39 protein-coding genes and 2 tRNA genes (1 of these 41 running past the window's edge) are annotated in these 57,671 nt (G+C 38.8%); 25 read left to right on the top strand and 16 right to left on the bottom strand.

Annotated features, from left to right (window positions below):
- The 3 genes from HRT55_RS18315 to HRT55_RS18305 form a co-directional block, all read left to right on the top strand.
- Positions 1-622, top strand: partial view of a methionine synthase gene (locus HRT55_RS18315; RefSeq protein WP_291623540.1) — the 3' portion only. It extends 428 nt beyond the left edge of the window; 622 of the gene's 1,050 nt are visible here — the last part of the coding sequence; its start codon lies off the left edge, out of view; it ends in the stop codon at positions 620-622.
- 159 nt (positions 623-781) lie between these two features.
- Positions 782-1,612 carry a sulfite exporter TauE/SafE family protein gene (locus HRT55_RS18310; RefSeq protein ID WP_291623538.1) on the top strand — a complete coding sequence of 277 codons (831 nt, stop codon included), beginning with the start codon at positions 782-784 and terminating at the stop codon, positions 1,610-1,612.
- A gap of 111 nt (positions 1,613-1,723) precedes the next feature.
- A complete protein-coding gene (locus HRT55_RS18305) occupies positions 1,724-2,608 on the top strand; it encodes a LysR family transcriptional regulator (RefSeq protein WP_291623536.1) in 885 nt (294 codons plus the stop codon).
- 534 nt (positions 2,609-3,142) lie between these two features.
- On the opposite strand, the gene HRT55_RS18300 is transcribed toward HRT55_RS18305, so the two are convergent.
- The 6 genes from HRT55_RS18300 to HRT55_RS18275 form a co-directional block, all read right to left on the bottom strand.
- Positions 3,143-5,233 carry an alkaline phosphatase family protein gene (locus HRT55_RS18300; RefSeq protein ID WP_291623534.1) on the bottom strand — a complete coding sequence of 697 codons (2,091 nt, stop codon included), beginning with the start codon at positions 5,231-5,233 and terminating at the stop codon, positions 3,143-3,145.
- A 381-nt stretch (positions 5,234-5,614) separates the two neighbouring features.
- Positions 5,615-6,040 (bottom strand): hypothetical protein, encoded by a 426-nt coding sequence (locus tag HRT55_RS18295; protein ID WP_291623532.1) that lies wholly within the window; start codon positions 6,038-6,040, stop codon positions 5,615-5,617.
- Positions 6,041-6,340: 300 nt separating this feature from the next.
- Positions 6,341-7,111 (bottom strand): hypothetical protein, encoded by a 771-nt coding sequence (locus HRT55_RS18290; protein WP_291623530.1) that lies wholly within the window; start codon positions 7,109-7,111, stop codon positions 6,341-6,343.
- A gap of 624 nt (positions 7,112-7,735) precedes the next feature.
- Entirely contained in the window at positions 7,736-8,512 is a 777-nt protein-coding gene (locus tag HRT55_RS18285) for an aspartate/glutamate racemase family protein (protein WP_291623528.1), read from the bottom strand.
- Positions 8,513-8,548: 36 nt separating this feature from the next.
- Positions 8,549-9,805: a DUF917 domain-containing protein gene (locus tag HRT55_RS18280; protein WP_291623526.1), complete on the bottom strand. Its 1,257-nt coding sequence runs from the start codon at positions 9,803-9,805 to the stop codon at positions 8,549-8,551.
- Positions 9,774-12,848 carry a helix-turn-helix domain-containing protein gene (locus HRT55_RS18275; protein ID WP_291623524.1) on the bottom strand — a complete coding sequence of 1,025 codons (3,075 nt, stop codon included), beginning with the start codon at positions 12,846-12,848 and terminating at the stop codon, positions 9,774-9,776. Before HRT55_RS18275 ends, HRT55_RS18280 begins: the two co-directional genes overlap by 32 nt.
- 1,293 nt (positions 12,849-14,141) lie before the next feature.
- Here HRT55_RS18275 and HRT55_RS18270 point away from each other — a divergent pair.
- Together HRT55_RS18270 and HRT55_RS18265 are read left to right on the top strand one after the other, a co-directional pair.
- Positions 14,142-14,690 (top strand): TlpA disulfide reductase family protein, encoded by a 549-nt coding sequence (locus HRT55_RS18270; protein ID WP_291623522.1) that lies wholly within the window; start codon positions 14,142-14,144, stop codon positions 14,688-14,690.
- Between the two features lies 1 nt (position 14,691).
- On the top strand, positions 14,692-16,131 hold the full coding sequence (locus HRT55_RS18265) for a hypothetical protein (protein WP_291623520.1): 1,440 nt from the start codon (positions 14,692-14,694) through the stop codon (positions 16,129-16,131).
- A 478-nt stretch (positions 16,132-16,609) separates the two neighbouring features.
- On the opposite strand, the gene HRT55_RS18260 is transcribed toward HRT55_RS18265, so the two are convergent.
- Positions 16,610-17,020 carry a PACE efflux transporter gene (locus HRT55_RS18260; RefSeq protein WP_291623518.1) on the bottom strand — a complete coding sequence of 137 codons (411 nt, stop codon included), beginning with the start codon at positions 17,018-17,020 and terminating at the stop codon, positions 16,610-16,612.
- An 83-nt stretch (positions 17,021-17,103) separates the two neighbouring features.
- On the opposite strand from HRT55_RS18260, the gene HRT55_RS18255 reads away from it, so the two are divergent.
- Positions 17,104-17,985, top strand: coding sequence for a LysR family transcriptional regulator (locus HRT55_RS18255; RefSeq protein WP_291623516.1), 882 nt, complete (start codon positions 17,104-17,106; stop codon positions 17,983-17,985).
- Positions 17,986-18,327: 342 nt separating this feature from the next.
- On the opposite strand, the gene HRT55_RS18250 is transcribed toward HRT55_RS18255, so the two are convergent.
- The 3 genes from HRT55_RS18250 to HRT55_RS18240 form a co-directional block, all read right to left on the bottom strand.
- Positions 18,328-19,287: a DUF1353 domain-containing protein gene (locus tag HRT55_RS18250; protein ID WP_291623514.1), complete on the bottom strand. Its 960-nt coding sequence runs from the start codon at positions 19,285-19,287 to the stop codon at positions 18,328-18,330.
- Between the two features lie 477 nt (positions 19,288-19,764).
- On the bottom strand, positions 19,765-20,157 hold the full coding sequence (locus HRT55_RS18245) for an adenylyltransferase/cytidyltransferase family protein (RefSeq protein WP_291615037.1): 393 nt from the start codon (positions 20,155-20,157) through the stop codon (positions 19,765-19,767).
- A 295-nt stretch (positions 20,158-20,452) separates the two neighbouring features.
- Positions 20,453-21,106 carry a CDP-alcohol phosphatidyltransferase family protein gene (locus HRT55_RS18240; RefSeq protein WP_291623513.1) on the bottom strand — a complete coding sequence of 218 codons (654 nt, stop codon included), beginning with the start codon at positions 21,104-21,106 and terminating at the stop codon, positions 20,453-20,455.
- 624 nt (positions 21,107-21,730) lie between these two features.
- On the opposite strand from HRT55_RS18240, the gene HRT55_RS18235 reads away from it, so the two are divergent.
- The 3 genes from HRT55_RS18235 (at position 21,731) to HRT55_RS18225 (ending at position 28,095) form a co-directional block, all read left to right on the top strand.
- The gene (locus tag HRT55_RS18235) at positions 21,731-22,582 is read left to right on the top strand and encodes a metallophosphoesterase (RefSeq protein WP_291623512.1); all 852 of its coding nucleotides are present in this window, start codon (positions 21,731-21,733) and stop codon (positions 22,580-22,582) included.
- Between the two features lie 568 nt (positions 22,583-23,150).
- Complete coding sequence (locus HRT55_RS18230) at positions 23,151-27,170, top strand: ExeM/NucH family extracellular endonuclease (protein WP_291623511.1); 4,020 nt, start codon at positions 23,151-23,153, stop codon at positions 27,168-27,170.
- Positions 27,171-27,471: 301 nt separating this feature from the next.
- On the top strand, positions 27,472-28,095 hold the full coding sequence (locus tag HRT55_RS18225; protein ID WP_291623510.1) for a hypothetical protein: 624 nt from the start codon (positions 27,472-27,474) through the stop codon (positions 28,093-28,095).
- 123 nt (positions 28,096-28,218) lie between these two features.
- On the opposite strand, the gene HRT55_RS18220 is transcribed toward HRT55_RS18225, so the two are convergent.
- Positions 28,219-28,806 (bottom strand): hypothetical protein, encoded by a 588-nt coding sequence (locus HRT55_RS18220; RefSeq protein WP_291623509.1) that lies wholly within the window; start codon positions 28,804-28,806, stop codon positions 28,219-28,221.
- Between the two features lie 540 nt (positions 28,807-29,346).
- On the opposite strand from HRT55_RS18220, the gene HRT55_RS18215 reads away from it, so the two are divergent.
- The 5 genes from HRT55_RS18215 (at position 29,347) to HRT55_RS18195 (ending at position 38,432) form a co-directional block, all read left to right on the top strand.
- Entirely contained in the window at positions 29,347-29,946 is a 600-nt protein-coding gene (locus HRT55_RS18215) for a CCXG family PEP-CTERM protein (RefSeq protein WP_291623508.1), read from the top strand.
- Between the two features lie 392 nt (positions 29,947-30,338).
- Complete coding sequence (gene mgtE, locus HRT55_RS18210; protein WP_291623507.1) at positions 30,339-31,682, top strand: magnesium transporter; 1,344 nt, start codon at positions 30,339-30,341, stop codon at positions 31,680-31,682.
- A gap of 584 nt (positions 31,683-32,266) precedes the next feature.
- Complete coding sequence (locus HRT55_RS18205; protein ID WP_291623506.1) at positions 32,267-33,778, top strand: MFS transporter; 1,512 nt, start codon at positions 32,267-32,269, stop codon at positions 33,776-33,778.
- Positions 33,779-33,937: 159 nt separating this feature from the next.
- A complete protein-coding gene (locus HRT55_RS18200; protein WP_291623505.1) occupies positions 33,938-35,674 on the top strand; it encodes a bifunctional protein-serine/threonine kinase/phosphatase in 1,737 nt (578 codons plus the stop codon).
- Between the two features lie 628 nt (positions 35,675-36,302).
- Positions 36,303-38,432, top strand: coding sequence for a hypothetical protein (locus HRT55_RS18195; protein WP_291623504.1), 2,130 nt, complete (start codon positions 36,303-36,305; stop codon positions 38,430-38,432).
- Positions 38,433-38,866: 434 nt separating this feature from the next.
- Here HRT55_RS18195 and HRT55_RS18190 read toward each other — a convergent pair whose 3' ends face one another.
- Positions 38,867-41,254, bottom strand: a complete 2,388-nt coding sequence (locus tag HRT55_RS18190; protein ID WP_291623503.1) for a S8 family serine peptidase — start codon at positions 41,252-41,254, stop codon at positions 38,867-38,869.
- A gap of 219 nt (positions 41,255-41,473) precedes the next feature.
- Between HRT55_RS18190 and HRT55_RS18185 the strand changes: the two genes are divergently transcribed.
- Both HRT55_RS18185 and HRT55_RS18180 read left to right on the top strand, forming a co-directional pair.
- Positions 41,474-42,172 (top strand): 2OG-Fe(II) oxygenase, encoded by a 699-nt coding sequence (locus HRT55_RS18185; RefSeq protein WP_291623502.1) that lies wholly within the window; start codon positions 41,474-41,476, stop codon positions 42,170-42,172.
- A gap of 212 nt (positions 42,173-42,384) precedes the next feature.
- Complete coding sequence (locus tag HRT55_RS18180) at positions 42,385-44,724, top strand: FdhF/YdeP family oxidoreductase (RefSeq protein ID WP_291623501.1); 2,340 nt, start codon at positions 42,385-42,387, stop codon at positions 44,722-44,724.
- On the opposite strand, the gene HRT55_RS18175 is transcribed toward HRT55_RS18180, so the two are convergent.
- Entirely contained in the window at positions 44,721-45,746 is a 1,026-nt protein-coding gene (locus tag HRT55_RS18175) for a formate dehydrogenase accessory sulfurtransferase FdhD (protein ID WP_291623500.1), read from the bottom strand. The two genes, HRT55_RS18180 and HRT55_RS18175, sit on opposite strands and share 4 nt — an antisense overlap.
- 741 nt (positions 45,747-46,487) lie before the next feature.
- On the opposite strand from HRT55_RS18175, the gene HRT55_RS18170 reads away from it, so the two are divergent.
- The 4 genes from HRT55_RS18170 (at position 46,488) to alr (ending at position 50,415) form a co-directional block, all read left to right on the top strand.
- Complete coding sequence (locus HRT55_RS18170) at positions 46,488-47,600, top strand: NAD(P)/FAD-dependent oxidoreductase (protein WP_291623499.1); 1,113 nt, start codon at positions 46,488-46,490, stop codon at positions 47,598-47,600.
- A gap of 173 nt (positions 47,601-47,773) precedes the next feature.
- Positions 47,774-48,403 (top strand): hypothetical protein, encoded by a 630-nt coding sequence (locus tag HRT55_RS18165; protein WP_291623498.1) that lies wholly within the window; start codon positions 47,774-47,776, stop codon positions 48,401-48,403.
- Positions 48,404-48,576: 173 nt separating this feature from the next.
- Positions 48,577-49,038 (top strand): GGDEF domain-containing protein, encoded by a 462-nt coding sequence (locus tag HRT55_RS18160; RefSeq protein WP_291623497.1) that lies wholly within the window; start codon positions 48,577-48,579, stop codon positions 49,036-49,038.
- Between the two features lie 294 nt (positions 49,039-49,332).
- Entirely contained in the window at positions 49,333-50,415 is a 1,083-nt protein-coding gene (alr, locus tag HRT55_RS18155; RefSeq protein WP_291623496.1) for an alanine racemase, read from the top strand.
- 11 nt (positions 50,416-50,426) lie between these two features.
- On the opposite strand, the gene queE is transcribed toward alr, so the two are convergent.
- A complete protein-coding gene (queE, locus tag HRT55_RS18150) occupies positions 50,427-51,095 on the bottom strand; it encodes a 7-carboxy-7-deazaguanine synthase QueE (protein ID WP_291623633.1) in 669 nt (222 codons plus the stop codon).
- Between the two features lie 140 nt (positions 51,096-51,235).
- Between queE and queC the strand changes: the two genes are divergently transcribed.
- The 3 genes from queC to HRT55_RS18135 all read left to right on the top strand — a co-directional run bounded on the left by queC (position 51,236) and on the right by HRT55_RS18135 (position 53,303).
- Complete coding sequence (gene queC, locus HRT55_RS18145) at positions 51,236-51,892, top strand: 7-cyano-7-deazaguanine synthase QueC (protein ID WP_291623495.1); 657 nt, start codon at positions 51,236-51,238, stop codon at positions 51,890-51,892.
- A gap of 44 nt (positions 51,893-51,936) precedes the next feature.
- Positions 51,937-52,911, top strand: a complete 975-nt coding sequence (locus HRT55_RS18140) for an ion transporter (RefSeq protein ID WP_291623494.1) — start codon at positions 51,937-51,939, stop codon at positions 52,909-52,911.
- A 179-nt stretch (positions 52,912-53,090) separates the two neighbouring features.
- On the top strand, positions 53,091-53,303 hold the full coding sequence (locus tag HRT55_RS18135; protein ID WP_291614760.1) for a hypothetical protein: 213 nt from the start codon (positions 53,091-53,093) through the stop codon (positions 53,301-53,303).
- 67 nt (positions 53,304-53,370) lie between these two features.
- Here the strand turns inward: HRT55_RS18135 and uvrB are convergent, their stop codons facing one another.
- Both uvrB and HRT55_RS18125 read right to left on the bottom strand, forming a co-directional pair.
- A complete protein-coding gene (gene uvrB / locus HRT55_RS18130; protein WP_291623493.1) occupies positions 53,371-55,392 on the bottom strand; it encodes an excinuclease ABC subunit UvrB in 2,022 nt (673 codons plus the stop codon).
- Positions 55,389-56,777, bottom strand: coding sequence for an MATE family efflux transporter (locus HRT55_RS18125; RefSeq protein WP_291623492.1), 1,389 nt, complete (start codon positions 56,775-56,777; stop codon positions 55,389-55,391). Before HRT55_RS18125 ends, uvrB begins: the two co-directional genes overlap by 4 nt.
- A gap of 639 nt (positions 56,778-57,416) precedes the next feature.
- Here HRT55_RS18125 and HRT55_RS18120 point away from each other — a divergent pair.
- Positions 57,417-57,492 (top strand) — tRNA-Asn (locus HRT55_RS18120).
- 104 nt (positions 57,493-57,596) lie between these two features.
- Positions 57,597-57,669 (top strand) — tRNA-Asn (locus HRT55_RS18115).
- Positions 57,670-57,671 lie beyond the last annotated feature (2 nt).

Here is a 57,671-nt window from a genome sequence, read left to right as displayed (position 1 = left end):
AGATACGCTTTATGATGATCATTATAAAAGTCGCGAAAAACTCGCCTGGGAATTTGCTAAAATCCTTAATCAAGAAGCCAAAGAGTTAGAAGCGGCTGGTGTTGATATTATCCAATTTGATGAGCCAGCATTTAATGTGTTTTTTGATGAGGTTAATGATTGGGGCATTGCTTGTTTAGAAAGAGCAATTGAAGGGCTTAAGTGTGAAACGGCTGTACATATTTGTTATGGTTATGGCATCAAAGCCAATACAGATTGGAAAAAAACCTTGGGGTCAGAGTGGCGACAATATGAAGAAGCTTTTCCCAAACTGCAAAAATCTAATATCGATATTATCTCACTAGAATGTCACAACTCTCATGTTCCTATGGAGTTACTTGAACTTATTCGCGGTAAAAAAGTGATGGTAGGGGCCATTGACGTAGCATCTGATACCATTGAAACACCTGAGGAAGTAGCAGATACCCTACGAAAAGCACTTAAATTTGTAGATGCCGACAAGCTCTACCCTTCTACCAACTGTGGCATGGCACCTTTATCTCATGAAGTGGCAAGAGGCAAGCTCAATGCTTTAACTGCAGGTGCAGAAATAGTCCGAAGAGAACTCTCGGCCAGTAACTAACCAATATAATAATGCTTAGTAGGGTTAGCCAAGCGCGTAACCCTTAATTGAGGCTAAAAATCATAGGGGGCATACCATTTACTGTTCAACAACAATTAACAGCAATACCCTTAATTGATAGTAAGGTTTTACCGTTATTAAAAATAGAAGTAGTAGTTAATGAATATCATTGAATTTATAACAAATAATATCCCTACCATTTTGGCATTGGTTGCCACAGGTGTATTCGCAGGCATTTTAGCTGGCTTGTTAGGCGTAGGTGGCGGTATCGTAATCGTACCTGTGCTATTTATCTTGTTCCAGAGCTTTGGCGTATCACCAGAGTCTGCGATGTTAGTTGCGACAGCAACCTCACTGGCCACCATAGTACCAACGTCTATTAGTTCAATTCGTTCTCACAATCAAAAAGGTAATGTGGATTTTGACCTGCTCAAGCGTTGGGCTGTATTTATTCTTATGGGGGTATTGGTTGGTAGCTGGTTAGTGACTCGCGTTGAAGGTACTATGCTTACTATGTTGTTTGGGGTGATAGCGGTTTTATCGGCACTTAACATGCTGCTTCGAACGGGGAAATCTGCTCTGTTCCAAAAACTGCCTAATACAACAGGACAAACGGTTATGGGGGCATGCATTGGCTTTTTCAGTTCTATGGTGGGGATCGGCGGCGGCACTATCTCGGTGCCACTACTCACCTTATATAACTACCCCGCTCACAAGGCCATTGGCACAGCTGCGGCAATAGGGTTAATCATTTCGTTGCCGGGTGCGCTAATAATGTTGACATTGGGCAGTACACCAACCGATGCTCCCGCTGGTACATTTGGCTTGGTCAATCTATTTGCCTTCACTTGTATTGTGCCGCTAACGGTATTATTCGCACCTGTAGGGGCATCACTGGCAGCAAAATTAGATGCGGTAAAACTGAAAAAGATCTTTGCCTTCGTCCTACTATTTACTGGCTCACGTATGCTGGTGCAACTTTTCTTATAGGTTTTATTCCTGTTCTAATTGTAAATAAACTTGTTAGATTGATACAATGATATAATTTCATCAAAAAAACGAATGTAGTTCATCATTAAAGCTAAATATAGGAATTAACAGGTGTTAGAGAGGATTCATTTAGAAATACTAACGGCAATAAAAGAGCATGGAACCCTGACTAAAGCTGCTGATTCGTTGCACTTATCCCAATCTGCGTTAAGTCACAGTATCAAAAAATTAGAAGGCCAACTTGCGACTCCGATATGGAAAAAAGACGGTCGAAACTTGCGTCTTACAGCTGCTGGAGAACGCATTCAAACACTGGCTAATAGAGTATTGCCGCAGTTTTTACACACGGAATTATTACTGAATCAGATTGCAAAAGGTGAAATGGGATCGCTACGCATAGGAATGGAGTGCCATCCTTGTTATCAATGGCTACTGAGAGTAATTCAGCCTTATCTAGAGCAGTGGCCAGACATTGATATGGACGTGAAGCAGGAGTTCCAGTTTGGAGCTTTAGGTGCATTACTTAGCTACGAAATAGATGTACTTATTACACCAGACCCGCTCTTTAAACCTAAAATAGACTACATACCCGTTTTTGACTATGAACATAGACTCGTAGTTTCCGCGTCTCACAAACTTGCAAAGCAAAATTTTGTATTACCCGAGCAACTAAGCGAAGAAGTACTATTTACTTACCCTGTTGAGCCCCTGAGGCTCGATATTTTTAGTCAATTTCTTAATCCAGCAAAGTGTTCAGTAAAGAAACACAAATACATTGAAACAACTGAGATCATGTTACAGATGGTCGCCGCGGGTCGAGGTGTTTGTGCCTTGCCGGGCTGGCTAGTAGATGAGTACTCAAAATCAATGCCTATCAAGAGTATTCGTTTTGGAGAGAAAGGTATTAGTAAACAGATCTTTGTCGGTATCCGCAAAACCGACCAGCATCTTGACTACTTCAACGATTTCATTGCTCAAGCTAAAAAAACAAAATGATGAATTGCCCTTACTTTAGGGGTGTTCGAATAAAATTAAACGCCTGCGATACAGAAGAGGATAAACTTGAAGCTTAGCGCACAGAGTTGCTGTAAAACCCACTTCGATTTGTACCCTCTTGACAGTTAGAGCTAACCGTCACTGTTACCACAAAGCGGTCAAAATTATTAGAGGAAGAAAATCAATTTTTATGTCAACTATCTTCAAGGATAGCTGACATTAGAATTAAAGCTCTATCTCGCTTTCGCCCCAAAGTGAGATAGGTGTTTTTTATATCAATCTTTTACTAGGTATTTTCCAGCCCTTATTACATTCTATTTTAAGTTAAAAAATTCATCTAATAATTAGAAATAGAATAGATACCCAGCACTTTTTTCTTTATTGACAAGTCACTTCAAAATATTTTTACTATTAAAGGCAACCCCTAATAATGATACGTTTTGGTTAGTTAGCTGTAGGGGCTTGAACAGTTAACATTCGCTATTCAGCCCCGCTCTGGAGTTTGATAAACTAACGGACATCTCTAGCTGAGTTTTACTCTACCGATTCAATGGTCCAACAATCACCCTTTTCTTTTGTTGTGATCCATTTTCCTTGTAATAGACGGTCGTCTTGACTTAAACGTTGATTTTCAAAAAATTGATTGACCAGATAAACCTTGTCTCCGAATTTTACCGGGCTGCTGTCATTATCAACTTTTTTTATTTGCCATTGTTGTTTTGGCGCTTGTTCACCACGTAAGTAAATATTGTAGTAATAACAATCATGAGAGTCTTTCCACGCACCTAAATAGTTGTATGAGCCTAATCCATCTTCGTCCGAACCAATACGCACCATATCGTTGTGGCTAACGACCTCACGATCATCAGCCTTACTATTTTGGAAAAACAACTCTGCGCTTTGCCCCTTACCAAGGGTCGGAAAGTGTTGATACAACCCTAAATCAAACCCTATACTTTGCAAATCTTTGGGAATAATCTCCAATGCGCTGGTTAGTCCAGTAAGTCTAAACGCACTTAAATAATCGCCATTTTGGTTTTTCAGGCGAAAACGATCGGCGTATTTAACCGGGCTACCCATCGGGCGCTGACGATTCATAAAACCTACACTAGTCGCATCATCACGAGGTGTGTTGCGCGTCACTATATGATCAAAGGTCGGTGCATTAACGGCACGCTGGCCAAACTCTGCGGTTTTATCGCCCAAGTCATACTTATTAAGTAAGGTTCTGATCACTGATGTATGATCAAATGGCACCCCGGTATCAGAACGAAATACGGTACCTTTTTCAATTAATGGAGAAACTAAAATCGCGGGAACACGACCACCAAAACGATCAAAATTAAACTCTTCTTGTAATTTAAAGTCCGGTGTATTGGCGCCCCAGGGTGGAATAGCTGAAGGAGGTTTAATATGATCAAAAGCACCAACCGGCTCATCAAAGGTAATAATTAGTAATGTTTTATCCCAAGACTCTTTATTGGAAATTAAGCTTTCGTATATTGCTTTAACATAATTTTCACCTTCATTAAGATTACATGGCGGATGATAATCATTACCCATAGTAGTAACCAGACGCTCTAAACCTCGATCTACGGTGGTTTTTGAGATTGTCCAGTAGGGCTCAATATAACTATACTTTGGCAATGTCCCAGCACGGGCCATTACATGAAACTCATCTGTTTTAGCAAAGTGGCTGTCTACATTATCGATCTGCTCGTGCAGCTGTGGATATAAACGATAGCTATAACAAGAACTAAGCTTGCCAGAAGATATTTCACTAATATAATCAGTGAAAGGTGATAACCCTTTAATGAGCGTGGTTAGCCCGTTACTAACAGTAGAAGGTAAAAAGGGTAATAAGACTTCTAAATTACTGGCTTTATCGATCAAATTCGATATTTTTTCAGGGATCATGCTGGTTTCCCAAAAAATTTTCCATTCGGGGTGACCATTTTCATTTAACACGTTAAAAATAGTTTTGTTAGTAAAACGATCATCACCAACCCCCATTCCGAGCACATCACCTAACGCTTTGGCTATTTTACTTTTTTCTAAAAATCCATTATCAACCAGCCCATGTGAGCTGCCTGTCAGTGCAAAGGCGCGGTTTGGGTTAGTTTGTGAAGGTACCGAAGAAAACCACTCATCACACACCGCATAATGCTCAGCCAGTTGATTCAAAATGGGTAGCTGACTTGGTGTGTAAGTTTGCATCACCATATTAGCGTTAGCTTTAATTTCTTTATCGCTATAGTTCGCCTTTTTTAGCATTGCGGCATAGTCTTCCATGTAACCTTTTATGGTTGGTTTATCGCCGACATTGACCTCGACCTTACCAAATAACTGCTGGTTAACGTGGTTAAACTCTTCTCCCGGATGAATATCTGGTACGCTCGGACCCATGGTGCCACGAATTGGCGCGGAAGATATATCTAAGTTCACCACACCATTGGTAAAATTATCAAGGTTGATAGACTGCAACCCGTGAAATTCATCACCCTTGGCTACAGAAGGAATATTATGGGCTGGCTGCTTGTCTTGATATAACCAACCCAACATCGTATCAAACGAACGGTTTTCCAACATCAAATGAACAACATGCTCTATTTTTTTGATCGACATTAAAATATTCCTTTTTAATTTATAGTGATTTGGTGAAGCGATACTAAAACTGACGCTACCTGGCAGTTTTTTCTGGAATGAATGCAGGATTATCAGTAACTACTAATTGAGCAGTATTTCCAGCGCCCATAAATCTAATCACAAATGGTAGTTCTTCACCTTTATCAACGGCTGAACGATGCACTTCACCTAAAACAGAAAAGTCGGATGGTATTGGTGGGTAGTCCAGATTTATTTAAAAATATATTGTTATGCCGAGACTCTTCTTATTTAAACAGGCCACCTACGATATTATTAATCAGGACGTTTATCCTAAAATTTAAATAAATTAAAGTGGGTGTCCTTGTTAATTCCTCTTATAACTTATTATTGTTCTGGCAATCACTGAGGAGCAGCAGCGCAGCCATTAGGCAGTTCGCCATTATTTACCACGGGAAAGATAGTGACCATATTCCCCGTACTACTAAAGACTACTCTTCCACACTGTTGATTAGCTGTTCCAATTATTTCCATGAGATTTCCCGTTAGCACGTAATTACCACTGCCTTGTTGTAATACATTAACCCCTTGAGAGTTAAAAATTTCCCTGCACACGCTATCTAGTGCATCAGTATTGCACAGTGAAGGAATAAATTGGTCGGCAGCCACGCCCAGTGTGCAATGACGATCTTTTACATGTTGAAGCACACCTTGAATAGTCGCGCAATCATGCACTACGGGCGGCACTGCTACATTCACCGGTTGTTGTGTCCCAACTGTCGCACAACCCATCATTAGTAATAAGGGTAATAAAGTTAAATATTTCATTTGTGTTCCATCTATATAAAAATATATTGTTATGTCGAGACTCTTCTTATTTAAGCAGGCCACCTACGATATTATTAATCAGGATGCCCACCCTAAAATTTAAATAAATCAAAGTGGGTGTCCTAGTTAACTTTTTATAGGTGTTTTTTAAAACTAGCCACTAATAAGGCTTACTCAGCCGTAACTTTACTATCAGAAAGTACTGCAATGTTACAGCTGAGTAGTGAGACGCCCTTTAATTTCAATACTTGAAATATAGCCACTCTCACATGGCACAGGGCGTTACGGTAAAATTCTCGTTTAGTTACCCAACAGTGTTGCGATATTTTCGTTTGATTTAGTCTGTTTTACCGATGCATCGCCATCGGCTGACTTCATACCTAGAGAGCCGGTTATCATCTCCAACGGGAAGGTGGTAGGGCCTTGGCCGAAGGGGAAGGTACACCCAGGAGCTGCGGTTGTAGCGTTGACCGACCCTGAAACAAGATCTGTTTGTGCGGCAAATAATAATACAGTCTCAAGTGGCTCCATGTTAATTGTACCGCCTGGTTTAAGCTCAAAAGTACAAAACGGTTTGTATTCCCCGCCGACTAGTGCGGATAAACCTACGGTAAGAGGGGGCGTACCATTTGGTCGATTATTCATCAGCGCAATCGATAACGGATCTTTGTTTGCTAGAGTACTAAAATTACCGTACTTATCAACGGCTAGACCTTTACCTAATCCGATTTCAGCTGATGATTTTGAAACATTGAGACTCGTAGTACCCGATACTTCCCGCAACGCACCTATAAAGACTTTGTAGGAAGGGGTATAGTTAACACTTAGTATCCCAAAAACATTGTCGTAAGTTTCTGTAAACCATACGGGTATAGCGCCACTACCCTTGGCTCCCTTATATGCGCATAAAGTGAAATTACCGTCAATTAACTCCTTGAGATTGTTTTTCTGGTCTTCATTCCTCTCAAAATTAAAATTAAAATTAAAGACTGTGTCACCTTTAGCTTTACCTAGTTGCCCAAGCTGCTCTAGAGATTGTCCAATATCTTGATATTTTTCTGCGATACCCATAATTAATTCCTTTTTAAATAATGTTAGACTAAAATTGTTTTAGCCCACTTTACGCTTATTAAAATATTAATTTTTAAACAGACGCGTATTTTACTAAGAGTTAGGGGCCATTAGGGTCAGGTCTTGTTTCTTGCGGTAATGCAAAATGAAAGATCTAAGCCTATAACGCCTAAGTGCAAAAATACTCGGTATTACTTCAAGAAAACAGAAACAAAAAGTCTCAACTTAAAAGCCAATCTCCTTGCTATTCCTCTTCCTCAAAAGCAATGACATTAATATAGAGCTCTTTATTCCTTCACGCAGTATCACCTTGGTATCACTTAGTGTTTTTTATTAACTGATCGCAAAAAACTAGAATATAAAAACAAGTTTTAATCCGTTTCTCTGCTAATAAGTACATCAAAATAAAGTTACTAAAAACTAAACCAGCTAGTGTATGGCTGGTATTACAGCTACATAAGGAAAGGTAATTACTGAAATAAAGTAGGAGAATAAAGCGGGAGTAAGAAAACATAAAAAAAGCTGATAGCCTTTTATAAAATGGCTGTCAGCTTAATTAACCTAAATAAGATAGTTAAGAGAACTAATCAAGTGATCAATTCAGAGGTTGCTAAATAACTCGTCTTAATAAGGACTAGTAGGTGTCATCCCGGTAAATTCAACGGGTTTATAATAAGTCAAACGACTCGCGCTTAAATTATTTTTGATCAGGTTTTGTAATGCCCCTATGGCCGAGCCTACAGGAGCAACAACGGGAACATATTGCCCATTAAAATGTACCTCTAACTGTTTAGCCAACCATTGATTCACTTCAAGCATACCAGTACAACCTAATAAAATAGCTTCTGCGCCATCTTGCTCTATGGCGATTATACTTTGTTCCAGTAGTTTCTGTTTTAATAGTTCAGTATCCTCCAATTGATTTACTGATAGGCCGACTTCACGTACCGATGCAACACTACTTGTTACCCCCATCTGTCTTGCTAGAGTCCATAACATAGGCACAACACTAGGTAAAACGGTAACAATGGAAAAACGACTTGATACCATCATGGCATTGGCTATCGCCGGATAAAATCCACCAACGACAGGTATATCAACAATTTCTTTGAGTACCTCAACCCCTGGCTCGCCAAAGCAATTAACAAAAATGCCATTAAAGCCTTCTTTTTGTGCCTGTTGAGCAATTTCAATAATTCCAAAGGTATCCCAAAACTCTGCAGTTCGGCTTTGAATAAATGGTGTTGCCTGTCCGGGTAGGCTTTTATATGTCACCTCAAAATCTGAACTAATTGCCGCATTTATCTCGGTCTCAAAACCTGGCATAAATGCCTCGGCACTGTCTGCTGCAATAGGGATAATAACCATTATTTTTTGTTTTTCTTGCTGTATTTGTGTCATGAGTAAAACTCCATTTAATTTATCGTGATTTAGTGATTATTTAGCTGATAATTTCTCTGATAACTCATTGATTGATACATAAGGTCCAAAGTAACCAAATTGCGCGCGAAGCTGCTGAAATATTTTGTTGGTGTCTTGCTTTAATCTGTCATTTGCGGGTAATGAAAATAAATAAACCTCCTGTCCAGGAGTTAAATCTTCAACAGACAAACCATGTAAACCACTCAGGCTTTGTTCTGCTATTTCTCTTTCTTGTCCTTCAAAATCAGTCAGAATTTTTTCTTTTAAATCGTCACCTATATTGCCTAAGCAACAAATAAGATCAGGCGCCATGGCTATTGGGTGTGCCACTTGAGTATTCCAGGCAATTAAATTTTCATTTTGGTTAATGATCAGTATTTCATTCAGCTCACTCCCTTCGCCTTGAGTGAATTGTAATAAACCATAATCAAAGCCATCGCCCTTGTTAATTTCTTTTATTCCAACAAAAGTACATTTTTTCCGATTTGAAAATAAGAAGTAAGGCTTGCTTAGGGTTTCTGCTAAATCAGCAACAAGCTCCTGGTTTAATTCATCTTTATCAATTGCATGATGTTGTCTAAGGCATTGCCCTATATATTGAGAAATCGATATTGTTCCTTTGATAAGTGCGGTTTGAGCTGTTTCAGCTGTCATAGCCCATCCGGCAATACTCGCTATACCGTCAAAACTACCTTCTGTCTGCAAAATAGGACGAGTGGTCGCTTCAACAATACGTGCTTGTTTAACAAAGTTTGTTTCATCTTCCAGGTTAATCACAATAGCCCCCTGAACTGGATCTTCTCCTTTGGCAGCATTCAATAGTGCAAAAGGACAAGCAGCGACATTTTCACTAAAGGTCAGACAAGATAAAGTAGGTACAGAGCGGCCAGCACCATCACCATCAACAACAAAAATAGGCGGTTCTTGCTTTAATGCACTTAACATAGCGACAAAAATGTTAGATCCGGTTTCCACAGGGATAGTAAAAGACATTTTTTGAGACGTGGATTTTTCCAGCGCCTTTAAAGCCAAAGTTTCAGAGCCCCGCAAACCAATTTCTTCGAAGCTTTTTGGCGAGCCCATAGCAGCGACAACGCCCCCCCAACTTTCAGCCTCCAACTCAGCTGGTAACCGTAAATCAACAGCAGATTTTTGCTGATTAATTTGTCTGATGAAACTGTATGCCGTTTTAATAGAACCTCCACCGCCACTCGCTAACAGAGTAGAGCCATTGGCAATGTCATACAAATTCTGAGAGTTTAGTTTGTTCATTTTTTATATCTTCCTTAATGTGATTGATTTTTCTAATGAATAAATAAGCTTGCTGTTTGGTTGCTATGTCGGTTGCTTTGTTTAAGGTATCTAAAATAGGTAGTTTAAGTTGATGTTCGGCCAATGCTTTGAAGTAATATAGGTGACTTAAATAGCTCTCCTCCCGGTGTTTAATTGAAAACTGAATGCCCGTTATTGTCACTGACAGTGCTTCTGTAGGCTGTTCATTATCAATTAAAATTTCAGCGGTTAGACAACAATATAAGGAATGCGGCATTTTATCGCCAGACTTGGCTAGCCACTGGTGATAGCCTTCGTTTAACCACAATAATCCCTGTTGCCTGTCACCTTGCTTGGCTATAGACCAACCCAAAAATAATTTAGCCACCCCAATAAAAAACGGGATCGAATGCTGCTCGGCCAACTTAAGTAATTGCGCAGCATACTGCTCAACTTCTTTCACTTCCTGTTGGTGATAATGAAAAAAAGCATAACCTTGCATTGCTATCGCCTCAGTAAAAGGACTATGAATTTTCTGACAAATAGTTTGCATATCACGAAGTCCCTGACGGGCAAGCTCCTCTTCACCTTTTAACGAAGAAGAAAGAACCAAAAATAAATGCGCAACAATCCGAGGATCTTGGCCAAATTCACTGAGATCACGTTGATGAAATGAAGGTAAATATAATGCTAATGCTTGTTTTGCAGACTCTATACTCTCGTTAAAGCGCCCTTGCCAGAATAATGTATTACTTAATGCACTGAGTGAATGAACTTCAGCACACTGATCTTTTTTTCTTCGGCTTAATTTATTGAGTTCTTTGGCTAACTGTAAAGCTTCGTCTAGCTCTAACGCCATCAGTTTTATCAACCATTGATTAAATATGACAGCTCGGATTGACGAGTGATCATGACTCTTCTTACACAAGGCTGAAATAGATAATAAGGTCGTTTTTATTGGCAAGGATGCCCAACCATGACATGCTTTTAATAACGTGAGTTGTACTAAACGTAGTTCAATTTCTTTTAGTGGCTCAAGTACCTTAGATAAAATATTCAAACCATCATGTACACTGGCCAGACCTTTTCTGTAATTGCCTTCGCCTTTTGCCACCAGCGCTGCTTGGTGATAATGATCAACGGCCTCAATCAGCTTGTCCTGTCTATAATAATGATAAGCGACAAGTGAATTTTTCAAATATTGATCGTCTAAATCACTTTGTATCAAGGCGTCAGTAATCGCTTTGTGTAGTTCTTTACGATTACTTTGAGGAATTAATTCAACGACCTTTTCATAAATACTATTGTGACTAAATTTAAACTCAAGCGGATTGACCCTTTGTATTAAATTAGCAAAAGATAATTCATTGAGTAAAACCTCAGCGCCCTCTATCAATTGCTCCATAACCTCGATCAGTACAAGACGACCATAAGTGGCACTGTACCAAAGCATCAACTTTTGCTGTTCTGTTAATGCGCTAATTCGGTATTCAAGCAATTGCAGCAACGAGGAAGGTACTGTTGAATCGCCCGATGTTTTACATAATAACTGCTGAAGAAATAGTGGATTACCAGCGGAAATCTCTACACATTGTTGTCGGTACTCAGTATCCGCTGCAAACCAGGTTTCAGCTAATAAACAAGTATTTACCTCAGATAACGGCGATAATTTAAACACTTTATTCAGCAACGGAAAATCAGTGTTATATGCCGACCAGGCAACCTGTGAAGAAAAAACAATAATGATCGACTTTCCAGATAGTTGCTCAAAAGTCTGCGCAAGAAGTTGCAAACTAAAACGATCACTTACATGTAAATCATCAATACATAACACCGATAGTTTAGCTTTCTGGAATGCTTTACAAATTAGCTTAACTAATCCTTTTTTCTGGTGATGCGACGCATTTAAATATTGTTTATCCAATGTTGATAACGGATATTCATCGAATATTTCTTCAAGCCAAAATAATTCATCATCTAACCATTCACCCTTGTTCCGTAGGTGCGAAAAGTATAACTGTATCTCATTATCAGACAGCGGCTCCTCTAGATTTAACAAACCAAAAATAATTTTGGATATCAAGCTTGATTTGTGTGATGGCTGTTCAGGTATGCACTGAATAAATCCCACTGAATTTTCTTCGTCATAATGCTTACGGGCGAGTTCACAAAACTGTTTACAGAGTTCTGATTTTCCTATGCCGCTATCGCCATAAACATTGAGTATGGATAAACCATCTATTGCAACCTGATCGTCCATCAAGTTGTTAAACAGGTAAAGCTCTTCATCCCGACCAAAAAGGGTTGTTGCATCTAAGCTATTTTTTGTCAGTTGAAAATATTGTTTCTCTATATTCGGAAATAACTCAATAGGCGTAAAAACAAAGTTATTGATTTCTTGTAAGTAACATTCATTATCGACAATAAATATATTTTCTTTGGTGTTCTGCAGTACACAAGCAAGCTCTTCAATATCCTGATCAGTAACTTGAAGAACAGTCCCTTTTGTTAAACCAATGCTTTTCTTGACACACAGGGTGATATTGCACTGCTCAAACTTGCTAGATACGTGTTTGTAGATATAGAGTAAATGATAAAGTACCTGATTATTACTAGCCTGTAAGCCTGACCCTAGTAAATAATGACCAATGACGTCGATTACATTAAAATCTTGCTTGGTTAAATAGCTGGCTATTTCGGTAAGAATTATTTGTTGTTCGTGGGCAGTACAATAATCATATTGCGTCGTGACAAGAAAAGAAAATAGATATATCTCTTTTCTTTTTTCACCAAATAATTCCGCATGTCCGTTGTTTGATATAGAACTTTCTAATAGCGCTTCAACCGTCACGTCAAAGTATAAAGCAAGCTCTCGGGCAACACGGTAACTCACATTTTTTCCTAATTCAGCCCGCTTCAACGTTGCGATCGATACCTGTATCTTTTGGCAATAAAAAACATCACATAAGGCTTCCTGACTTAGTCCACGTTTTGACCTTAGTTCTTTTAGTTTTGAACCCGAAATAAATACTTTACCGTTCACTTTAATATTCCCTTTAAAGTATTAAAATCAACCTTACATTCACGTTTTTGAATTGAAGGGTTAGATCTCATCAGCCATTTAATTAACGTCAGTGTCCATAAATTTAAACTGCACACCGAAATAAATACTTAAAGCCGTGTTCTATTTACGTTCGTTACGCACGGAATAAATAGTAAAATTCGGATTCTAAAGGGATCTATATTTAAGCTATTAACTCAAATATCCCTTAATTTTCCTTACTTAAAGTCGACTTGGTCAGCTTTTGTTCTTTGCTATATAACAGAGCGCTAAAAGACAAAGGTCTTTATTAAAACTATCTCAATAACTCTCAGATAACTCTTTAACATCCATATAAAGTGTTAATGGGCTGCAATTATTAATTACAGAAGTAATCTACAAAGTGAAAATTAAAATATCGTATTCAGTATTGATAAAAATAAAACCTTTTTATCTTGTATAATGCGCTTTATGTAAAGAGTTATAGTTTGATCGCTCCAACGGAGAAGGAAAGCACTCTCCTTCGTTCATATCTGAAGTAATAACCCTTTGCTAATTAAACTAGCAGAATGGTTCTCAATAATATATTACATGCCATTACACGGGGGGGGGGTGAACTCACCATTTGAACTAAAACACAAATTTGGCAGAAAGCTATCTCACTATGTGCCCCCTAAGCGCCATAGAAATTTTAAATTTAAGTCCGCTATATGATCGGAAAGTTGACGTTTGATATTTTGACTAGTCTAATTCCGCTTAGCGCACCAAGAAGTCATTAGCGATGAACTATTTTTCACCATTCATTTGTTAAAGGCTAAGGTTCACTTTTACCACTTTCAAGACGTTAACAATTTAAAAAGTTGGGCATACTTTTAAGCCGCTTTTGATCTGAAGCTGACATTAACGATTAAGTACCCTGTGGAAGAGAACCCCTGGTAGGATTCAACTACAAAAACCGTAAAAAACGCCTATTCACTCATTCTTGTTTAAATAGGTCTTGAGTCCGATTTCCTGCCGTTCAGCACTGTCAGTTTGAGGGCTATTTCAGCAACAACGTCGCTATTCGAATTCATAGTTATATTTGACTAGTACTGCCAAAGTTGTCGGTCAAAGTTAGGAATTATTTTCAACATTGTAACAGTTCAAATTGGAGTAACTTCATTTCTGACTGGCTGAAGCATTAGTAATATCTCACATAAAGTATCCAGTATTAGTCGACCGTTACAATTTAGTTGCTATCGCAGTCTAATTCGGCGAATATGTTGGTCCTACAGCGCATCAGCAAGTAATTTTTCTATGGATAGATTTTTTAAAATAGCCTTGTTCATTCTGGCAGTAACTCAAAGCAACTTCATTTCGGCTAATAGTATGGTCTTATACGACTCACTTGTGCCGTTCGATAAAAATCAAAAAACCAGCACGTTTAGCCAGTTAATTTCACCTCAGCCAACTCAAGTCAAACGGACCGAAAAAACATATACGCTGCTTCAATTTTGGGCGAGTTGGTGTCATAGCTGCGCGGGTTTTATGTACGACTTAGACAAGATCAGTGCAGCGACCCAATCTCCTTATTACGCCATCAGCATAGACGACAAATTCATTGATGCAGAGAATTATTTGACAAAACATCCGCTCTATAAGAAACACAGAAATCGATTCTGGTTTGATCAACAAAGTAAGTTAAAACAGTCTCTAGCTATCACTACAGTGCCAACGGTGGTTATTATTGATCACCAAGGGAAACCCATTTGGCGCACAAGCGGCCATCTTAATAGCGACGACTTGTTTAAACTCAAGCAATTGTTAGCTAATAATAATCTCGGCCAGCTCACCATCGGGGATTGATATGAAGCCCATTTATTTGCTAACGCTACTACTCATCAGTACTGCTAATCTTAGTGCGGCTGAAAAAAACACACCAAATTATTACCAAGATATCAGACCAATCATTGAACAAAACTGTTTGGGGTGTCATTCGTCAAAAGGAATTTCATTTTCTTTCGAGGATCCCGAGCAAGCTTATCTGTATCACGCCGCAATCAATTCTGCAGTGCAACAAAGGCGTATGCCCCCTTGGTTAGCCGAAATCGGTCATCAAATTTATAAGGATGATATCTCTTTGTCGCATCGACAACTCACACAATTTGAACAGTGGGCTGAGGCGGGTTATCCCAAGGGGAATAAACCAGCGAAAACAACAGGGTTCAAACTTGAACAAGACAAGATAACTAACTCTTTTAATGCCGACCTTTCACTGAAAAGTGCACAGCAAGCCTATTTGCCTAAACAAAATCAAAAAGATGACTATCGATGTTTTATCGTCGATTGGCCTGAAACCAAAGATAAATTTGTTACCGGATTTAAAGCCATCCCTGGCAATACAAAAGTAGTTCATCACATCGTTCTTTTTGCTGCAAGACCAGAAGTCACCGACATGTTTAAAGAGTTAGCAGCCGAAGAAGAAGGCATTGGTTATCAATGCTTCGGCGGCGCGGTTCCTGATCGGCTGGGCGATGACGAAACACGACGGTCGTTTGAAAAAAGATATCCTGGAGGAGTAAAAAAGCTCAGTCAAAATAATTATTGGCTAGCTCACTGGGCCCCAGGGATGGACGGTTATCATTTCCCTAAGAATACCGGTGTTCCAATCAAAAAAGGTTCGGCTTTGATTTTGCAGGTCCACTATTATTCGGCTTTTGCTCCAGGAGAAAAAGATCCAGGAAGTCAGCTGAGTTTTACTCTTGCCGACTCGGTAAAAAAACCGGCAATCCATTATCCTTTAACCAACAACGGTTGGCTTAACAGCAAGAACAACCAATCCATGGTAATCAATCCGGGACAACAGAATACTTACGCAGTTAATGTTTCACTGAAACGCATTGCCAACTACACAGCGTGGATAACAGAAACACAAATGGAAAGTGTTAATGCGGTGGAAATTCATTCAGCTAACGTGCATATGCACGCCTTTGGCGCTTCAGGAAGCACGGCACTAGTGTATGAAAATGGCGAAACAGAAACGCTTTTATCGATCCCACGATGGGATATTGATTGGCAAAGAGACTTTACTCTGGCAGAACCAAAGCGTTTTGATAAGAATCGATTTAAACAAATCCAACTGTCTGTCGATTGCACCTTTAAAAATTATAGCGATGAAATAGTTTACGGAGGTTATGGTTCGGATGATGAAATGTGCTTTAACTTTTCCTATATTGCATTAGAACTTAAGGCAAAAGAACTTACGGGTGAAGAACTTATCAAGCAGGTTAAGAGTACCGCAAAATAACAAATTACTTTAGAGACACAAAACAACTCTTGGTTTAGCGCATACAGGATACTTTGGTAGTGGAAAAGTTGATTACTATCTTCGTAGCCCATTGTGGCAAAGTATCAGTACCGGATAACGCCCCTGACCTACAACATTAGCCTTGTATTCCAACTGATATACTTTCGCTATACTGACAGCGATACCAGCGTGTACTAAAATCTGCTATCAGGTCTAACACCAGACTATAATAAATCCTGAGATTTTCGATTCATAACTTCCGCTTTGTGCACCATGATCTTGCCCCATAAAACCTATGGCGTTAACGCCCCCATATCGAGTTATAAACGATAAGTTAGTAACTCGAATCACTTACTTCAATAAATTGTTCCTTATATGACTATTTATTAAAGTGAAGCAAGCGATCCTGATTACTTTTGTGACGGGGTATAATTTTTCGGCTACTAAAATCGAGTTATTAGCAGATGACATAGTTCTCTTAAGATAGCGCTAACTTATGCTTGGTTATGTCATAACACCAATTGTAAACAATGGCGTAAATAATGAAGAATATGATCATGCCGATATCTAGAATTAATGCCGTAATAAAGTCCATATCAAGCATCCACATTATTATCGGTAAAGTAGCAATCAACAGCCCAAGTTCAAATACCGTAGCATGGCCCATACGCATGGGGAAAGAGCGTTCAATTCTATTGGTGCCGAAGTATTTATCAAAAATAATATTGTAAACATAGTTCCAACACATCGCTGTTAGGCTTAATACCACCGCTAATCCTGTTACGCTGCCCATATCAAAGCCACTGAAAAAACTACCTAACGGTATTAATAGGCTTAATGCTATCACTTCAAATAATATACTATGAAAAATACGTTCTTGGGTCGACATACAAATTTCCGCTGAAAACAATTGCCAATCATTATATTTGAAATTAAGATGTATAAAAGTTAGTTACCATCGGTTTTATAGATATGTTAAGTCTACAACAGCTCAAAACTTTTATAGTTTGCGCTGAACTTGGTTCTTTTTCTGCTGCGGCGCGAAAATTAGGAAAGGCACAATCTGTGGTTAGCCAAGCGATTGCCAATTTGGAAGTCGACTTAGGATTGTCCTTGTTTGATCGTAGCACTCGAAAACCGACGTTAACGAAACAGGGCGTAAAGCTATTAGCGCATGCGCAAGCAACATTAATACAATCACAAGAGCTTGAATCTGCTGCAATGGCACTAGCTGCGGGCGATGAAAGTGAGCTTACCTTAGTCATTGACCCGGCGCTGTTACTGCCTAAACTGTACCAGATTTTGCAAGATTTTTGTCTACGCTACCCTGCAACTAACTTAATCCTAAATATCGCTAACAGTGATGACATTGCTGGGATTGTAGAAGCACAGGAAGCTCAGTTTGGCCTAAAATTAATTGATGCTTTGATGCCTACAGGGGTAGAACTAGGCTTGGTTGGTCATTTACCCTTTTTCGTCGTAGTTCATCCCAAGCACCCACTTACGCAACTAGCCACTGTATCTAGAGCAGATTTAGCAAAATATACCCAGTTATTAGTGCGTAGCGCTGAAAAAAAATCGATTTCAATGTTACCCGAAATATCTCCTAAGAAATTCTGGTCTAATGATTTTGAAGCACTAAAGTCCATGGCTGAATATAATTTGGGTTGGTGTTACCTACCTGCTCATATCGCACAACCACCAATAGATAACGCTAGCTTAATTCGCTTACCTGTTAGTTTTGATATAAAAACATGGACGATACCCGTTGATCGAGTCATGGCTATTGAAACGGCGAAAAGTTCCGCGTTGTTGTGGCTAGCTGAAGCTTCTGAAAGCTTATTTGATGACTAGTGGCGATGGCTACTTATTTGATAACGAGTAATGATGGCTAGCAATTTTAGCCACTTAATTTAATGTCAGTGCTAATGCCATGAGCAGAACGATGGCATCACTTATTTTTAAACGCATGACGAACCTGCGAGCAGTAAAATACTTAACCTGAACTCGGTTTAACAAATAGTTAACGATTAAAATAGATTAGCTAAGTTAATCACGCCATCACTAACTTGATACTTGTGCTTAGTTCAAGGCGTAATTTACGCGTCAATAGCTAGTCTATTGCAAGTGAATTCAACGCAGAAGTAAGTAAAAGTAGCTGTTAGAGAAACTGTTGTTAAGCTGAGATCAGGTTACTTACCAATTGACACTCGGCTTACCTTCTTGGCAGACTGGGCATTTACGTCGGTGAATCTCTGCTGTTTTAGCGCCATATATCTCACCACAATCTCCACACACCATTTTGTAAGTTACCTGCTGCTTGTCAGTGGCATCAAGGTTTCTACTGCCTAACACTTTTTGCTGGTTACTATTCTCATATGCTATTTTTGTTGTTTTAGTGGTGCCACTAACAAACACTTCGCTGCTAACATTGTCCTCAGAAGTGGTAGCTATATCGACAACATTATCCTCTGATACATATTGCTGAGGCTCATACTTTGGTCCATTCTGTGGCTCATGACTGGCTTGTTTTTCATCATTCACCGTCCACTTAAAAGGTACTCTATCTTCCTTTTTATTTCGCCATACATTCCAAGCTTTAAAACCACCAAGCCATAAACCAAGCTTGGCTAATTCATTCAATATCGGGATGTTATTGACCTCATTACCAATATCTTTAAATAGTTCATCCCAAGCTGATTGAGTTGATATTGTTTCATCCCAAACAGGGTTATTATTCTCATCCAAACTGTATATGCCATTGTAGCGATAACCATAATCATGGATAAGACCTGGAATTAGCAACAAACCAACCGGACTTAACAAACCCCAAAGTACTTTAGGTATAGAGGCTCCATCAAATTCAAAACCAGCATGAACAGCATATTTTTTACCTTTATATTGATAAATGAATGCTTCTTCTACGCGCCAGCGTCTTACCTGGAAAACAAAAACGAGTATCTTATTAAGCAAGCTTTTTTGGTTGGCGGTTGAGAGAGGGATAGGTCGCAATACGGGCATATCAGCCATGGAAACAAAAGTATTAGCCGTTGATAATTCTTTGCTCTTACCTTGAAGAAGCGCTAAAAGTATAAGGTAAACAATGAAAAGACAGGTAACTATAGTGCCAAAAAAGTTGACTAAGAAATCAAACATTTCGAACTCCATTTCAATCAGGTTATATATTGTTCAATTATTATTTAATTTTCATACTGCGTCTATAGTTAATCACTGATTCTTAATGGCTTTATTTTAACTTCGCTAGGATAAGTTCCTTTCTGTTTACATCCCTGTACAACCGGTATATTTACCGAATAAATTGAAGCTAGCAGTAACATTAATCTTTGCAGAGCATTAGGAGACCTTGGGGGATATAGGAGAACATGCTGATGACTCCTTTGAACTCAAGCTACAAAGCGCTGTTTTTTTGATATAAAAAAGCAGTCACTAGCGGACTGCTTTGGATCCAACAACAGATGGTTGGACTTTAAATTTAAGCTTCACTTCAATCACTGAGCAGAAATGAAGATTACTAATTTTTTATGAGGTTTTGTTTGCCTTGAAGGCAAACTGTGTATAAGCAGAGCTAAAAAAGCAAGCCCCTTACTGCTGATAAACCTCTTAAAACGTTAGTTACTTACTTTGAAGTTTCTTTATGATTGACGACGAATCAGTTAGTGGACTTCTCGGTACATAGCGCATAATACCCATTTTGTGAGGTAACTCATACATATGTTCCATATTGTCTCCCGCCACATGAATATCAATATTATGTAGTAGGTAAAAATTCTCATCATTATTTGGTGTAAGTGGGGCAACAATTACCTCATCGACACCCTTAATGTTTCGAATTATTTCACAGCGTTGTTCACAAGAAATGATTGGAGAACGCTTATAAGATTCAACGTCTTCGTCTGAATGTACGCCTACAATAAGGTAGTCGCCGAACTCTTTTGCTTTTTGTATAACAGATAAATGTCCTACGTGAAATAAATCAAATACGCCACTGGTATATACTCTTGTCATCTTTATTACTCCATACATATCGAACATATAACAAATGCTTTCGCTATATGTTTTATTAAAATCTACCTCGCCGCAAACTCACTATTTGGTGAAATTGCAGCGGATAAAGAAATAGTTCGCTTCCTTAAATGCCTTTATCAGTAGCTGATCGTGCTTATTGACTACTGTATGTGGTAAGGCTGGCAGGTAACTTATGATGCTTATTCATTGACTGATTTTAGCTTTAACGATCATAAGTTATTATTTTTATCTGAATGATATTTAACGGTAAATAGCTTTGTAAAATGTAAGTTTTCTAGATCAGCAACCAGCTATAGGCCAATGTGATAACTAGCGTGTATAGGGCAAGCACATAATACCAACGACCACTGAGTTTTGGTGTTTTTATCGGAGCAACATTGAGTGCAGCTAAACCAAGGATGGTAATATAAAGTACGACAGTGAACGCTGTGGTAGAGATAACACTCTCTAGCAGAAAAACAAAAACAAGAATAATGGCATTATTATCAGAGGCAAGACCTTGATAGCTAGATTTTCCATCTAAACCGTAAACATTAAAATAACTAAGTCGTAAGACGCAAGCGGCAACAATAATAAAAGCACCGGGAAGAAATGCAGGATGATAATTGCCATAGCTCAATAAGATAACTGCGGGACAAATACCAAAACTAACAACATCGATGAGAGAGTCTACTTGTCCACCAATTTGTCCTTGCATTGCCGTTCTGTTTTTCATTTTACGGGCTATTTTTCCATCATTCCAATCAAAGAATACCGCCCAAATTAATCCTATCATTGCGGCAGGGTAAATGCCGATCATGGCAAAATACAGAGCTAATAAGGCTGAAAAAAGTCCGAATAAAGAACAAATATTAGGTAAATCGAAGGCAAGTGATAATATCGAAGGGGGTGTGGTCGACGGATTATTATCTGTTTCTACTGTTGGCATTAATTACTCTCATTGTGAATTAAATGAATTTTTACGGGGTATTTAATCTAAAGAGTGAACAACTTGAGGGTATGGTTATCGATACGAGTTATTTTAATGCGGTTAATTTATTACGGGATAAATTTAGCACATTATGTAACTTTTTCTATAAAACTTTTCACCAAGAGATTATTTGGCATGAATATAGCATATTGGATCGGATCAATCCGATTTATTTCTAATTATCTTTCCACTCGGGTAAATTAAAGTTTATTTCTTAATTACCTCCTTGCCTGACTTAACATCAACTACATGTTTATAATGGGTTTTATTAATAAAGTATAATTGCGAGTAACAATTTACCCTAATAAGGTGTGCTGCTGACCATAAATAACTGATGCTGCTGATTACGCATATTTTGTAGAAAATACGGTATAACCTGAGTTTTAGAAGATTTATCAGTCATTACCGGGTGATAAAAATAAGCATTCCAGCCCTTCTCCTTTCAGAACACACTGCTGTCACATTATTGTCATATTTCATTGGCATACTCCGTATCTATTAATCGTGACTTTATGCACTTTGATAGTAATTCCAAAGGTCATGCATCTAAATATTACTTAGTGAAAGGGATAGACTCGAAAAATGAATATACTACACATCTCAGATATGCACTTTGGCCCTCGTCACTGGCTCGGAAAAAATGACTTATTGTTGGAGAAACTGAACAGTTTTGATACGGATATTGTAATTAACACCGGCGACAATACAACGGATGCGCTCGAAAATGAATTTGAAGCCGCTGGGAATTTTTTGAAGTCAATTGATTGCCAACACATAGTTTCAATTCCCGGAAATCATGACAAGCGAAATATGCGCAGTACCGACTATTTCCGTCAATATATCGACGAGATAGAGGTTATTCGGCCATTAAATCGTGATAAATGTAGAAAGAGAAATATTTATCTAGAAGGAAATACCATTGGTATAAAGGAACACTTTACCGACATCAATTTTCTAAAAAGGATCACCATAAATGGTGAGTGCCTTTTGATAGTATGCCTCGACTCCAATTCCCTTTATGAAGACAATGGTTTTGTCGATAAGGAAATATTGAGAACAATATCTCATGCGATTAGCAAAGAGAGTTACGATAGAATAATCCTGCTAAATCACCACTCCATCTTGGACACGGATTCGGACCCTCTTTTCAACTCCAGAATAGTGGTCGAGTTCGTTAGAGAGCATAATATAGAACATGTTTTCTGTGGCCATACTCATCATTTGTCAATAATGAAATCAACCGACCTCTACCACAAACACTCATTCACTCAATATAAAAATGGCTCGCTATCAAGCGGCAATACTCTCAACGACACAAATATGTTTCTGTATTATAAAAACTTTGGTACCGAAGCAATGGAAATCCATGTAATTAGAGCGATTGTTGACAATGGATGTATGAGCTTTAAAGAAGAAATAATTACCTGCTACTAGGAATTAGGGCTCTGACCAGTTGAAAACACCGCGCATAGCGGCTCTAATCCTAACGACAACAAAGTACAATTCTCCAGTACTTTTGGCTGATAATATCTAAACCCTCTATTAAAGCGGATTAGTGCGATTTAAAGAGGGTTAAATCCTATAGAAGAACAAACCAAGTATATCCTCAAATGATCAGCCAACACTGACTTAGTCTAAAAATCCCTTATCTATTATGAGCTACTGACTTCTCATCCACATCATTCCTTTTGGGCTTATAACCACGATTAACTTCAAGCTATTAATTGCCAGAAAAACTTGAACAAAGAGTCAGATTATACAGTAAAACAATAGCACTAGCCAACCTATTAACCATATATCATGAGTTTATATCGACATAGCTTAATCATACCAACTAAAATAATTAGATTATTATTTGACCATAAGGTCAAGTTGTGACATTTTACTTACCGATGACATGTTAACAAAAAGTAAAGTAATGGATCTTTTTGTTTGGGTTGTAATAGTACTGTCATTTAAAAATGCAAAATTAATAACAACAACAAACGCTAAGGAAAGAGAAATGAAATTGAGAATAATAACACTCTCGTTAACTTTATTTGCTGGCTATACCTATGCAGATACAGTGACAGATGCATGTTTTAACTGCCCGCCATTAAGCACTATTGCTAATGCGGATACTTTTGATGATTCAATCTATTATGCCGGTGCTATTTCAGCAGTGAATGGCAGTCTATCCGCCGAAACCATTAAACAAGAAATCACTTTAGCGATTAGTCAAAATCATAAAAACTTAAGTTATTCTGAAGTATGGACAGCATTAACCAGAACCGACCAAGATCCAGCAAACACCGCCAATGTGAATTTACTTTATAAAGGCATATCGATACCCAAGTTTTCCAATGGTAGCGGATCACAAAGTACCAACCCAGATAACTGGAACCGTGAACATGTTTGGGCAAAAAGCCACGGTTTCCCAAGTTCAAGCCTCGAAGGCTACACAGACATTCATCATTTAAGACCTACTGATATATCGATAAACTCATCTCGAGGCAATTTAGATTTTGATAATAGCGATGCGCCCTTAGCAGAAGCCCCTGCAAATCGTGTTGATGGCGACTCCTTTGAGCCAAGAGATGCGGTCAAAGGTGATGTTGCTCGAATGCTTTTTTACATGGATACCCGCTATGAAGGTTTTGATGCTACACCCGACTTACAGTTAGTTGACCGCATTACCAACGTTGGCGAAGCAGCTTTAGGACGCTTATGTCGTTTAATTGAGTGGCATAATAGCGACCCTGTAGATGCTACAGAAGTCTATCGAAATAACAGCATTTATGAATTTCAAGGTAATCGTAATCCATTCATAGATCATCCTGAATGGGTAGATATTCTTTATAGTGCTGATACTTGTAGTACTGATGGTGGCGGTGGCGACACTGGCGGCGGCGGTGGTGGTGGTGATACTGGCGGTGGCGGCGGAGATACTGGTGGCGGTTCTCCCAATGGTGCAGCACTATTCATTTCTGAATATGTCGAAGGTAGCTCTTATAACAAAGCCATTGAGTTGTTTAACCCCTCTTCTTCTGACATTGATCTTGAAGTAGACAATTACCAATTAGCACGTTTTAGTAATGGTTCAACTTCACCATCAAATATTAATTTAACGGGTGTAGTGGCGGCAAATTCTACCTTCGTTATCGCAGAGCCAAGAGCAGCGGCAGAAATATTAGCTGTGGCTGACTTTTTATCTGGCTCATTAAGCCATAACGGTGATGATGCTTATGTATTATACAAAGACGGCGTTGTTGTCGACTCATTTGGTCGTGTTGGTGAAGATCCAGGCTCTGCTTGGGGTAGTGATACCTCAACAACTAAGGATAATACCCTACGCCGTTTAGCCAGTGTGCAAAGTGGTAACACGGTATTTGATGCTGAATTTGATCCGGCCAATGAATGGCAAGGTGTCGGTAAAGATGTCTTTGATGATTTAGGTTTACATACCTTTACCCCTGCTGAAGTTTTCATATCAGAATACATTGAAGGCAGTAGCTATAACAAAGCACTTGAGCTATTTAATCCATCAGCAGCAGATATTGATTTAGCCGCTGAAGGTTATCAACTTGAACGCTTCAGTAATGGCAGTGTATCAGGTGTTCTCATTGATTTATCCGGTATTTTAGCGGCTGGTGATGTATTTGTTATTGCCGAGCCAAGAGCCAATAGTGATATTTTGGCACAAGCGGATCAACTCAGTGGCAACTTGAGTCACAATGGTGATGATGCTTATGTACTCTATAAAAATGGTGAGATCATCGACTCATTTGGTCGTGTTGGTGAAGATCCGGGCTCTCAATGGGGCAGCAGCGATAACAAAACTAAAGATAATACTTTAGTAAGACAAGCGAGTGTTAACGCCGGAGATGTGGTGATTGATGATGCCTTTGACCCTGCGTTAGAGTGGCAAGGCTTAGGTAAAGATAATACCAGCTCTCTTGGCAGTCATACAGTTAACGACGGACAACCACCTGTTGCGGATATTGGTCAATGTTTTGATGCGGCAACCCTAATCAGTGCGGTACAAGGAAGTGAATTTAGTTCGCCGCTTATTGATGAAATCCATATTGTTGAAGGTATTGTCAGTGCTACATTACCTGACAGTAACGGCTTCTTTCTACAAGAAGAGCAAGCCGACCAAGATAACGATCCTATGACCTCAGAAGGTATTTTTGTCAGCCTTAGTGGTGCTGACTTACCCGCTGAAGGAGACGTTGTTCGCCTACAAGGCAGCGTTGAAGAAAATTATGGTAAAACTCAATTAGTTGCTAATCAAGCACCGCTTATTTGTGGAGCTGATTCAATTGCCGCGACACTAGTCACACTGCCTTTTACTTCTGCAGTTCATCAAGAGTCTTTAGAGGGTATGCTAGTTGCGATTAGTACTGAGCTAACCGTAACAGATAACTATAATTTAGGCCGCTACGGTGAAGTAACCTTATCTAATGGTCGTATCTATGTACCTACTAACTTATATCTGCCTGGCTCGGTCGAACTAACAGAGCTGGCTGCAACTAATAGTTTAAATAAAGTTACCTTGGATGATGGTGTTGGTGGTCAAAACCCTGATGACATTATATTCCCAACAGGCGGTTTAACGGCATTTAATACCTTACGTTTAGGTGACAAAGTCACTGAGTTAACCGGCGTATTAGATTACAGTTACGGTAAATACCGCATTACACCAACCACAGCGCCTAACTTTATCCATGAAAATGAGCGCAATGAATTTCCTCAACTAGCAGAGCAAGGTAATTTACGTGTCGCAAGTTTTAACCTATTGAATTATTTCAATGGCGATGGTTTAGGTGCCGGCTTCCCTACTTCTCGCGGTGCTGATACTGCTGAAGAGTTTACCCGCCAACGCGATAAAGTAATGTCGGCTATTACCAATTTAAACGCTGATATTATCGGTTTGCTTGAAATGGAAAATGATGGCTTTGGTGAAAACAGTGCTATTCAAGACCTAGTCAATGGACTGAATGCGCAAGCACCTGCGGATGTACATTATAGTTTCGTTAACCCAGGCATTGAAGCACTTGGTGGTGATCAGATTAAAGTCGCTATGATCTATAACGACCTAGCCGTGTCAGAAATTGGTACTGCTGCCTACTTACTTGAATTCCCGTTTGAGTATCATAATAGACCGCCGATGACACAAAGCTTTAGAGCCACTGAAACCGGTGAAAAATTAACAATTTCTGTCAATCACTTCCGCTCAAAAGGTTGTTCAAGTAGTGGTGGTGTTGAAAACGAAGATAAGTTAGATGGTCAAGGTTGTTATAACTTACGTCGAGTACAAGCTGCAGAAGCGCTTAGCGCTTGGTTAGCGACCCACCCTACCGGTGTTGTTGATGAAGATGTTTTAATTATTGGTGACTTAAATGCTTATAACAGAGAAGATCCCGTCACTAGTTTACAAACTGCTGGTTTTGTAAATTTAGCCCCTGATAGATTAGGTAATACCGCTTATTCGTATGCCTATGGTGGTGAAATTGGCTCCCTTGACCACATATTAGCTTCAGCCTCTTTAAACAGTAAAGTGGTCGCAGTAAGTGAGTGGCATATTAACGCTGATGAACCATCAATACTTGATTACAACACTGAATATAAAACGGCAGATAAGTTAACCAGTTTATACAGTGACGGACCTTTTAGAGCGTCAGATCATGACCCTGTTATTGTCGAAATTAACGGGGTAACACCAATGATTTCGGTAAGTGAAACATTCGAAGGTTTAAATACTCGCCCCCGCTGGAAGCTCTTTAAGTTTACTGTTCCTGAAAATGCAGTTAGCTTTACCGCAAGCATTACGGGCGGCACAGGAAATGCCGATCTATATGCCCGCAATGGTCGGATTCCTTTCCCTTGGGTAAGTAGCTGTGCGCCGAAATTAGCTGGCAATGAAGAAGTCTGTGAATTTGAAAACCCTAAATCAGGCACCTGGTATATTTGGCTTAGGGCTAAAAGGCAGTACAGTGATGTTACACTTAAATTAGAAGCACTTTACCCTGACCCTTTGTAAGGTTGAGACTAAGTAATATGCTTTAATTAATTTAGAGTGATTGATTCAGAATACTTAATTTAGAGTGACTGATTCAGAGTGATTAATTCACTGTAATTTATTCAAAGGTATAATCACAAGCCAACTGTTTTCAGTTGGCTTTTTTTTGGTCTTTATTTATGTAGGTAGATAGGTTTATGCTGTTAGTTTTTTTGAAAGTGGCTTTAGTAGTATCAAATTAGTTTAATGTTATCATTGCAACATATTTTAGGCAGGATTTAATAAATCCTAATGTTAAACTCTCATTAATCGGTTGGTATAGATGCAAAAAATCAATAACATAGTTAGTTTCCAAGGTATTCTATTCACTCTGGCTATATTTTGGCAAACGAGTTTAACTGCCCAGACAATAACCGAGCATGTTATGGAAAAAACTGCAAATAAAGTTGAAAAAACACAGTTAACTGAGTTTGATGATGTGGAAAATGAAACACTAAAGCAAACGGTAAAGTCTATTCAAATAGAGCTGGTTAAATTAACGGATAATAGTGGTTTAACCTATGTAGGCGGCAAAGTTAATGCCGCAGACCTTGATGTATATTTATCCCAAATGAAGCAAATACTAGGTGATGACTTTACCCTGTATCGACAGTACCAAAGTAACAGAGATCATCACACCTTCCACATGACATTAATTAATCCCTATGAATACCAAACACTAAAAAAACCTGTGGCTATAGGAACAAATTTATCGGTATCATTACGTGGTTTAGCACGAGTAAGTGTTGACGATAAAACTGCATATTTTGTTGTTGCCCAATCTATGCAGGCGAAAAGTTATCGTCAAAGTTTAGTGTTAACTGATAAAGACTTCCATGTAACCCTAGGATTTTATCCTAGCGATGTTTATGGTGTGAATAAGGGAATAGAAACGCTTATTAAATAAAACAGTTAGAATAACTAAAAAATAGATAAGCCTTGGCCATAACGAAGAAGAGAAGCTAATAAAAAACTACCACGTTAAATGTTTATGCGTCATGGCTGAATACATGACAGTTAGGCGCTAGCTTTAATCATTTTGACTTGACTGATTTTCTAAATATTCTTTGGAAACATCTAAACCCGTCACCAGTACACCTATTACCTTTTTCGCTGAATTTTTAATTAAGATGCAGTAAAAAAACTGATAGGTACTTGCGCTAGAATCCCACTTAGTAGGACCAACATAAGCACCATTAATACGGATAGGTTGTTGGAATTTATCTTCGTCTCCCTGCCAATAGTCCGTTGGTTTGGGAAAAACAGCCACTAAGACACCATTTTTATCAAGGACCATCATTTCAGCAATATCAAGCTTAGGGTTTTTAATAAATTCTATTATTTTGGCTGCTAAAGGGTTATGCATCACCGACTTTTGTAGCTTTCTATTTAATTGCCAATTTGCATCTAATTGCATGATATTTATAATACCAACATTTTTCTCGTTTGCTGCCACTATAGCTGATATAACCAAAGGTGATTTAGAAAAATTAATCAGTAGGTCTTTGTGCTGTTTAACTATTGCATCTTTATATTCAGTTTCGGTTTCTACCTGACGAGCAAACAGATCAGGGTTGTATAAGAGAAGTAAAGACAGAGCAATTGAGAGTAGTTTCATTAGCAATAACTTGATTAAAGGGACTCAGTTAAGTTTTGCACAATTAAGCAATTGTACAAGTTTTGCAAGTAACATCTCGGCATGAAAATCACCCAATAACTGCTTTGCAGGACATTCGGCCGTAGAATTGAGCTATGGATATTTACCCTATCTGCAATGCGGTTTTAGTAAGACTGAAACACTCTCTTTATAGTGTTATTAAATTTTTATTAATGCTGGTTAAATTCAACCCTGCTTGTCCGGATCGCTTTGCCAACAATACCACCGTCAACTACAGGATTGATAACAAGAACAACAGACATCAAACCAAAACTCTTAATTCATCAACATATCGCTTATTTTCAAGCTAAATATTGTAAAAACCATGTAAAATCAACAGGTTTACCAGTGTCTGAATTATTTACACAATTGTTCTAGTTTATATTTAAAGCTGGAAAACCATTGCAAAAACCTAATAAATACAGTCAACTGAACTATTGGCATAAATAATGCTAAACAGGGTGATTTTAATATTTTTTAATTATAATGGAAGTAGTGCTTATGAAATTACAGCATATTAAAGCAGTTTTGCTTGGACTCATTTTTTGTGCCGCTAACGCGAGCGCAACGTTAATCACCTTAGAAACACGAGATATCAATAACGATTTCGATAAAAGCGATTTACTTAGCTCTTGGAACAACAGTACCGCTGGTAATGTAAACAGTATTGATTCATTCGAGATGTTTAAATCAGGTAATGATAGCCTTACCATGCTAACTATTGATTTCACTATCAAATATGATGGCCTTTGGAGCTTTGAAAGTGGCTTAGATGCTGGACACGGCGCGGCTTTGTTTGTTGACGGTACACTCGTTGATAACCGTACTGATAATTTATGGTGGGGCTATAACTGGAACCATTCAGACGTTTTTAAAGTAGAAGACATTGCCCTTTCAACGGGTGATCACGTTATTCAACTATTATGGGCTGAAAATTGCTGTAATGGCGCAAGCAGTGTTCGCTTCACCGAAAAAGCAGGTCAAGAAAGACCACTAAGCGTTGCCAACGTGGCAGCAGCAAGTATTCCAGAGCCAACAAGCATTGCACTCTTTGGTCTAGCTGCTTTAGGCTTAATGACTAGACGTAAACTTGCAAAATAATTAAATCGATAACAGTTATTTATTGATGTAAGTTACTAATGTAAGTATTGGTATAAAGAACAAGCCCCGCAATTGCGGGGCTTTTTATTAAAAACAACGGCTATAATATTGCCATTAGATATTAACTAGATATCCCCCCCCTCTTACGCCATCGAGCTTTACTCTGTAATATTTTGATACATCAATAATGTCTTTATTGATTTTGGCACGTTGCCACTGAGCTTAAGCTTTTGTTATCCTAAGGCGAAAATTACACCCGTGCCTATGCGGCTATCTTGCTAGTTACTATCGCCACTATTTTTCACTTTAAAGTATTATTAATACCAATCCGTATAACTCTCTATATTTCCTGAATTGCTACCGATAAATAAAATCACCATAAGGCGACGCTTTTGAGCCAAAAAACACTGACAGAACAAATTAACCGCTTACTTGAAAGATCAGACAAAGTTGAACTTCGCCGCCTGCTTAAACATATGCATGATGCAGACTTTGCTGCTGCTATTGAAGATTTCCCTGCTCCGCTAATTTTACAGTTATTACTGTTATTATCCTTACCAGCACAATGCCATTTATTTGTGTATTTAGATCCACAAAAACAGGCCGATGTCGCCTCATTGATGAGTCGTAATGACTTAGCCGCGCTTTTTTCGAATATGGAGCAAGCCGCTCGCGCCGATTTATACAATCAACTCGATGCACAGCAAAGGCAGGCATTAATGCCCGGTCTTGCCCAAGCCGAGCGCGATGATATTCGTAAACTTGCCAGTTACCCGGAGAAAACTGCTGGCGCTTTAATGACATCAGGCTATGCCACCTTGCGCAGCAACTGGACAGTCAGTAAATCGTTAATAAAATTACGCTTAGAAGCCCCAGACAAAGAAACTATCTATCAAACCTATGTTATCGATGAACAGCGAAGGTTACTGGGCACATTGTCTTTACGAGAGTTAATTCTTGCTGCGCCAGACAGCCTAATTGAAGACATTATGTTATCGGAAGTCATCTCGGTGCAGGTAAGCGATGATCAAGAAAAAATCCCACAAATCATCAGTTATTACGATGTAATCGCCTTGCCTGTGCTCGATGATGAATCAAAACTGGTTGGTATAGTGACTTACGATGATGCCATGGACGCGGCTGAAGAAGAAGCTACAGAAGATGCACAAAAATCCGCCTCAGTAGCCGCACTTGATTCCCCCATGAGTAAAATTAGCCTTTGGGAGTTATACCGCAAGCGTGTTGGTTGGTTGGTCCTACTGGTTTTTGGCGCGCTACTGTCAGGTGCTGGTTTAGCCTTTTTTGAAGATACCATCACCGCTAATATCGCCTTAGTATTTTTTATGCCTCTACTGGTTGGTGCTGGCGGCAATGCCGGCTCACAAGCTGCGGCATTAATGGTACGCTCCCTTGCTACGGGAGACGTTGAGTACAAAGATTGGACTAAAGTACTAAGGAAAGATGCCTTAGTAGCTATGGCGCTTGGCCTAACTATGGCGATGACTGTGTACTTTTTAGGCTTGCTTCGTGGTGGCCCTGAAATAGCCATTATAGTGGCTTTCTCCATGTTTTTCGTGGTCTTTGTCGGTAGTATCATTGGGCTATGTTTACCCTTTATTTTATCGAAGTTAAATTTGGATCCTGCTACAGCTTCTGGGCCATTAGTGACAACAATAGTTGATGCCAGCGGGGTATTAATTTACTTTGGTTTTGCTAGCTTAATACTGAAAATATAAGGTGCAAATATAAACATCAAGAATAAGCTACAGGGAAAACTACAAATTACAGCAATAGCTTGTATCTCTAAGCTGTGCAGCAGTATTTCCTATTTAAAGTATTAGCCTGACATGACATTAAAGTCATGAACAAGAGCAATCATTTATCGGCTGATGGTATTTATTGCTCGGCGGCACTATTGCATTTGCCGTACGCCCGGAGTTCACTTGGCTAAGTTCTTTGCTTATGTAATTAATATTTAAACTCAGAAGTTAAGCTCAATAACCCAGCTTAATAGATAAATTCAATAGTTAAATGAGCTAATGACCCTTGGCATATAACCTTATCAAACGGCAACGTCCTCTTGTTAAGCAAAGCGCTTCAAACAACTTAAACTAAAAACATTCTCATTTAGATAAAAGATAAATTTGGTGCATTTTATCTTTTATTTAGCTGCACTATGGTGCAAAGCCTCTTTCCCCTTATACATAAAACACTAAATAACCAACAATATCATACAGATAAGTTATGGCTTACTTATTGCTAATTATTGTTTACTTAATATTGTTTCTAGAATTTACAGTTAACTAAATCAAGGTTTTGTATGAGTCAATCGTCGTTACAACATAATTTTTTATCTTTTCAGGGCAGAGCCAGAATTCTCCATAGCACTTGGCTGGCTTTTTTCATTACCTTTCTAGTTTGGTTTAGCCATGCGCCACTCATGTCGACCATTAAAGCCAGTATGGGTTTAACCGATATTGAAGCGAAAATATTATTGATTTTAAATGTGGCATTAACCATACCGGCACGTATTGTCACCGGTATGTTAGTTGATAAATACGGTCCGCGTAATTCCTATACGGCGATGTTGGTAGCTACCGCAGTATTATGTTTTTTCTTTGCCTCTGCGCAAAGCTTTGAAACTTTAGCTTTGGCTAAGTTTTTAATGGGCTTTGTTGGTGCTGGTTTCGTCATTGGCATTCGAATGATCAGTGAATGGTACCCAGCCAAACAATTAGGTTTAGCCGAAGGTATATATAAGGGCATGGGTAACGTCGGTTCTGCCGTGGGTGCCGGTAGTTTAGTGTATATCGCCAGTTTATTTGGCGGCGACGACGGCTGGCGTTATGCCATCGCTTCAACAGGCGTATTGGCTTTGTTATATTCAGTATTTTACTATTTTGCTGTAACAGATACGCCAGTAGGCTCTACTTATTTCAAACCGAATAAGTCTGGTGGTCTTGAACTAACCAGTAAACGTGACTTTGTTTTCTGCTTATTATTTAATATTCCTATGGTAGCCGCATTAGTGTTATTAACTTGGCGAGTAACCGATGCTGGTGTGGTTGCTGGTACGGGCGCCGAAGTAGTCGTTGGTGCCGGTTTGATCAGTGACTTTGCCTCTTATGTTATTTATGGTTTGTTACTTGCTTTGATAGCTTACCAATCTTGGAAGTTATATCAGGTGAATAGAGACATGTTGCAATCACCACCGATTGATGAAATTTTACAGTATAAATTCAAACAAGTAGCCATTTTAAGTGTTGGTTATGCGGTAACCTTTGGTGCAGAGCTCTCTGTGATATCTATGCTGGCACAGTACTTTGAAAGCCAATTTTTAGTTGCCGCTGCAGCCGCAGGTGTATTTGGTGCTTGTTTTGCTGCCGTTGATGTACTTTCTTGTCCATCAGGCGGCATGATCAGTGATAAGTTTGGTCGTAAGGTACCTTTGATCTTTTTATTAAGCGGCGCATCATTAGGATTTTTTGTTATGTCATTGATCACGCCAGCATGGCCTCTTGCAGCCGTTGTTGCCACCATGATGATTTGTTCATTTTTCTTAGGCTCGGCAGCGGGCTGTGTTTTTGCGGTAGTGCCCTTGGTTAAGCGTAAATTAACCGGACAAATTGCCGGTACGGTTGGTGCTTATGGTAATGTGGGTGCCGTGGTATTTTTAATGGTATTTTCCTTTGTTTCACCGTCGGTATTTTTTGCGACTATCGGTGCTGGTGTTGCCTTTGCCGTTTGTTGTTCGCTCTTTTTAGATGAGCCAAAAAGTTCTATGGCCGAAGTGATGCCTGATGGCACAGTACAGATGATTGAAGTACATTAAAAACTAGTGATAACTAGTGATACTTAAACATTAATAAAATAATATTATATGGTCGCCTAATTCTTAAAAGTTAAGGTTTCAGATTTGATTTTTAAACCTTAAATCTTAAATTTTAAACTTTAAGGAGTCAGGTGATTTTTCAACCTAGATATAAACAAGGTGAAGCATTTGGCTAGTGAATTAAGCTTTACTGTGGCACAGCGTTCAGTGGCAGGTAAAAAAACTGACAACGAAGATGCCATTGGCATAAGACTTCCTAAAGATTCGTTATTAACCAATAAAGGTGCTGTTGCGGTTATTGCTGACGGTGTCAGTGCTGCAGAGGCGGGTAAAGAAGCCAGCGAAACCTGTGTACATAATTTCTTGTATGACTATTACTCTACCCCCGATAGCTGGAGTGTTAAAAAATCAACCTCACAGGTCTTAACCGCGCTTAATCGTTGGTTATATGGCCAAGGGCAACAATTTAATGATGCTCAAAAAGGTTATGTGAGTACCTTTAGTACCATTATTTTTAAATCACAAACCGCACATGTCTTTCATGTTGGTGATAGCCGTATCTATAGATTTCGCCAAGGTGAATTAGAACAAATCACCCGGGATCACAGTACCTATATTAATGCCAAACAATCCTACTTATCTCGAGCCATGGGTTTAGATGTAAAGCTTGATGTCGACTGTCATAGTCTAGCGGTAGAGCTCGGTGATATTTACTTTTTAAGTACTGACGGTATCCATGACTTCATTAAAAGCAAAAAGTTATCTGCTATTTTAGCTAAGCTTAAACCCGACAGTGATGAGACTCACTTTGAGCAGACCTGCGAGCAATTGATTGCATTAGCGTTAACCAATGGCAGTGGCGATAACTTAAGTTGCCAAATTTTACGACTTGATAGCTTACCGGCACAAACGATTAATGAAGTTGGTCGAAAATTGTCGGAATTACCTTTTCCTCCTTACCTAGAGCCAGACATGATATTGGATGGTTACAAGGTTGAAAAAGTCTTACATGTTAATACTCGCAGTCAAGTGTATGTGGTACGAGATATTGAGAGCGGTGCACGTTATTGTATGAAAACACCGTCGGTAAATTTTGATGATGACTTGGCCTATATCGAACGATTTATTATGGAAAGTTGGATGGGCAGCCGCATCAATAGCCCTCATGTAGTGAAAGTCATTGAGGGTAATAGAGATAAAAATTGGCTCTATTATTTAACCGAATATATCGAAGGAATTACCCTAGAGCAATGGATTAAAGAAAATCCCAAACCTGCGGTGCAAGATGTCGTTTATATTCTTGCTCAAATTGAAAAAGGTCTACGGGCAATGCACAGACGCGAGATTTTGCATCAGGACATCAAGCCGGGCAATATTATGATTGATAACAATGGCGAAGCGAAAATCATTGATTTCGGCTCTTGTTATAGCAAAGGCATAGCTGAAATAGCCACACCGCTTGATGAGCCAGGGATTTTAGGCACTGCCGGTTATTCTGCACCAGAAGTGGTTATCACCGGAAAAAGCACCATACAATCTGAAGTTTTCTCATTAGCTGTGCTCGCCTATGAAATGTTAACGGGTAAAGAACCGTTTTCAGGCAAACTTAATAAATGCAGAACAGTGAAAGCCTACCTTAAAACCAAATATATCCCCTGTTTTGATGAAAACCCCTTGGTGCCTATTTGGATCGACTGTGCCATTAAAAAAGGGCTGCGCTTTAAAGCTGAGCGTCGCCATGAAGACGTATTAGAGTTATTACATGAATTACAAAACCCCAATCCTAAATATAAAAGTAATCACAACGCGGTATTAATGGACAAAAATCCGGTGTTATTTTGGCAAGTTTTTTCAGCCTTTTGGTTTGTCGCTTTTCTTATCTCGCTAGTATTGTAATTTGAAAGGTGTTAACTATGGATCTTCGCAAATTATGAGAATTATTGAATCGTATTTTCTGGGCCGTAGCTAGATTGGGGGTAAATAATTAAAAGTAGTGATAAAATTACAAAAAACCTCAAAAATCGCAAGAAGATAATGGCAACTAAGTGGTAAAAGTGAGCCTTAGCTTTAGCCAATGGATAGTTAAAATTAGTTCACCACTAATTACTTCTTGGTGCGCTTTATAGTCCTTTCAGTCTGAATACCACCATAATTAACGTGTTCAGATCATGTTCCTGCATCATACGAATATTGTGCGCTCAACATTTCAATGATTTCCGCATTGCTTTTGATGTTGTAGGTACGCCTTAGCTCAATAACGAATACTCGGCTGTGAGACGGGTTTAAGCTCTAAGCTGTCGTTGAAATATTAGGTAAGAACGTTAACAATTTAACTTGATTGGTGTCTAGCAAAGTATGGGAAACCCATAGAGGGAGAAATTGATTGGTTAGATGAACAAGTCAAGTCTGTAAAGAAACACATTAAGACGTAAGTCATAAATTTATATATCGGTTTAATCTGTTGATTCATTTTAGAAAACAAGTAACCTGAATTGTTAAACCATTACTGAGAGCATTCCTTATCATGTTACCTTTTAATAAAAAAACACTATTGAATAGCGCTCTTTTTATTTTACTTGGCCAGCCACTCAGCTCGGCATATTGCGGAGATGATTTCCCTGCTCTGCATCTCAATTTAGCTTCATCAGAAAACTATGAATTGGTAAAAGTGATTGATGGGCCGATAAATGGTATTTTTTTCAATGAACAAACAGAACAGATCATTGTTGATTCCAAAAAAATGCTTTGGAAGATAGATCAGCAAGGTATCGTTATCGATAAAATGGTAAAACAACAACACTTCTTTGCATCTGGTTATGCATTTGATTTAAAGAGTTATAACGATTGGGTTTATAGCGGCGATAAATACAATAAAAAGTACCAAAATAGTATAGATGCACGTAGCTATAATTTAACGCAACTCACTGCATTATTTGATACAGCAGAGGTAGTTGAGTTTTCTAGAAAAAGAGATAAAAGTTATGCCCATCTTTACAGTGAAAGTGGCGCGAGACTCGTCGATATAACCGGTCGAAGTGACCTTATTCATAACCGCTGTGAAACCTATGAAAGACGCTTTTCCAACATGAACTGGAAAGATGTTTGTTTTGAAAACTACAAGCGTAACAAAAACCTCGTTATTATTGATGAATCGTTATCCGGTTACAGCTCTTCCTTTGAGTCTGATAACGAAGAGAGTCCATTGCAGCCCATTAAGTTTAAAAGGCAACAATATCATCTCGAAGAAGGAGTACTTGGTCAGGTTGTCAGTTATGTACTTTATCCACTATTAAATGGGCTTCCTGGTGAAATGCCCGCTCGTTATTGGTATGGTGATACCCATTTTCACCTCAAGCACCACGATGAGACCTTAAAATTTAAAGCCTTTACTAACAATAAAAACGACAGGATAAACCACAGTAACCTTTCAATATTCAACACACCTATTTCCAGCCCAGAAAGTATCAAACTGCTTAAAATAAGCTACTTTGATAACCAACATTTAGAATCTGGCACTGAATTAAACGAGCTATATAGTAAAGATGTTGGCTTGTACCTTGTAAGAAAAAAAGGACTAAATCCTGCAGCGATTCATAACAGCAGAAAAGCCAAGTGGAAAGTCAGCTATTCAGGCATGCCCTCGGCCAAAACTGTGTTTGGTTATATTTACTTTACAGGCACAGCCTATTCAGAAAAAGAATTTATACTCGACAGAAACACAATGTCACCCGTTTATGACTTGCCCGATATTATTGCCTTCGAATGGTTTAGCCAAGACAAAAAAGCGCCTTTTCAACTTAAAGTGAGCGATTCAAAAACAGTTACTTTTCAGCAAGAGAACAAAGATACAGAGGTTGGACTCTCTGTTGAATTTGACCAAACAGAGTTAACCGATGCATTTAAGAGGCTATCAGAGCGATCTAACTCAAAAAACAAAGACACGATTATCAACATAATTATCCAGTTTAATCGATTAGGTGAAAATAAAGCGCAATTAAAAGTCATCGTAGAGGCAAACAACCAACAGATTGAATTACAACAGCATAGTTATGGGTTTAGAAGTGTGAAAGGCAAAGGCCAATCATTCACCTATGTAAATCGACTTAAAGTGCTATATAACGAGAGCATTAATAACGGCTCTCTTGATGCCGTTCTTTTGCACATTAATACCTTGGCAATACAGCCAGATTATATTGATAAAAAACTTGAGTACGCAGTGTATACATTAACCTTGCTATTGAACCATTATAATATTCAGGGGGATTTTGAACGCTCAAAACAGGTTGGTTTATATTATGCTGACAATGTTCGACATCTGGTTCCGCAACTGAGTGACGACAGTACAGCCAATATAAATCACTACGTACTGGTTAGTCAGAGCTTAGTCGCCTCAGTAAAGTTAAAAGATTTATCTTATCAGAAAAAAGTGCTACGCATGTTGGGGGAAAGTGTTGATATCAGTACATTAGAAAACTCGTCACTGCTATACAACCTTGCTTGTTATTATGCTGTAAGCAAAAAGAAAGAGGAAATGTTAGCAGCCATTCGCCAAAGCCGTACAATGGGAAAACCTGCAACACAATTTTTAGCAGACAGCGATTTCAAAGATTATTATCTTGATAACGACTTTTTGAAAGCACTTAACCATGATTAAAGGGGTTGAACGTATTATGGTTATTTATGCATAAAAAATTAATTACTTATAAGGTTATGGGGTTGTAAGCTGTATTGGTCTAATTCACCTAATTCTTTAAAAAGATGAATGACTTCTTTGGTGGCTTTTTTGCCTGTCATGAACAAGATAGATTGAACACTCTAAACGGCTTGAATCTCTATTGATGTTAATGTCCGCTATCGTATCTAAGTGAACATAAATAGGCCTAATTTTGAGAGCTAATTTAGGTCAGCAAAGTGGCAACAGTTAACATAAGAGGTAAACCTCATTTACTGACGCGCTTCTCATTATTTATGACACCTCCACACAACCCGTTTAATAAAAAAAGGGTAACTACTATATACTTCAAGTGTTACCCTTTTTTTGATTTTTATAGCTTATGTTATCAAGCTATTTCCTAAGCTAGCTCACAATTACTGTGGCGTAGCTTGGATGTTTAACGTTACGCCTGATGCTGCTGAATAACCATAGATATCAACATACCAAGTACCTTGTGCAGGTGCTGTAAAGTTACAGGTTTCATTGTTGCCATTTTTATATGGACGACAATCATAAGTTGATGAAGTAGATTGCTTACCTTCAGTAACGTATAAATCTGCATCACCACTACCACCAGATAGAGTAACAGTTAGATCGCCATAACCCGCAGCTAAATCAAGGGTATAACGCGTCCACTGTCTTCTTGAAACAGAGATATTGTTAACTGTACTATCGATTGGCTGAACAGCGCCGCCGCCACCAGTACTTGGCTCAGTGTAACTAGCTGTTAAATTAACGCCTGTAAAGTCACTATACGCTTTAATTTTCACATAATAAGTACCGCCAGCGTCGGTACTAGCACATGATTCAACATTACCTGATTTATATGGACGACAGTCATAAACACTATCTGTTGGCTCAGCGCCAAATTTCACATATAAATCCGCATCACCAGTACCACCGGTAGTAGCAAAGTTAATATCAGTAGCACCTACTGGTACTTCCATAGTGAAAACAAGTTCATTGCCGGTAGTTGCTGCTAAGTCAGTTTTAACAACACCATTTTCAAGTACAGTATCGCCCGGTGTTGTACCACCACCGCCGCCACCTGAGCCACTACCGTCACAACCATTGGCTGAAATGTAATCAATGGCATCTTTAGTTTGCGCTAAACCGTAACCAAATTTAACATCACGGCCAGTAGCGCCAAGATCTTGGGCTGTGGCATTAAGTACATTACGAATTTCAACGTTAGTACAAGTAGGGTGATGACTCCACACTAAGGCAGCAACACCGGCAACATGAGGAGATGCCATTGAGGTTCCACTCATTTTACCATAATTGCCCGCACCAATATTTATCGTTGCGTTAGCGCCTAAATTATTTAACATTGCTGCGCCATCTGTATCAGAAACAGTAACACTAGGGATACTAGTTGCGTTTGAGGTACCTAAAGTGCCACCAAAACTACCGGCAACGTTATTATATAAAATGGCACCAACACCGCCGCTGTCTTGACATGCTTTCACTTTATCGTGAAATGAAATGCTGCCACGAGCGATTAAACAAACATTACCACTAGCACCAGAATCAATGGCTTGGCCAGTACCAAAGTTATATAAAGCAGCCGTTGCACTACCTTGGTTTTCCATGGCATTAGCGCTATAACCACTTCCTGCCACAGACACTTCAACCACTGAACCTAGACCTTCAGGGTAAGTAGAATATACATCGACACCTGGACCTGAAATTTCAACTTGGCTATTTTTCTGTGAAAAATCAGCTAAGGCCTTAGCGCTATCAACAGCCGCTACCGACATTACTGAATCGTATGATGCTGGAAAGCTTTCAACATCGGTAGTGCTTGTTGCAACACCGTCGTTACCTGCAGCAGCGATAAGTAATACACCTGCATCATAAGCTGCTTGAATTCCATTTTTCTCACTAATACTTGAACCTGTACCACCTAAACTCATGTTAATAACATCTGAGCCATTGCTGACACATTTGTTAATAGCACTAACTAGGTCAGAAGAATAACCCCAACCTGCTTCATTAAATACTTTAACAATATGTAAATTAGGATCGGTACCAATAACACCTCGAACACCAATGCCATTATTAAGTGCCGCAATAGTACCTGCTACGTGAGTACCATGTGGTCCACCATGGTCAAACCAATTACCTGTTCCGCTATCACTAGTACCATTAATAGTGCCACCTTGTGCACCCATATCTTCATGAGGCAAGTTTAGGCCTGAATCAATGATACAAATTTTCTTACCGCCAGAATTAGCTGATGCAACACTGTCATCAACTTGATCGGCTTGAACCATACCAATACCATAAGGTACACTTTGCGCCATAAAGCGGCGTGGTAAATCTTCTTCTACATATTCAACATTGTCATCATTCGCTAAGCTTATTGCATCGGCTGAAGATAGTTCAGCGCTGATCATGTTCATGTTTGGAAATTCAGCTTTAACTTTAGCGCCTAAACTTTTCAATTTTTTCCTAACTTCAATTAATCGAGCAAAGGCCGTTGGGCTTGCCATATTGCTAAAGCCGGTAACACTATTTGTTGCTGCCGGACTCGCTGATTGACTCATTAACTGAGCGTTAGTTGATTGCTTATATTTAACAATAAATCGTTTTGGTAGAGGTGAACTCGCCACTGCTGATAATAAATTATCTGTGGTTTGCACCCCTACTGGCTCTGCTGCATATAAAGCGGTTGATATTGAAAGCGATAAAACACTTGCGGTAGTTATTATCGCTGTCTTATGCGTCGACATTTTGTGACGTTTGATATTGTTTGACATGAATATTACCTGTACGTTAGTTATAATTATTAGTTTTTGTATACATATTCAGTACTCCTTGATTTTCATCAAAGCCATTCAAACATAGCATTAATACTGCAAATGTTACAAGCATGTTACAGTAATGTTATAAAAATATTTATAATTTGGTTGCGTTGCGTTAGTGTGCTTATATAGAAATGCCAACTAAATTTAAGAAAAATTCTTTAAGGATTACAAATGAGCCAATTTATCGGTGTGTTCGACAACGCTTTATCTGATGAACTTTGCGACCAACTAATGAATGGTCATCAGAGCAGTGATAAAGTAGTAAAAGGTCGTGTTGGCAGTGGTGTAATGACTAACCTAAAAGACAGTCAAGATGTCACTATGGTTGAAAAAGAATGGCAAGCTCTACAGCTTGAAGTCATTAATGCCAGTTACCCCCATGTAAAAGCTTATTTGACTGAGCATTATATGGCGTTAATTTCCGCATTGAACCCTACGGTGAAACATCCTGAAACTGGCTTACCGACCTCGGTAACGAAAGAAAATTTTGTCCACATAGGTAAACCTTATTTAGACCAATTGATCCAATATGTTTTTTGTTACGACAAATTTACCGTGCAGCGCTACGAACAAGGAGTTGGTGGTTATCATTACTGGCACTCAGAAATTTTTCCCCAATTACCACACAATAAGCCTTTACACCGTGTATTAGCTTTTTTGTATTATTTAAACGATGTTGAAGAAGGCGGCGAAACTGAATTTCATTATCAAGAAATAAAGGTAAAACCTAAAAAAGGCTCATTAGTTATTTTCCCTGCCGGTTTTACCCATACCCATAAAGGTCATATTCCTTTGTCTGATGAGAAATATGTGGTTACTTCTTGGTTAATGTATAACAAAGCTGAACAGCTCTATGGTAAAAAAAGTTAGCTGTATTCATTTCAGCACATAAAAGCGGAATCCCGCTGAACTAATCAAAGCAAGCCAGTTGAATGACTGGCGTCTGGCCTCTGCCTCCGTATATAATTAAGCAATTAAATTATTTCAATTTTGCAATTGTCTGCATAGTTATACCAAACAGTTTAATTCTCGCTAAGTGATGAGTAAATTAGTTCAATTGGTATTATTTCAAGGTGAATTTTGTGTCTGAGCATTTTAGTAAAAAACCCAACAAAGCCGGTGGTTTGTCATCATTAACCTCGACCTTAAAACACATTATTCAAAGCCAACAACCGCAGACTAATGTCAAAAACTTATTAAGAGCAAATAAAGATAAAGGCTTTGATTGTCCCGGTTGTGCTTGGGGTGATGAAAAAGAAGGTTTACTGCAGTTTTGTGAAAATGGCGCCAAAGCCATTGCTTGGGAGTCTACCAGTAAAAAAGTCGACGCTGAATTTTTCGCCCAGCATAGTGTCAGCCAGTTACAAAAACAAAGTGATTATTGGTTAGAGTACCAAGGTCGGTTAACACAGCCGATGAAATACAATAAAGACACAGATCATTACCAGCCTATTGACTGGCAAGATGCCTATCAATTGATAGCAGATAAACTCAACAGTTTAGATTCGCCCAATGAAGCAGAGTTTTATACTTCGGGTCGCGCCAGCAATGAAGCCTCGTTCCTCTATCAATTATTTGGCCGACTTTTTGGTACTAATAATTTTCCTGACTGTTCAAATATGTGTCACGAAGCCAGCGGTGTTGCCTTAAATGAAGCCATTGGCATTGGCAAAGGCACGGTAGTATTAGACGACTTTAACCATGCCGATGCTATATTTGTTTTTGGCCAAAATCCAGGTACCAACCATCCGAGGATGATGAATGCCTTGCGTAAGGCCGCACGCGGCGGCTGCAAAATAGTAAGCTTTAACAATTTAAAAGAAGTGGCACTGGAACGTTTTGCTAGCCCGCAAGACCCGATAGAATTATTGACCTCTAAAGCAACGACTATCAGTCATGCTTATTTCACCCCAAAACTCGGCGGTGATATGGCGGCTGTTCGCGGCATGGTCAAAATTATTCTCGCCCGTAACGCCGAGCACATAGCCAACAACGAGCCAGCGATAATCGATAATGATTTTATTACCGAGCACTGCCAAGATTTTGAGCAATATCAGCAAGTAGTTAACGACACATCTTGGCAAGAAATCGAACAACAATCTGGGCTATCGTTTGAGCAGTTAACGCAAGCTGCTGAGGTATTTTTGAACGCAAATAAGGTCATTTGTACCTGGGCAATGGGCATCACTCAACACAAACATTCTGTCGCTACCATTCAAGAAATTGTTAACTTACAATTGTTGTCTGGCAATATTGGCAAACAAGGCGCCGGCTTGTGTCCAGTTCGTGGTCATTCCAATGTGCAAGGTAATCGCACCATGGGCATCAATGAAAAACCAACCGCCGCATTTATCGAGCAACTTTCTCAAGCCGTTAATACGCCATTACCGAAAGAAAAAGGTCATAACGTTTATTATGCGTTAACTGCTTTGCTGAATAAAACCAGTAAGGTATTGATTTGTTTAGGTGGAAACATCGCCCAAGCCGCACCCGATACCAAGCAAACCCATCAAGCGTTAAAGAATACCGAGTTGAATGTGCAAATAAGCACTAAGCTCAACCGTAGCCATTTATGTATAGGTCAAGACGCACTGATCCTGCCCTGTTTAGGCCGTACCGAAATAGATAACCAAGCCACGGGAGAGCAGTTTATTACCGTGGAAGATACTTTTAGCATGGTGCATGCCTCGCAAGGTAACGTTGTGCCCCTAGCAAATACAATGCACTCTGAAACTGCCATTGTCGCCGATATCGCTGAGGCAACCTTAACTAAAGGTAAGACTAACGGCGGAACTAACAGCACCATTAACTGGCAACAGCTAAAAGGAAATTACGACTTTATTCGTGACTTGATTGAACAAGCCATTCCAGGGTTTACCGATTTTAATCTACAGCTTGAACAACCAGGTGGTTTCTATCTTGGTAACAGTGCGGCACAATTAAAATGGCACAATGCGCAAGAAAAAGCTTTGTTTTCTGCTAATTGTCTACCAACAAGTATTATCAATATCTCAAAAGACAAATTAGATGAGCTACAAAACAACAAACAGCCACTTTATACTTTACAATCGTTGCGTTCACACGATCAATACAATACCACCATCTATGGCATGGACGATCGATACCGTGGCGTTAGTAACGCCAGAAATGTATTATTTATCAATAAAAAAGATGCTTTAAAACAGGGTTTTAAAAATAACGATTATGTCGACATTACCTCTATTTGGTCTGATAACCAAGATCGAACGGTAACTAACTTCATGCTCTGTTTTTATGAGATCCCAAGAGGAAATCTAGCGGCATATTACCCAGAAACTAATCCGCTGGTACCACTAGATAGTTTTGGTGATCGCTCTTATACACCAACATCAAAATCAGTGGCGGTGATCATCAACAAAGCAAAAAACCCACCACTGATTTAGCCGTCGTTATTACTTAAGCGCCAGTCACCATGATAGACATTAAAACCTTTAGCACTAACAAAACCAATCAAGGTTAAATCAAATTGCTTGGCCGCTTGTATGGCAAGGTCTGAAGGTGCGCCAACACCGACTAAAACATTAATGCCAGCCATAATCGTTTTTTGTACTATTTCAAAGCTAATGCGGCCACTAACAAGTAATAATCGTAATGGTGCTGATGGCGATAAGTCATCACGGTTACCCTGCGCTAACTTATCTTTAGCTGTACTAGATATGGATGTAGATGTTAATAAGGCGCCGACAACTTTATCGACCGCGTTATGACGACCGATATCTTCATAGATATGCCGTAAAGTTAATTGCTTATTTAACTGTTGCTCAAACTCTCGTTCAATCTTGTTTTTAAATGCTAGATCAACTTCTAACATAAATAAGGCAGCGCCATGTACGCCACCCGTTTTATCAAATAGAGCTTGTTCTCTACGCATTTTACTGGACAATAAAAGTAATGATTGGGCCGCTAAGGCATGTTTATGTTCAGTAAAAGTTAAATTTATCGCTGTTTTTAATTGCAGTGTTTTTAATGAAGTGCTGCCACACAGACCACAGCTCGAATAACTAATAATATACCGCTCTAATGAGGATAAATCTGGGGTAAAACCAGTAATAAACTGTACAAGCCACTCGTTTTGCCAACCTTCTCCAGTAACATCTTCTGAGGCTAACTTTATTGATTCAATATCACTAAGCTGCTTTATCACTCCTTCACTATGTAATAACCCAGTTATTAATAACTTATCGTGTCCTGGAGTACGCATTGTAATAGTGAATACGGTATTTTTCACTACGCCTTGTTCGAGCCAAGATAAAGTGATCTGTAGAGGTTGCTCAACAATAACCACATCCGTTGTGATTTTCCTTATCAGCTTGCCCTGATTTTCTTCTCCAGCTTCAGGTGAAAACATATAACTCACCTTATGGATGGTTTTGGTCGAATATTCAGGGTTTTCAGTCTTTTTCATATGAATTTTATTACTGTTTTAATTGTGCTGTATTAATGAAAGTTTACCGCCTAACGGTAAAACTTCAAAGCTGCAGTTTCATTGTTTAACGACTAATAAGCTAAATATTGTATAGCTTTTAATGCATAGCAATTTATTAAAGCTAAATTAGCATTATTCTAGCCTCAGTAGTTTACTCAGGAACTCTTTGTAAACGTCATCTTCGAAGTCTCTGATCGAAGATCCATTACTATTTAGCCCCTGAATTCAGGACAATAAGCTCAGGACAATAAGCTCAGGAGAATGTGCATCCTGCATTCTCTAATAAAGTACTTCCTGTACCGTCTAATAAGTGCCATCCATGGCACGTCCGATTAAAACACCACGGGGATGACGCTCCGGAGCCAAGTGCATAGGCATGTTATTCTATCGATATTATACTTGGGGCCGTTGAATCTACCGATATTATTGATAAAGTGATTTATTCCAGCTTTTTACCGTTATTGCCTGCTCAAGTAACGCTCCAAGACTTTGGCTTATTCGACAATGCCAGCAGCATATTACCTTTAATAGGAGGCGATAAAGGCTCTAGTTAATAACAAGGTTAAAAGTTAACTACAATTCAACTGATAACTTAATTGAAAACTTAACTAAAAACTTAATTGAAAAGCTAAGTAGATGTTTGTTTTTTCGCTATAATTAGCCCACTTATCGTCACACTTACTCCCAAGGTAAAGTGTGCAGGTTATAACTAAGGATATTATGGACAAGGTCAATGTGCTCATTGTTGGTGCTGGTGTTATTGGCTTAGCCATCGCGGCAAAACTCAGTCAACAGTTCAATGATGTGTTAGTTATTGATAAAAACGCTAGTTTTGGTGAGGAAACCAGTAGCCGTAACAGTGAAGTGATTCATGCCGGTATTTACTATCCGAAAAATAGCCTAAAAGCTAAATTCTGTGTACAAGGTAAAGCCATGCTTTATCAATATTGCCAAGAGCGTCATATCCCAGTAAATAAAATTGGTAAGTTATTGGTTGCCCAAGGTGCAGAAGAAGAAGCTTATCTCAAACATACACTGATCAGCGCTCGAAATAATGGTGTTGATGATCTAACTTGGCTTACTCAAGCAGAGTTACAAGAACTCGAGCCTGAATTACTTGCTAGCGCTGCCCTGCGTTCACCTTCAACAGGTATAATCGACAGCCATGCTTATATGCAAAGCTTATTAGCCCAAGCTGAACAAAATAACGCCATGTTCGTTGCCAAAACTAAACTGATTAGTGCGGTACCAAAAAAAGAGGGTTTTGAGGTCAGCTTAGATAGCCAAGGTGAGCTGCTATCAATACGCTGTAATTATTTAATTAATTGCGCTGGCTTACACAGCGAATCATTAGCCCATACTATCAAGGGCTTAGATAAAGCACTTATTCCCAAGTTACATTGGTGTCGTGGCCATTATTTTTCTTATCAAGGTCAAAGCCCGTTTAAACAGTTAATTTATCCTATTCCTCGGGATAATGGCCTAGGTATTCATGCTTCGTTAGATATGGGCGGACAATTAAAATTTGGCCCTGATACCCAGTATATTGAACATTTAGATTACGATTTTCCTGAGCAACTAAAAACAAAATTTCTTAAGCAGGTATCGCAATATTTCCCGAATATCGATGCCAATAAATTACAACCTGCTTATGCTGGCATTCGGCCAAAACTTCAGGGAAAAGATGACAGTTTTAAAGATTTTGTTATTCAAACCAGTGAAGTACACCAGCTCAAAGGCCTGATCAACTTATTTGGTATTGATTCCCCAGGGCTAACATCTAGCTTAGCTATTGCTAATTATGTTGCTGAGCAGCTAAAAATTGTTTCATAGCGATTGATCTATGATATTGAAAGTCGAGTCCGATTGGAATTATTGCTAATGCTGTATTACTTTTAAAGTATCAACTACTTTTAATTTTTTACTACGTTTGTGCTAAAATCCGCCCTTAGCTGCTCAGATTTTAGTACTTGAGTACAATTACCGGTTTTAAGGATACTTCTTCTATGCGAAAATTAAAGGACACCACACAAAAGGAATTTTATGCTGTCATCGCACTTATATCTTCCACCTTAATCATTCTTGCTTTACTGCTTCTCAATATAGAAAAAATCAAAACAATCAACTTAAACTCAGCAACTATTAACGCGGTTGATGATCGTACCGTATTGGGCAGTTCAATCGCTAATGCTGTTAAAACCAATCAAGGTATTGAATTTTCGTGTCAAGTTACCAAATCTCATCTCAAACAACCTTTTTGTCAGTTAATCATTGATGTACAGGATTTAAGCAAACAAGCGCCCTTCACTGGTTTAGACTTATCCAATTATCAGCAAATTGGTTTATGGATAAAACATAATCATCCCTCACAACCAGGCACCCGTATTGAATTACGTAATTTTAATGCGGATTACTCGGTTCAAGAAGATGAAAAAAGCCTAAAATATAACAGTTTAGAATATTTAGAAGCCTATGTTACTAACCCCATTTGGTTAAAACTAAACGACTTCTCTATCCCGCAATGGTGGAGTAACAGCCATAATTTAACCTTATCTCAGGCGGTACCGACTTTACCAATGTTTATAGCATCGCCATCACACCCAGTACACAGGTACAAGAAGGAAGCTATAAATTAACCATTGAACGTATCGAACTTAAAGGCAAGTATGTTGGCACAACAACCCTGATTGCAATATTAATAGCACTGTGGAGCTTTGCGTTCGGCTATCTAATCCATCGCGCTAATAGCCCGAAGAAGCTAGCAAGCAAGATTCCAGCACAACCGGCACCAGCCATTGCATTTGGCGCTATGAGTTGCTCATTAACTGGCGCACTGAATCGTATTGGTTTGAGAAAATGTTTTGATCAACTTACACCTACGGATTTACAAAATTTAAGCATTATCTTTCTTAATATAGATAATTACCAAGATCTTTCTCCGAATTACGGCCAACCAATGGCGGATAAAATTTTACAGCTGTTTGTCGGTGAAATTAATATCACTTGTCGCTCTAGTGATACGCTAGTTCGCTGGAATACAGAAGAGTTTTTATTGGCTTGCCCTGACACAACACTTGCTCAAGCAGTAGCAGTAGCGGATAAAATTAGAGCGAATATTGTCGACTCAGCTTGGCCAAAGGGAATTCAACTATCTTGTAGTACCGGTGTGGCGCAAATGCATGATGAAGATCTGAATCATTTTGTTGCCCGTGCTAATAAAGCGCTTTATAAAGCAAAAAATACCGGTAGTAATAGAACTGCTGCCGCCTAGCATTGCTTTACTAGGTCAGTGTTTACTTTGTCGGGGTTTTGCCTTTCTGTGCTGATGTTTTTAAGCGCATCAACTAAGTCTGCTTGCCTGCTCATGAAGTTATCTCGTTATGGTTATCTAATCTTTTTTATACAAAATTCGTTAACTAATCATTAAATTACAATTAAGCTAAGGTGATTATAGTTCTCATGCTACACTGATAACTCATAATAAATAGTGAAATTAACGACCTTTCCCCTTGTCGAACTAATTTTATTTTCGCCACTTTCATCCGTTAATCAGCAACCATATTACATGAGCTATACCTCCAGACTTACTCAAGCAGTTATCGACTTAGATGCCCTGATTAAAAACTATCAATATATTGATAGTCTCGCCAGTAAAAGCAATACCATTGCCGTGATTAAAGCCGATGCCTACGGGCATGATGCCAATAAAGTGGCTCAGGCTTTAAGCGCCCAAGTTAATACCTTTGCCGTTGGTTTTATTGATGAGGCTCTAGCCTTACGCAGTGATGGAATTACGAACACTGTACTTATTCTTGAAGGGCCTTTTAAAGAAAGTGACTTTGACTTAGCGCGAAAAAATAATTTTACGTTAATGCTGCACAGTGAGTATCAAATACAGTGGCTGAAGTCTTTTAAACCTGAGTTTTCTGGTGATATATGGCTAAAAGTTGATACTGGTATGAATCGCTTAGGCTTTCACCTTGAGCAAGTCGACCACATAATGGCGCAACTCTCAATCAAACAACGAAAAGATTTAGTACTCTGCTCTCATTTTTCCACAGCTGAGCAAATTGACAATATAAAACCTGTCGAGCAACTGGCAAAATTAAAGCAATTAGTGTCACAGTATCATTGTAAATTTAGCATGGCTAACTCTGCGGGTATTTTAAATTGGCCAGCAAGTCATGGCGATCATACTCGCTTAGGCTTGGCACTTTATGGTGTTTCTCCCATTGGTGACACCCCTTTGAGTCAGCCGCTCATTCCTGTGATGACCTTACAAGCCAATATTATTGCTATACATACAGTAAAAGTGGGTGAAACTGTCGGTTATGGCGATACTTGGCAAGCAAAGCGAGAAACAATTATTGCCACCGTTGCCATTGGTTATGCCGATGGCTACCCACGTAATGCCAAATCGGGCACGCCAGTATTTCTTAAGGGCAAAGTTGCGCCGCTGATCGGTCGTGTGTCAATGGATATGATCACGGTAGATATCACCGACGTAGAAGACATTATCATCGGTGATAGCGTGGAGTTGTGGGGTAAAAATATAAGTATTGATACCGTTGCTCAATACAGCGATACCATTAATTATGAGTTGTTAACTCGCGTGTCAAAGCGAGTACCAAAAGTAGTTGCTGAATAACTTAATCTAGATTATTCAATACCAATATATTTGTGCATCTGTACCGATAAACGCCAGTTATTAGCGATACAAGTTTCAATGGCTAATTCAGTCGCTCGCTGCTTTTGACTAATGGGCTGTAAGTAAATAGCGGTATTTTTTACCTGATGCAGCGCCAATAAAGCTTTTAAGTCATCGACATGTTGCTCTGTAGCAATGGGATGCTTGATTTCATTCGCTCGAGCCATAGCACTGGCTAAAACTTCATAACCACCACGCATATTAACCTTAGGCGAAACTGTTACCCAACACTTTGCTGTGGTGATAATCTCAAAGGTACCCGAGGTTTCAATTTGTGTACTGTAACCTTGTTGCTCAAGTAATTCACACAGTGGTGTTAAATCGACCATGCAAGGCTCTCCGCCTGTAATTACAATGTGTTTTGCTCGAAACTGTTTTTCTTGAAACAATGCTAAAATATCAGCGGCACTAAAGTTAGACCACTGAGAAGTTTCTGATTTTTTAGCTAACATAGTCTCATGACTGACTTCGTCATCAAGGTCAATCTCCCAAGTATGCTTAGTATCACACCACGAACATCCGACAGGACACCCCTGCAGTCTAATGAAAATTGACGGTTGCCCGGTAAAAGATCCCTCTCCTTGAAGCGTTTCAAAAAGCTCATTAATTTTATAATTCATGGGTATTGTGGTTTTCTCTTCTGCATTGTGGTGTGTTTTATTGGCTGCGGTGTTCAATTTATGCTTTAGCCTATTGTTTATTTCAAGTAAAATAATAGGTCATATTTATTATACCTTAGATCAATTAAGAGAGCTTTCAAATGGCTGAAAAAGTTGTTGTTATTTATTCTGGTGGCATGGATTCCTTTACTGTATTAAACCGTGCAAAAAAAGACGGTAAAGAAGTATTTGCTTTATCTTTTGACTATGGTCAGCGTCATGTGAAGGAGTTAGAGTGCGCTAGTACTGTCTGTAATAAACTCGGGGTTAATCATAAAGTCGTTGATATATCTGCGATTAACCAATTACTTGCTGGCTCGTCTCTGACCGATGATATCGATATTCCCGAAGGTCACTATGAAGATGAATCGATGAAATCAACCGTAGTGCCCAATCGTAATATGGTGTTAATTTCTTTAGCTGTTGCTTATGCGGTATCTGTAGGCGCAAGCCGAGTTTATTATGGCGCACACTCAGGCGACCACGCAATTTATCCGGATTGTCGACCTGAATTTGTTGAGAAGATGAATGATGTTTGTAAAATAGCTAATTACGAAAGTGTCGAAATTTTTAGTCCTTATTTGACAGTAAACAAATCAGCCATTCTTACCGATGGTATTTCCATGGGTCTAGATTACAGTGATACTTGGACTTGTTACAATGGACGAGAAAATGCCTGTGGAAAATGTAGTGCCTGCGAAGAGCGCTTAGAAGCTTTCGCAGATAATAATGTTACCGACCCTATCGCTTACGAATAAAACTCTCAGGAAATCATCAATTAGGCATCTAAAAAAGCGAAACTATGACTCAATCAACGTTAGAAACAAGTGTAACAAAAAATGCTTTAGGTCAATCTTATCGGGCTAAGGCGTATCTGTTGCTCGAAAGCCAATCAAATCTAAGTATTGCGGCGAAAAGTATTAACTTTTTCTTGATTGTACTTATCATGACTAATGTTATTGCCACTATCTTTGAGTCAGAGTCATATTACCATGAGCAATATTTGTTTGAGTTCGCTTTAATCGAATTTATCTCTTTATCGATATTTTGCGCCGAATATTTAATACGCGTATGGTGCTGCGTTGAAGCAGAAGAGTATAGCCAATTAGCGAATAGTAAAGCCCGTTTAAAGTATGTTTTTACCCCTATTGCCTTGATCGATCTTATTGCCATTCTACCTTTTATAATCGCGATGTTCTTTAGCATTGATTTACGCTCATTACGTTTAATTAGGGTGTTACGTTTATTAAAGCTAACGCATTATTTTAAAGGCTTTAATATTTTTATTAGCGTTATAACTAAAGAGTTTCAAAGTATTACTGCTGCCATTATGGTGATGGTATTCCTTATTATCATTGCCGCTAGTTTAATGCATACCATTGAAGGGCATGCTCAACCTGAAACCTTTGGTAGCATTTTACGCGCTCTTTGGTGGTCTGTTGTCACTATGACTACCGTAGGTTATGGCGATGTAGTACCTATTACCGTTATTGGTAAAGTGATTGCCACTATTATCATGCTTATTGGTGTCGGACTCGTAGCTCTACCTGCAGGCATGTTAGCGGCAAGATTTGGAGAAGAGCTTAGAGAGCGTAAGGAAAATCTCGATAGTAAGATAAAAGTGGCTTTAACCGATGGCTATATTGACCAAAAAGAGTATCAAGACTTAGCAAACTTGGCGGATAAACTCGAAATCGACCAAGAGGACTTTAAACGTAGTATTGAGCTGTTAAAGCAGGGTAATCACCACGCCAAATGCCCTCATTGCGGGAAATAAGCAATCAAATTGTCAATTCTTCATTCACCGTCAATAATTAACATAATGGTTTTTAATAACTTATCCGTCTATAGATTATTATCTTCCATTGATTTGCTTTTAAGACAAAAAATTTATAACCGCTAGGACGCTTTAGCCCTAGACTTATAGGGTATTCAATGAAAATTTGAGGTTGTCTTATGAGTTCTATTTGGAAGTACCAAGCAAGGCGTTTAAAGCAGATGATTGATGCAAATAATGAAACTCAAGCCCATCTCTATATGGAGCGGTTACTATTATTTCCAATCGATATTCAAGATAAAATAATAGAAGATATTAGTCACCTTCCCCATTGCAATAGTGATGCTGTTGCGACTATTCTTGGGCATTATTCAATATTTGAACTAAAGTAGCTTAGATAGCTACTTTAGTTGCATTACTTACATTAGTCACATTGTGGGATATGGAAATTAGAAAACACTAGCTTGATAATTGCTGTATCCGCAGTTTGGCAATGTTGTCGCGTACTGCGGCAGCTTGTTCAAACTCTAAATTTTGTGCATGATTTTGCATAACTTTTTCAAGCCCCTCTATTTTAGTATCTATTTGCGCAGTAGTTAGTAGAGGCTCTTCTGCTTGCTGGTTAATATGATAATTTGCATTCGCTTCTGCTACCTTATCCAGTGATTTAGCATCACTATAACTGCCAACATCCATAACATCGGTGATAGTACTAGTAACGCCTTTCGGGGTGATGTTGTTATCTAAATTATATTGATGCTGTTTATCTCTGCGTCGATCGGTTTCATCTATAGCACGTTGCATTGAACCCGTAACTCTGCCGGCATATAAAATTGCTCGACCATTGATATTACGTGCTGCGCGGCCAATAGTTTGAATCAAAGAACGCTCAGAGCGTAAAAATCCTTCTTTATCAGCATCTAAAATCGCTACTAAAGAGACTTCCGGCATATCTAAGCCTTCACGAAGTAAGTTGATGCCAACTAAGACATCAAACTTACCCAACCTAAAATCTCGTATAATCTCAACCCGTTCAACGGTATCAACATCTGAATGTAAGTAACGGGTTTTAATACCGTGTTCATCCAAATAATCGGTTAAGTCTTCCGCCATACGTTTAGTTAACGTTGTTGCTAATACTCTTTCATTTAATGGTAAACGTTTATGTATCTCTGATAACAAGTCATCTACTTGTGTCTCAACAGGTCTCACTTCAATTTGTGGATCAAGTAAACCTGTCGGTCTAACCACTTGCTCGGCAATATCACCAGCAGACTTTTCTAATTCATAGTTACTTGGCGTGGCAGAAACATAAATGGTTTGTGGAGAAAGAGCTTCAAATTCATCAAACTTCATTGGTCGGTTATCTAAGGCCGAGGGGAGGCGAAAGCCATATTCCACTAAATTTTCTTTACGGGATCTATCACCTTTATACATAGCGCCAATTTGAGGCACGGTAACATGAGATTCATCAATGATAAGTAAACCATCATCGGGTAAATAATCAAATAATGTTGGTGGAGCATCACCTTGATCTCTACCCGATAAATAGCGAGAATAGTTCTCTATACCCGAGCAATAGCCAAGCTCTGTCATCATTTCAATATCAAATTGGGTTCGTTGAGTAAGACGTTGCTCTTCGACTAACTTATTATTGTCTTTGAGCTGCTGTGATCTGTGTTTAAGCTCAATTTTAATTTTCTCAACGGCTGCGACAATTTTTTCTCTAGGTGTCGCATAGTGTGTTTTAGGATAGACAGTGACACGAGCCAGAGTTCTTTCAACTTGACCCGTTAGTGGATCAAATTGACTAATGCGCTCTATTTCTTCATCAAATAACTCAATGCGTAATGCTAAACGGTCTGACTCAGCGGGAAAAATATCAATCACATCACCGCGCACTCTATAAGTTGCTCGCGCAAAAGCGACATCATTACGCTTATATTGCAGCTCGGCAAGACGGCGTAAAATGTCACGCTGATTAATAATGTCACCTTGGCTAATATGTAACATCATCTTTAAATAAGAGTCAGGATCGCCCAAGCCATATATTGCAGACACAGAAGCAATAATAATCACGTCACGACGCTCTAATAAAGCCTTAGTCGCCGATAAACGCATTTGCTCAATATGTTCATTTACTGACGCGTCTTTTTCAATAAAAGTATCCGTAGTTGGCACATACGCTTCAGGTTGATAATAATCATAATAAGAAACAAAATACTCAACAGCATTATTAGGAAAGAACTCCTTCATCTCACCATAGAGTTGTGCAGCCAAGGTTTTATTCGGTGCTAAAATCATGGTGGGCCGATTAAGTTTTTCCATCACATTAGCAATGGTAAAAGTTTTACCTGAGCCTGTAACACCTAACAGGGTTTGATGGGCTAAGCCCGATTCAATACCTTCTAACAGTTGTTTTATTGCTCTTGGTTGATCACCACTGGGGGTATAATTTGAGCAAAGGGTTAGATTTTTCATACCACTTGCTCCTCTGAGTCAGGCTCAACTTGAGTAAATTGTTTAGTAAATAGTCGATACGAAATCATAGCCATTAATATATTACCTAATAAAGCGCCAGCAAAAAGGCCTGCTAAGCCGTAAATTAAGCTACCTAAATAAGCTAATGGTAAATAACAAACAAATAGTCGTACCACACTCAATCCTAAAGCAATCATAGGTTTATGCAGCGCATTGAAGGATGAATTAGTTAAGATTATAATGCCTTGTAAACCATATCCCAATGGCAGTATCCAAAGGAAGAGTTTAATTAAGTCCGCGACTTCAGCCTCTTTGGCAAAAATACTGGCGATCCAATGCGCGCCAACAGCCAATAAAATATAAATGAGAATTTGCCAGACTAGGATAAACTTTATCGCTACCTTGTAAGCTTCTTCTACCCTATGCAATTGTCCTGCGCCGAAGTTTTGGCTTATGAAAGGCGGTAGCGTCATAGAGAGAGCAAGCACTATCAAACAAGCTATTGATTCAAGTCGTGAACCCACGCCAAAAGCTGCGACAGCGGATTCACCATAGGTGGCTACAATGGCTGTCATTATGGCCGCAGCAATAGGCGTTAGCATATTAGCACCTGCTGCAGGTAAACCAATTTTCAATATATCTCGACAAGAAGAAAGCAACTCTTTTAATGGCAACATACTGGTATGAATAAGATCATGCTTTTTAGTTAATATGTACAAGACAAAGCCTAAGCCAAACAGCCAAGAGATCAGGGTAGCAATTGCCGCCCCTTGTATTCCCATGGCAGGTACTGGACCAAAACCAAAAATAAAAATGGGATCAAGTACTGCGTTAATAAGCCCGGCACTGCCCATAATAATACTTGGTGTTTTAGTATCTCCAGAGGCACGTAAAACAGCATTACCTATCATAGGTCCAATTAAACAAACACTACCTATATACCAAATATCCATATATTGATGGATTAAAGGTAATAAAGATGGCTGGGCGCCAAGTAGGGTAAATAAAGGGTCGGTAATTAAATAGCCGACAAAAGATAAACATGCAACGATAATTGCGGCTAAATACATTGCTGCTGTTGCAGCATTTTTTGCTGATCGGGTATCTTTTTTACCTAAAAATTTAGCGATAACGGCAGAGGTCCCTATTCCCAGGCCAATAGTTAAACTCAGTACGGTGAAGGTAACAGGAAAGGTAAAACTTATTGCAGCCAGGGGTTGCGTGCCGAGAAGACTGACAAAAAATGTATCGACTAAATTGAAGGTCATCAATAACACCATGCCATAAATCATTGGAATGGTCATACGCTTTAGTGTAATAGCTACCGGATCTTCAAGTAGGTTAACTTGCTTGTTATTTTTTGGGGCAATATCTGTTTTGGTCATTTAATTACTATCGTGATTCTAATGGTAAGACAAGGTAAATTATATGCAGCGATGTATTGTAAAAGATTAACGTACTTTTACCTAGCGTAGATTTATTCGTTTAACTTGGGTTTATCCGTAAGTAGCCGCCGATAAGTTACTTATTAAATCTGATGACTATTAAATAAGTCTATAAGCAAAACTTAACAGTAGGGTAAGCAACGTGCTTATGTGAATAAGGAAATACAACAACACACAGATAAAATGCTAGATGGGCTCTTTGTTCAAAATTCAGCCTAAATCATCAATAAAAGGCAAAATCAAATTAAGTTATTGAAAAGGTTGCACTAATTAATTACACCAAAATAGATTGACATCAAGCTAAGCCAAACAAACAGTTATTGTTACGCTAACTTACACTTTAATCCACATAGTTATCCACAGGAATTGTGGGTAACTAAATTTCCCCCCTTTTTACTGTCTAAAAAATTACCATTTCTGAACAAGTGTAAAAATCAGCCTAAAAGTGCTGCAAAAGCCTCTCTTCTGAACACATTTCCAGCAAGCAAATATTTTTTTAGGGTTTTATTGTTTTTGTGTTGACACTTAGGCCACAGGTCTTTAATATTCCGCCCCGTTAGCCACTGAGGTTAACGAGATTCCCCAATAGCTCAGTTGGTAGAGCGATGGACTGTTAATCCATGTGTCACTGGTTCGAGCCCAGTTTGGGGAGCCACATTATAGAGTTAGCGATAATAACCAAATATCGGTAACTGGATTTCTAAGTTTAACTTAGAAACAAGTTTACACTTCAATGATAAACAGAAGTTAAAAGTTTATTCCCCAATAGCTCAGTTGGTAGAGCGATGGACTGTTAATCCATGTGTCACTGGTTCGAGCCCAGTTTGGGGAGCC

Origin of the sequence: Colwellia sp. (assembly GCF_013214175.1) — a bacterium.
Taxonomy (GTDB): Bacteria; Pseudomonadota; Gammaproteobacteria; order Enterobacterales; family Alteromonadaceae; genus Colwellia.
This window is presented reverse-complemented; position numbering and strand designations above follow the sequence as displayed.

What these genes read in the sequence shown, in the direction of transcription:
- HRT55_RS18160 (WP_291623497.1), top strand. Translation starts at nt 48,577, where the DNA reads ATGAGTTGCTCATTAACTGGCGCACTGAATCGTATTGGTTTGAGAAAA.
- HRT55_RS18285 (WP_291623528.1), bottom strand. Translation starts at nt 8,512, where the DNA reads ATGACACAAATACAGCAAGAAAAACAAAAAATAATGGTTATTATCCCT.
- HRT55_RS18265 (WP_291623520.1), top strand. Translation starts at nt 14,692, where the DNA reads ATGAAGCCCATTTATTTGCTAACGCTACTACTCATCAGTACTGCTAAT.
- HRT55_RS18240 (WP_291623513.1), bottom strand. Translation starts at nt 21,106, where the DNA reads ATGCCAACAGTAGAAACAGATAATAATCCGTCGACCACACCCCCTTCG.
- HRT55_RS18250 (WP_291623514.1), bottom strand. Translation starts at nt 19,287, where the DNA reads ATGTTTGATTTCTTAGTCAACTTTTTTGGCACTATAGTTACCTGTCTT.
- HRT55_RS18235 (WP_291623512.1), top strand. Translation starts at nt 21,731, where the DNA reads ATGAATATACTACACATCTCAGATATGCACTTTGGCCCTCGTCACTGG.
- HRT55_RS18300 (WP_291623534.1), bottom strand. Translation starts at nt 5,233, where the DNA reads ATGTCGATCAAAAAAATAGAGCATGTTGTTCATTTGATGTTGGAAAAC.
- HRT55_RS18165 (WP_291623498.1), top strand. Translation starts at nt 47,774, where the DNA reads ATGCGAAAATTAAAGGACACCACACAAAAGGAATTTTATGCTGTCATC.
- queC (WP_291623495.1), top strand. Translation starts at nt 51,236, where the DNA reads ATGGCTGAAAAAGTTGTTGTTATTTATTCTGGTGGCATGGATTCCTTT.
- HRT55_RS18290 (WP_291623530.1), bottom strand. Translation starts at nt 7,111, where the DNA reads ATGGGTATCGCAGAAAAATATCAAGATATTGGACAATCTCTAGAGCAG.
- HRT55_RS18270 (WP_291623522.1), top strand. Translation starts at nt 14,142, where the DNA reads ATGGATAGATTTTTTAAAATAGCCTTGTTCATTCTGGCAGTAACTCAA.
- uvrB (WP_291623493.1), bottom strand. Translation starts at nt 55,392, where the DNA reads ATGAAAAATCTAACCCTTTGCTCAAATTATACCCCCAGTGGTGATCAA.
- HRT55_RS18215 (WP_291623508.1), top strand. Translation starts at nt 29,347, where the DNA reads ATGAAATTACAGCATATTAAAGCAGTTTTGCTTGGACTCATTTTTTGT.
- HRT55_RS18280 (WP_291623526.1), bottom strand. Translation starts at nt 9,805, where the DNA reads ATGAACAAACTAAACTCTCAGAATTTGTATGACATTGCCAATGGCTCT.
- HRT55_RS18230 (WP_291623511.1), top strand. Translation starts at nt 23,151, where the DNA reads ATGAAATTGAGAATAATAACACTCTCGTTAACTTTATTTGCTGGCTAT.
- HRT55_RS18220 (WP_291623509.1), bottom strand. Translation starts at nt 28,806, where the DNA reads ATGAAACTACTCTCAATTGCTCTGTCTTTACTTCTCTTATACAACCCT.
- HRT55_RS18195 (WP_291623504.1), top strand. Translation starts at nt 36,303, where the DNA reads ATGTTACCTTTTAATAAAAAAACACTATTGAATAGCGCTCTTTTTATT.
- HRT55_RS18135 (WP_291614760.1), top strand. Translation starts at nt 53,091, where the DNA reads ATGAGTTCTATTTGGAAGTACCAAGCAAGGCGTTTAAAGCAGATGATT.
- HRT55_RS18260 (WP_291623518.1), bottom strand. Translation starts at nt 17,020, where the DNA reads ATGTCGACCCAAGAACGTATTTTTCATAGTATATTATTTGAAGTGATA.
- alr (WP_291623496.1), top strand. Translation starts at nt 49,333, where the DNA reads ATGAGCTATACCTCCAGACTTACTCAAGCAGTTATCGACTTAGATGCC.
- HRT55_RS18140 (WP_291623494.1), top strand. Translation starts at nt 51,937, where the DNA reads ATGACTCAATCAACGTTAGAAACAAGTGTAACAAAAAATGCTTTAGGT.
- queE (WP_291623633.1), bottom strand. Translation starts at nt 51,095, where the DNA reads ATGAATTATAAAATTAATGAGCTTTTTGAAACGCTTCAAGGAGAGGGA.
- HRT55_RS18175 (WP_291623500.1), bottom strand. Translation starts at nt 45,746, where the DNA reads ATGAAAAAGACTGAAAACCCTGAATATTCGACCAAAACCATCCATAAG.
- HRT55_RS18255 (WP_291623516.1), top strand. Translation starts at nt 17,104, where the DNA reads ATGTTAAGTCTACAACAGCTCAAAACTTTTATAGTTTGCGCTGAACTT.
- HRT55_RS18245 (WP_291615037.1), bottom strand. Translation starts at nt 20,157, where the DNA reads ATGACAAGAGTATATACCAGTGGCGTATTTGATTTATTTCACGTAGGA.
- HRT55_RS18170 (WP_291623499.1), top strand. Translation starts at nt 46,488, where the DNA reads ATGGACAAGGTCAATGTGCTCATTGTTGGTGCTGGTGTTATTGGCTTA.
- HRT55_RS18125 (WP_291623492.1), bottom strand. Translation starts at nt 56,777, where the DNA reads ATGACCAAAACAGATATTGCCCCAAAAAATAACAAGCAAGTTAACCTA.
- HRT55_RS18205 (WP_291623506.1), top strand. Translation starts at nt 32,267, where the DNA reads ATGAGTCAATCGTCGTTACAACATAATTTTTTATCTTTTCAGGGCAGA.
- HRT55_RS18225 (WP_291623510.1), top strand. Translation starts at nt 27,472, where the DNA reads ATGCAAAAAATCAATAACATAGTTAGTTTCCAAGGTATTCTATTCACT.
- HRT55_RS18190 (WP_291623503.1), bottom strand. Translation starts at nt 41,254, where the DNA reads ATGTCAAACAATATCAAACGTCACAAAATGTCGACGCATAAGACAGCG.
- HRT55_RS18185 (WP_291623502.1), top strand. Translation starts at nt 41,474, where the DNA reads ATGAGCCAATTTATCGGTGTGTTCGACAACGCTTTATCTGATGAACTT.
- HRT55_RS18295 (WP_291623532.1), bottom strand. Translation starts at nt 6,040, where the DNA reads ATGAAATATTTAACTTTATTACCCTTATTACTAATGATGGGTTGTGCG.
- HRT55_RS18310 (WP_291623538.1), top strand. Translation starts at nt 782, where the DNA reads ATGAATATCATTGAATTTATAACAAATAATATCCCTACCATTTTGGCA.